Here is a 57,411-nt window from a genome sequence, read left to right as displayed (position 1 = left end):
AGTTGTTTTGCAGTCATTTAATACATAAGTGCTTCTACTAGCGCCGTCCTCTTCTTTTGTCTCTTTGTCGGCCTCTGCCTAGCCCGTTAGATCGATTGGTCATACCTGTTATTGGATTGAGGGCCGAACGCCCCGTCACCATGGTGAACAGATAGAGGATAAACGTAACAGGCCATGTAAGGCCCGCAATAATGCAGCCTCCTAAGTTCTTGGAACGACAGTTAATATTATAAATACAAACACCTATTGCAATAATCAGATAAAGTGCCATTTGATGCTCCTTTTGACGCGCATACGCCATATTCGGACCGTCAGGATCTCCGCCAGTTAAACTCTACGCCTAAAAGCTATCCCCGACAATGATGGCAAATTATCCTCTTTGAATTTTAGGCAACATCAATTTGTCAGTCATTATTACCCGTACATCCGACAAATAACTTTCCCTTGTAATACATTTTATGTTTTTTACGGTACATAACCGGGTCAGAATTAGGTTGGTTGGCCTTGGTAATTTTTTTGTGACTCCAGTCCGGGTGAGTCCATATCTGGGTGGAGCCGTCCGGGAGATTAACACTGATATACAACGGGTCTATTAATTCCCATTTTTTAATCATATTGTTTCCGAAATCAATTCTACCGTCAGGCAGAATTATAACTTCACCCCGAGCGGGATTTTTCCAGAGTCCCCAAGCCCAGCACGCTCCCTTTGAACGGTAGTTTCCAGAGTTTCCGGAACTACCGGATCTTTTTTTCTGCTGTCTCAAGCTATAGTACCAAGCAATATTGTCCTGAGGAGAACCTCCGGGGCTGGGAGTGTTCGCGTGTTGCTGCGTATTTCCATACGGATCATTATCGTAGGGGGTGTGACCGGAGTTGCCAGAGCCTAGCGGAAGTCCGCCTTGTTGGTTGTTGGATACATGATCGGAGGAACCTGCGCCCGGATAGTACCATGTGTTCATGGCATGCCTGAGCTGGCGTCTTGCCTGCTCGTGGCCTTTCATGGATAGACCCTGAAAAATGTAATTCACTCCATTGAAGTAAGATGCCACAAGCTGTGAATCAAAATAGGCTCCGTTATTGGTATGTCCAGAATATAAGCGGGTTACAGCAGGGTAGCCGGAAATATGGCCCGGTTGTTCGGAAACAAGGTTTTGAAAAGGAAGGCCTTCTTTAGTCATATCATGCGCCCACACATCAAGCAGTTTTCCCAGCGGTACCTGCTGCCCTCGGGCGGCGTATAGCTCAATAAATGCGTCTTGCGCGGGAGATATGCATTGTTTTATTAACTCATGCCCTCGCGCCGCTCTGTTGTCATTCCATCCCGGAGGGCATTGGAGTCCTTGGGACATGTCTGTTGCAAATGAAAATGATGTTAAGCTCAGAAAGGAAAAGATAAATAATAATAAAACTCTACTTATGCGGTTCATTATTAAGCTCCTCTGGTTTCGTAGAACGTTAACTTATTCTTAAAGTTAATTCCATAAAGAGTTGCTTTTCTCTTTTATCTCAAATTAATATCTTTTAAGTCCGTATAGATCGGATAAAGTTTATTATCGATGGTCGATATAAAGATGATATAGGGAGAGCTGATGAAAATATGGAGCAGGTTGTCTGATTTCTGGAGAGGTTTTATTCTTGGCGGCATCGCCGTGCCGTTAGTAATAATCATGATCTAGATTGCAGTGAAGTTCGTTTTATATGGAGAAATAGCTTGGATTTAGGGCTGAGAACTTTGTAAATCAGTAAAATTTAAGTTTAATTCAAAATAATTCAAAAAAGTGCTTGCCAAGTAAGTCTGATTTAGCTAAACACTTTTTTTCACCCAAGCGGAGAGGTGTCCGAGTCCGGCTTAAGGAGCACGCCTGGAAAGCGTGTATAGTTAACGCTATCGGAGGTTCGAATCCTCTCCTCTCCGCCAGCTTGAATTTATAAAGCCCCTTGCAACGATGTTGCGAGGGGCTTTTCTTATGCGGCACAATGTCATTTATATTAAGAAAAAGTAGAAATTTCGAGTGATTCAGAAAAAGAAGGATGCCAATTATGTGTACTCAAAAAAAAATTGGGAGGTTGTTTGCGGGCGATTGATTGACCGTTTTTTCTAATTCGCTTAATGTCATTCTAATGGGAAGTATGCTCTTGTTTCAGGTTCTGCTGTTTTTGCTGTATCTGAAGCAAGGGTTGTTTTTTTTAATTTAAGCCGGGAGGCGGATATGGACAAAATAGATAAACTGGCATCGTGCATTGATCACACTTTACTCAATATATCAGCAGTTCCTGCGGATATCGAGCAGCTCTGCCGGGAGGCAATAGAGTATAATTTTGCATCTGTCTGTGTTCACCCCTCGCATATTGCCAGAGCGGCGGAACTGCTTGCAGCAGAAAATCCCATAGTCTGTTCTGTCATCGGTTTTCCTTCTGGAGCAACATTGCCTGAAGTAAAGATGCTTGAAGCCATGCGTGCAGTGGAAAAGGGCGCGTGTGAGCTGGACATGGTGGTCAATATCGGTGCGCTGAAAGCGGGTGACCGTAAGGCATTTCTGAATGATATTTTTATGACCGTTGAAGGAGCCGATGGCGTACCTGTAAAAGCCATTATTGAAACCGGATTGCTTGATGATGATCAGAAAAAGCTTGCCTGTGATCTTGCGGTGACAGCAGGGGCCTCTTTTGTTAAAACGTGCACCGGATTCGCTCCCGGTTGTGCCTGCGTGGAGGATATCAAGCTTATGCGTTCTGTTGTGGGCGATGATATCGGAGTAAAGGCCAGCGGGGGAATTAAAACATACGAACAGGCTCAGGAATTTTTGCAGGCCGGAGCCAGCAGGATCGGTACTTCATCGTCCCTTGCAATTATAAGGAGATAATTCTTGTCCGGGAAAATAGAATTAATGACCGTGGCAAAGCCCGGTGATATTGAAAAAAAGTCTTTTGAAATTATTGATTCCGAAGTCCCGGAACCACGAAAATTCGATGGTATCGAATGGCAGATTGCAAGGCGCATGGTCCATACTACTGCTGATTTTGAATTGATTGACCTTGTGCGTTTTCATCCGGAAGCTGTTGTTTCCGGCCTTGATGCCTTGCGGTCCGGCTGTACTATTGTCACTGATACCGAGATGGCCCGTTGTGGAATTCCCATGCGCAGGATGACCCCACTTGATTGCAATGTGCGTTGCCTTATGAATGACCCGCAAGTTATCGCTTCCGCTAAAAAGAATTCGACAACCAGAGCGCACGCTGCACTTGAATTGGCTGCTGAGTCCTTGAAACCGGGGATTCATGTTATAGGTAATGCGCCCACGGCACTTATACGCCTTGTCAATCTGGTGGAGGAGGGCAGGATGGCCCCTCCTGCATTGGTGGTCGGTATGCCTGTGGGATTTGTTAATGCAGCGGAGTCAAAAGCCATGCTGATGAATTGCGGGAGAATTCCCTTTATTGCCATTGAAGGCAGGAAGGGCGGGTCGGCTCTTGCCGCTTGTGTCATCAACGCTCTTGCCGAAGTGGTTCTTGCCGAGCGCAGCCTTTCCGGTGAAATATGATATTTTTTTAGCAAAATATTATTAATTATAGACTTTGAAAGTTAATTGTGAAAACAATGTTGTAATCAATTCTGCTTGTTTTTCGAGTGTTAACGCTACTTCTGGTGCAATAAAGTATGTCTGATAATAAGGCCGCTTCAAAAAGATCTTTTTTAAAATTCAAAAAGGGTGAGAGATCTATTTCCCGTGATCTTTCAGCCTGTCTTGTTTTCGCACTTGCCATAATTATCGGACTGGTTACTGCTTATGAGTATTTCGGTCGTTCGAAGATGTTGCGGCAGGAGTACGAGGATAAGGCTGATAATTATATTGAGCAGCTTGCCAAGTCTGTAACATTCCCTATCTGGAATTTTGATATGGGCTCGCTCAAGCATGTATGCTGTGCCTATACCCAGAATGAGCAGTTTTCAAAGCTTAAAATCATCGACATGAATGGTGAGGTCCTCTTTAATTTTGTCCGTCCCGGAGAAGAGGATGATAATCCCATTGTCCGTGTGCGTGATCTCTATATTTCCAAAGAAAAAATCGGCTCTATCCGTATGGAACTCAGCAGCAGGATCTATCGTCGTAATCTTGACTGGATCTTGTTTGTTTCAAGTCTGACCTTTCTTACCTCTGTGGCAGTTATCTATATAATTACCGGATTTTTAATGGATTATTTTATCCGTAACCCCATAGCCAGATTGCGCAAGGGGATGGATAAAGTTGCCATGGGTGATTTTTCTTATCGATTTGATGAGTTTCAATACATAGAATTGCTTGAGATCGGCTCCCGCTTCAACCGTATGACCGAGGAAATTGCCAGTCGCGAAAGTAGGCTGGAGGAAGTTAACAAGGTCTTGCAGGGTGAGGTTCATATGCGTGAAAAAGCCGCCCGTTCACTTGTGAAGAGTGAAAAAAGGTATCGGGCACTGGTGGAAACCACTGCTGAAGGCTTTTTCATGATTGATGAGTCTCTGGTGCTGCTTGACGTTAACCCTGCATTCTGCACCATGATCGGTCTTAACCGGGAAGAAATGCTCGGGGTTGAGGTCGGAGCGATCCTAGGGGATGTAGCGGTTGAGCGGTTTAAGAATAACGATGGTCATGCTCACAAATTCGAACTCAGTTTTGTAAACAGCAATGGTCGTGAAGTTGATATTTTTGTCAATGCCACCAATCTTTTTGAAAGCGACAATGTAAAATTGACTTTCGCATTTGTTACTGATGTATCCAGCTATAAAATGATGGAAAAGGCCCTGCGTGCGTCTGAAGAGGAGTACCGGACCATCGCGGAATACACATTTGACTGGGAAATGTGGATCGGGCCTACCGGAGCGGTCAAGTATGTAAGTCCGTCATGTGAACGCATTTCCGGCTACCCCAAAGCGTATTTCATGGAAGGGCCGGTCCGGGTTGAACATATTCTGCACAAAAATGACCGGGAATACTGGCAGAAGGCTTTGCGGGGAACTTTTCCCTCGCCTGATGGGACTGACATGCGTCTTTTTCGCCGGGACGGGCTGCTGCGCTGGGTTTCACTTACCGGGCATCAGGTTTTTGCTGATGACGGCACCTCGCTTGGTCTGAGGCTTTCTCTGCGTGACATTACCAAGCGTAAGTTCATGGAAAAGCAGCTTCAATACGAAGCCCTGCATGATCCGCTCACCGGGCTGGCCAACCGCACCCTGTGTTGTGACCGTATCCTTCAGGCTGTCGAGCGTTCCCGCCGCCGGGATAATTATTACTTTGCAGTTGTCTTTATGGATCTTGATCGTTTCAAGATTATTAATGACAGCCTCGGCCATAATATTGGGGATAAGCTTTTAGTGGAAGTTTCCAAGCGGCTGCTCCAAACCATTCGTGAGCTGGATACGGTTTCCCGTTTCGGTGGTGATGAGTTTATTGTGGTGCTTGAGGAACTGGCTTCCCCGCGCGAAGGTATCCGCATTGTGCGCCGCATTCGCGATTGCTTGAATGATCCCGCTGTGATTGAGGGGCATAAAATTAATATTGCCGCCAGTTATGGTGTGCTGCTCAGTCCCACCGAATACGACAAGCCTGAAGAGATCATCCAGAATGCCAATGTTGCAATGCATCAGGCAAAAGAGTCCGGTAGGGACAGGATCAAGGTTTTCAACAAGAGGATGCTTGAAGAGGCTGTTCAGGCCATGCAGCTGGAGAGTGATCTTCGTGCGGCTATGCTGTCAGGTGAAGAGCTTTATCTGGATTACCAGCCTATTTACTCGCTTAAAGATCAGAGTGTTGTCGGTTTTGAAGCACTTATCCGCTGGGAGCATCCCCGTCGCGGACTGGTAATGCCGGGTGAATTTATCCCCATGGCTGAAGAGTCCGGGCTTATTTTTGAGCTGGGGAGCTGGGTTGTCAGTGAGGCTTGCCGGCAGATGAAGAGTTGGCAGGCTAATTATGAGTCCGCCAGCGATATGATGATGTCCATAAATATTTCTCCCCGTCAATTCTCCCAGCCGGCACTGGTGGATAATATTCTTTCCAAGCTGAGTGAATTTGATCTCCCGGCCCGGAATTTGAAAATCGAAATTACAGAAACAGCAATTATGGAACGCGCCAAGCAGTCAGTAGATATGCTTAACCGGCTTAAATCCGCGGGAGTTCTGGTTTCCATTGATGATTTCGGTACAGGGTATTCGTCCATGAGTAATTTGCAGGAATTCCCCCTTGACCAGCTTAAGATTGACCTCAGTTTTGTGCGTAAGATGCATGAGTCATCTGAGAACCTTGAGATTGTCAAAGCTATTATTAATCTGGCCCATAACCTCGGTCTGAACGTTGTTGCTGAAGGCGTAGAGGAGATCGAGCAGCAGGATGTTTTGCGTGATCTCGGCTGTGAATTCGGGCAGGGGTATCTCTTCTCAAGGCCGATCAGCCGCATGAAGATTGAGTCTTATTTCAAGGATGAGATTCAATTGAACTGATGGAAATGATCTTGGTGTGGATGTTTTTTTATTGGTATTCGCAGTAAAATTGTATGTTCTTAGATAGGCAATGATGTTTGTGGTTCTGATACGAATATGCAGAGATAAAAAAAATGCATGAGTCGACCTAGTGTCGGCTCTTTTTTTGGGTAAAGACATGTGATTGTGCAATCAATCAACTTTGCATTAGACGCAAAATTCCATTATTTCATAATTTAAATGCAAAGCATATTCATGTCAATTAAGATCGTCTTATTTTATAATATTGCCATAAAAGTTCCGATTCCTGTTGCATGTGCGGTATTAGCATGCTAGGGCCGAATTTAGGCCCAGTAAAAATAAAAGTTTACAGAGGCTGTCGGCAAGGTTGATCCGTTTCAAGGGGAGAAAAGAAACGGGTTATTTTAGTTACCCTCAACCTGGATCAGGTTATGAGTGTCAAACGCAAGGGAAATAGCACGGTTACGATTTTTCCGGATTGGTGTAAGGGATGCGGCATCTGCGCAGCTTTCTGTCCGGCAAAGGTCATGGAATTGAACGATCAGGGTAAAGCGGTCGTCATCCGGGAGGAAGAATGTATAAATTGTGGATTCTGTGAGCTGCATTGCCCGGATTTCGCAATTATGGTTCGACCGAAGGTTGATGACGAGATTCCTGCGGTATGCAGGGCTGTCCTTGAGAAGGCCGCCCGGAGAACCGACAGGCCCGCCGCTTCCGGCGGTGCTGCGGAAAAAACCGGTTCCGGTAAAAAAAAGGAATAAGGTGAATTTCCATGGCCAGACCTAGAAAAAAAAGAAACAAAGAGATTTTCGCTCTGGGCAACGAGGCTGTTGTCGAAGGTGCGCTTTTAGCGGGCTGTACCTTTTACGGCGGGTATCCCATTACTCCTTCTTCGGAGATTATGGAGATCATGGCTCAGAGATTACCGCTGATTCCCAACGGCTCATTTGTCCAGATGGAAGATGAGATCGCCGGACTCGGTTCAGTCATAGGTGCGTCACTGGCTGGTAGGAAAGCCATGACCGCAACCTCCGGTCCCGGTTTTTCGCTCATGCAGGAGCATCTGGGATACGGATGTATCACCGAAACCCCGCTGGTGATCGTCAACGTCATGCGCGGCGGTCCCAGTACCGGTCTTCCCACCTCCCCGGCTCAGGGCGATGTGCAGCAGGCTCGCTGGGGTACCCACGGTGACCATTCCATCATTGTCCTTTCTGCTTCCAATGTTCAGGAATGTCTTGATAATACTATTGAGGCTTTCAACCTTGCGGAGAAATACCGCACCCCGGTAATTTTACTTATTGATGAAATTACCGCCCATACCCGCGAGAAGATCATCATCCCCAACCCGGATGAATTTGAGGTCTTCAACCGCATTGTCCCGACCATGCCGCCGGAATGGTACAAACCGTACGAAGAGACCGTGCGCGGTGTTCCGCCCATGCCTTCCATCGGTTCCGGGTACCGTTTCCATGTTACCGGACTGACCCATGACACCAACGGTTTTCCCACTTCGCGTCCTGACGAAGTTCGCGAATTGAACGAACGTCTTTTCCGCAAGATCGATCAGTTTCTGCACGATGTGCAGCTGGTGGATGAAGTGGATACTGAGGATGCGGATGTGGTTGTCATTGCTTACGGTACGGTGGCCCGTTCTGCGGAGCTGGCAGTCAAACAGGCTCGCGATCTCGGCGTAAAGGCGGGATTGCTCAAGCTTTCAACCCTGTTTCCCTATCCGAGAAAGGCAACCGAGAGGGTTATGGCCAAGGCGCATACTCTCGTAGTCCCGGAAATGAATATGGGACAGATGTCAAGGGAAGTGAAAAGAGTCAATAACGGTCAGGTAAGTGTGCGGACCATCAATAAGGTGGACGGGCAGATCATTACCCCCGCTGAAATCCTCAAAGTCTTAACACGGGTGTAGTCATGGTTGATATGAAAGGTACACAGCTCATTCATGAGTACTTAAGGCATAACAAGAAGTTTCCGCACGTTTTCTGTGCCGGTTGCGGGCACGGTATCGTGCTCGGATCGCTGATCAGGGCAATTCACGGTCTCGGTCTTTCCAAGGACGAGGTTTGTGTGGTGGCCGGTATCGGTTGTTCCGGCAGGCTTGCGGCATATGTTGATTTCAACACCGTACATACCACCCATGGTCGTGCACTCACTTTCGCCACCGGAATTAAGATGGCAAAGCCGGGTATGCACGTAATTGTGGTCATGGGCGATGGCGACTCAATGGCTATCGGCGGTAACCACCTGATCCATGCAGCGCGCAGGAATATCGGCGTAACTGCATTGATCCTCAATAATAACATTTACGGTATGACCGGGGGACAGTGCTCTCCGACAACGCCTTCAGGTTCTTTTTCCATGACTACCCCTATGGGGCAGATGGAACAGAGCTTTGACTGCGTGGAGCTTTGCAGTGCTGCCAAGGCCAATTATGTGGCTCGTGGAACTGTTTTCCATGTTAAAAAGCTGGACCAGATGATCATGGACGGCATCAGCAATCCCGGTTTCGGAGTGGTGGAGATTCTTACTCCCTGCCACACCCAGTACGGACGCAAGAATAAGTACAGGACCCCTGTGGATATGTACAAGATGCTCAAGAAGGATGTTATCGACATTGAGCGTTACAACAAGCTCAGTGAAGCCGAGAAAGCCAAGAAGACTCCTTCCGGGGTGTTCGTACAGAAGGATGAACCCGGTCTGGAAGAGAAATTCTATGAAATGGCTGCGAACTGTCAGGGAGGTGCGTAATGAAAAATCAACCTCTGGACAGATTTGAAATCCGCCTTTCAGGTCTTGGCGGACAGGGAATCCTGACTTTGGGTAAGGTTATGGGCTCAGGCCTTGCTCTCGGGCACGGTTACTTCGTGACCCAGACCCAGAGTTACGGCCCGGAAGCCCGTGGCGGAGCCAGTCGTTCCGATCTCGTGGTCAGTTCCGAGGTGATCAGTTACCCCAAGGCTGAGTCCGTTGATCTGCTTATCGCCTTAAGTCAGGAAGCGTGTAACATGTATTACCGTAACCTGAAGCCCGGTGGATTGCTCATGATCGAAACTGATCTGGTTAAGCAGCCTCCAGTGAATCAATTTATCGGTCTGCCGTTTACCAAGCTGGCCAAAGATAAGCTGGGACTGCCTCAAGCCATGAACACCATTGTTCTCGGTGCGGCAACCTACCTGCTTCCCTTTGCGCAGCAGCGGACCATGCGTAAGAACCTTGAGGCCGTACTTCCTGAGAAAATCAGGGAGATTAACGTCAAAGCATTCAACATGGGATTCCGTGAAGCCAAGAAGAACTTCGGTGATCCTGAAGAGCTCTGGAAGTCCAATTCAGTTATCGTCTCCGATGAGGAGTATGATTACGATTCCATTTAAGAATCCCTCCGGGGGCCAAAGGGAAAACTTTTGCAAAAGTTTTCCCTTTGGATTCCCTTTCAAAGCCTTATATTAGGCTTCGCCGCTTCGTATATTTAAAAGTGCGACAAACAAAGCCCGCAATATCGATCAAGATATTGCGGGTTTTATTTATGAAAATGTTTCAGGTGAAGCCCCACTAAAAAGTTTTGGGATTTTTAAACCCTTTTTCAAAAGGGTTTAAAGCTCCCGGCAGGGCCGCCGGAGGCTTTATTTGTACATAAACAAAGAATCAGAAGTCTGGTTGAAAGTTTCAACTTCTTCCTGCTGATCAGGGCTGAGATTGTGCGGGTCCCATTGTTTGCAGAGTTCCTGCGGCTCCCGTGCCCGGTTACGTACTCTGATTACGGCGAGGCTGCGTTTTCCGGTAGAAATGAAGGTTGTGCGTACCAGATGGCAGTCGATATGCGCTGTGTAGCAGTTTGTATCTTGACCGCTATCCAGACAATCGCCAACTGAGACCGTTGACCAATCGCCGATTTCGGGCATGTCTACGGTGGCTTTGCGGTTCAGGATTAGACGTATACTGGCAGTACAATTCTTGTTGCCAAAGTAGAAATCCTGATGGGTGATGGTTTTGAAGTCGCGTTCATCATCGCCATCAGGATAAAGTTTAGTGGATACGGATAGGGATTTATCTGTTGTGATGTGATCGGAGTCAAAAGGAATGACAAAGGGTTGCCCCGGTGCTTGTTTAGCACTGGAACAACCCATGATAATCAATGTCAGTAGACATAAAGCTGTGCAGAGGAGAGGCTTGAGAATGCCTTTTCCGGCGAGCTTTAAAGTATGCATGTTTTATTTCTTCTTTTTTGCGCCTGCGTATTTCTTGACGTCAATATTGTACTTTTTGACCTTATAGTTGACGATACGGTAGCTTACCCGCAGGTCTCTTGCTGCCTGCAACATGTTGCCGCGCGCCTTTTTCAGGGAGTCGACCAGCAGTTCCTGTTCGAACTTTGCAACAGCCTCACCAAAGGAAAGGGAGGTGTCGGTGGCTGTGGATTCCGCAGTCTGCAAGGTCGGGGGCAGGTGGTAAGTCCTGATTACCTCTTCCTCGCAGATGAGTACCGCGCGTTCGATGCAGTTCTTCAGCTCGCGTACGTTTCCGGGCCAGTGGTACTGGGTGAATAGATCAATGGCCGGGCTGGAAATCCTTTTGATTTCCTTGCTGTATTCCCCGGAAAACATATCGAGGAATTTTTCCGCCAGCGGCAGGATGTCTTCGCGACGCTCACGCAGGGGCGGAATGAAGATTGGGAATACGTTGATGCGGTAAAAAAGGTCTTCCCTGAATTTGCCTTCACGCAGCAGCTTTTCCAGCGGCTGATGTGTGGCGCAGATGAGGCGGACGTCAACAGCAATAGGCTGTTCGGAGCCTACGCGCTGGATTTCCTTTTCCTGAATGGCACGCAGTACTTTGGCCTGTGCGTCAAGGGAAAGCTCTCCGATTTCGTCAAGGAACAGGGTTCCGTTGTTGGCGATTTCAAAGAGACCTCGTTTATTCTGGTAAGCACCGGTAAAGGCACCTTTCTGGTGTCCGAAAAGTTCACTTTCCACCAGTTCGGCGGGAAGGGCTGCGCAGTTGAGCTTGACCAGCGGCTTATCTCTTCTGGGACTGCATGAATGAATGGCCTCGGCAAGAAGTTCCTTACCGGTACCGGATTCACCGCGCAGCAGTGCTGTGGCGCGGCTGGGGCCGACCTGACGGGATTGCCTAAGCACTTGTTTCATGCTTTTGGACGTAGCCACAAAGTCAGCCGGCGGAGGTACATCCACCGCTCCGGGCATCATACCCTGTGAAAGCAACTGGGCTTGCAGGGACATTTCTTCCTGTAGGCGGGAGACCTGATTGGAGATCAGGGCGGCCACTACTTCGAGAAATTGTTTATGCTCAAGCAGGTCGTTCATGGGCAGAATGGGGGAGTCTACGCTCAGTGCGCCGAGGACTTCCTGATTGCCGTCTGAATCAGTGCTTTTTATGGGTACGCAAATAAAAGACAGTTTTTTCTGTTCTTCCTCAGATCTGTTGAATGCTTTATTCAGCAGCTGGTTGTCGTCCGACATTCTGGGGATGATTACAGATTCACCGGTCTCGTAAACTTTACCCACAACTCCTTTACCCGGTGCGTAAGTGGCTGTGTAGTCCTTAGCTGGGCTGTGGGTAATGGAAAGCTTCAGTTTTTCCGATTCCGGGTCCATGATGGCCAGGAATGCACGCGGGAAGTGGAGGTCTTTGGACAGAACTTCAAGAATCGCATTGAGGCTGGGTTCCAAATCGTGATGGGGAGCTACAGAATCAAGAATTTCATTCAAAGTTGAAAGATAGATATTGTCCACTCGTTCCGTCAGTCCGTTTCTAGTCATTTCTTTACTCATGCCGTCCAGGCTGTTTTTAGTTTCAGCTTTGCCGGAGCTTTTGCGCTCCGTGGTTCCGGCCTAAAATATTGTTTGTACTTTTGGGGGCGCATTCGGGAGTAACCTCCCGATATGGTATACTGTTCTGGAAAGTCGACAGCCGCATGGAAACATGCGGCTGTCGATTTATTTACTTAAGATACTGCCTTCACTCCGAGTTCCAGAGCCTTCAGGTTGATATCCGCAATTTTCGGTTTCATGGCTGATTTGATTGTCTCAGCCAATTGTTCCGGTTTAAGCGGAATGCATCCTGTGGCGCAGAGTGCTCCTAGCAGGGCAATATTACCGCTCTGCACAGCTCCGGCTTCAAGGCCTAAACTCTGGCAGGGCAGGTAGTATGCTTTTCCGGCGCAGGTATCAACCTTTTCCTTGATAATTTCAAGGGGTGTGTTTTCTGCTTTTCCGGTGCATACGGAAAGCGGCGGAACATATTCGGTGCTGGAAAGCACTGTGCCGCCGGGTTTAAGGTAAGGCAGGGCGCGCAGAGTTTCCAGCGGCTCAAAGCCGAGGATGACGTCTGCTTCGCCATGTCCGATTTTGGGAGAGGCCAGTCCGATGAGCAGTGCAGATTCTACAACACCGCCGCGCTGGGCCATTCCGTGAATTTCTCCGGCAGTGACATCGATACCGCAGTCAAGAACCGCCTGTGCGAGGAGGTTGGTGGCTGTCAGGGTTCCCTGTCCGCCGACCCCGGTCATGAATATACGCAACCTGGTATCCATTAGCTGCTCCTTTTCCGGGCTTTAATATCTTTAGTCAGCTGTAAGCAGAGCATACAGCCGGAACAAAGGATTTCGTTGATTTCAACGCCTTCCGCAGTTTTTTCAAATGCGGGACAGGCCAGTTCTTCCATCACCTTGAGCACTTCGTCAGTCTGATCAGCTACGTAAGCAGTCTGTCCGGGTGCTTTTTTGAGGGTTCTGCGGGCGAAGAGAGGACAGGGTGCCTTAGCGATAAGGACACGCACGCCTTTCATAGCCTTCAGGTCTTCAAGGTCTTTGGTGAGGGCTTTCTGATTCAGCGGGTTCACAGTGCGGATTTCATTTACTCCGCATCCCTTGACGATGGACTCGATATCAACCTGCACGGGGTTGGAACCCAGTGCTGTGGTCTCAACGCCGGGGTGGGGCTGGTGCCCGGTCATGGCGGTGGTTGAGTTATCAAGGATAACCAGCAGAATGTCGTGCTGGTTGAATACCGCGTTAATCAGTCCGGTAATGCCGGAATGGAAGAAGGTAGAGTCACCGATGAAGCCGACCACGGTCTGACCTGCGGCCTTTGCGGCTCCGGAGCCTGCGGAGATGGAGGAACCCATGCAGAGCAGGAAGTCCGCAGCATTAAGCGGGGGCAGGATACCGAGGGTGTAACAGCCGATATCGGAAGAACAGACAGCGTCAGGGCCGAAGACCTTTTTCACTGCGTAGTAAGCGGCCCGGTGGGTACAGCCTGCGCAGAGGTTCGGCGGACGCATGGGCAGTCCTTCTTCCGCGGGACAGCTTTCGAGCTTCTCAACTTCCATTCCCATAACTTCGCGGATAATCGCGCTGATGTTCAGGGTGGAGTATTCGTCGTTCAGGGGCAGCAGCGCGTTATCTTTACCGATAACTTCGACTGCAATGGAATTCTTCTGGGCCAGCACCCTGATTTCATTTTCAAGGAAAGGCTCAAGTTCTTCCAGAACAACAACTTTTTCCACGGAGGAGATAAAGTCGGTGAGCATGTTGGTGGGCAACGGATAAGTGAAGCCCAGCTCAAGGATTTTAAATTTGTCGGCAAGGCCGGTATCAGCCAGTGCATCTGCAAGATAAGCCCTACAGATACCGGAAGCAACGATTCCGATTTTTCCGTTACCGGAAATTTTGTTGTACTTGGAGGTCTCTGCCATCTCACGCAGCTTTTCGAGCTTTTCAAGAAGCTCTACGTGCATTCTGCGGGCAAATGCCGGAATTGGTACGTACTGTGCGGGATTCTTCTTGAACCCTTCAGCAGGTGCCAGCTTTGCAATTTCACCGTACTCAACCGGACCGCGAAGGTGGTTGACGCGGGTGGTGGTGCGCAGAATGAATGGAGCGGACATTTCGCGGGACATGTTCAGTGCATCGCGAGTCATATCCTTTGCTTCCTGAGCGGTGGAAGGCTCAAGGCAGGGCATGCCGGCAAGGCGTGCGTAATAGCGGTTGTCCTGTTCATTCTGGCTGGAGTGGCATCCGGGATCGTCTGCGGAAAGCAGAACCATACCGCCGGGAGTGCCGGTGTAGGCCAGAGTCATGAGCGGGTCGGCAGCAACGTTAACGCCGACATGCTTCATGGTGGTCAGGGTCATTGCTCCGGCAAGTGTGGCTCCGCCACCGACTTCCAGTGCGACCTTTTCATTGACCGAGTATTCGAAAGTGAAGTCGCCTTCAGGGGAAAGGCGGAAGAAAGTGTCCGGAACTTCGGAGGAGGGGGTGCCGGGGTAACAGGTAACAACCTGAATACCGGCTTCAATAGCGCCTCTGACAATGGCTTCATTGCCGAGAAGCAGCTTTTTCATGCCCGGACTGTCCTTGAGAAGTGGGTGAGCCATGAATGTGCTCCTTAGGTCATGGGGTTAACAGAATGTTCACAAACGCACGACTGTCGAGTCTAAGCGGGGAACCGGCCCCTATGGTTAATGCCGGATCCCCGTCCTTAAGCTCATCTGATCATACAGTCGTACACTTATGATCAGCCTGTAGTGAATTTAGAGTTTAGCCTTGAGTTCTTTGATTTTGAACTCAAAGAAAGAAGCTTCTTGAGGAGAGCTGGTCAGCAGTCCCTGATAAGCCTGTACTGCAAGCTGAATGTTTCCGGCTTTTTCCGCAGCGTCGGCCAGCAGTCTGTTGATGGAAGGAGCGTATGCTGCTCCCGCGCTCTCTTTAATTTTTTGCAAAATGGTGATTGCTTCGCCAGCCTTGTCTTCAAGCATCAGGCATTTGGCCTGTCCGAGACCGGCAACAGGTGCCAGTTTGGGAGAAGTTTTGGCAATGTCAGCCCATACGGATTTTGCGTCAGCAAAGCGGTCAGCGTCCATCCATGCCTTGGCAAGGGCGAGCTGCACAGCTGGCTTCATGGAAGCGGGAGCGTCTTTTTCAAAAGCGGCCAGAGCTTCTGCCTGTTTTGCTCCGCTGTACTTGATCAGGATAGTTCCCATTTCGCTCTGGGCCTTGATCATTTTCTGCTGGTTCATATACTTGACGCCGGAGATACCGCCAGCAAGAAGAATAATCACTGCTATCCCGCCTACAATCATCTTTCCGTTCTTAATAATGTAGTCGAGCAGAGGATGCAGAGTGTCGGGGGTGGATTCGTGAACCTGATTCAGAATGTCCTGTGTGTTGTTTTGTTCTTCCATTTTAAAGGAAAGCCTCCATGAAAAATTTATACAAAGTTGAAGTGCGCTATATAATGCAGTCTGACAAAAAGGTCAAAAACGAAAGTTTAAATTAACCTACCGTAAAGTTTGACTAATTGTTAAAGTGCTTGAAAAAGGTGACAAAAAAAGAAAAAATAATTTCATATATTTCTCACCAAAACCCCCTGCCGATGGTTATCATTGGTAAATGGTAGTTGACTTTTTTGCAATATCCTTAGTAGCCCAAAAGGATCAATCGGCGGAAAAAATGATATTTCAGTCAATATAAATGTTTTTGAGGTAGAATAATGAACCATTTTGAAGCAATGAAAGCTGTGGCCGTCAAGGCCAAGGAAGCTTCCCGTAAAATAGCCTGTGCAGATGGAACTGCAAGGAACGCAGCCATAATCGAGCTGGCCGGTTTACTGGAACAGGAAAAAGAATTTATTTTTGCAGAAAACAAGAAAGATCTGGATGTTGCCAAGGAACGCGGTCTTGATCAGGCCCGCTTGCAGCGTCTGGAAATTACCCCGGCTGTTCTTGAATATATGATTCAGGGTTGTAACGAAGTTGCCGGGCAGGCTGATCCTGTGGGCGAAATCGAGAAGATGGAACGTCGTCCCAACGGTATGATGGTCGGTAAGATGCGTATCCCGCTGGGTGTGATTATGATGATTTTTGAATCCCGCCCCAATGTTACCGTTGATGCTGCTGTACTCTGCCTCAAGGCGGGGAACTCAGTAGTCCTGCGTGGCGGTTCTGAAGCTATTCATTCCAACCTAGCCCTTGCTTCTTTATTGCAGAAAGCCCTTGATAAAGCCGGGCTGCCTGCTGAAGCTGTTCAGGTTGTGGAAGTTATCGATCGTGAGGCGGTCAGCGAGCTGCTCAAGCTGGATGAATACATCGATGTTGTCATTCCCCGCGGCGGTGAAGGTTTGATCCGAGCTGTTGTGTCTCAGGCGACCATGCCCGTGCTCAAACATTACAAAGGCGTTTGTCATATTTATGTGGATAAGGATTGCGAAATCCCTGAAGCCATGGACATCATCATGAACTCAAAAACTCAGAAACCAGCGGCCTGCAATTCTTTGGAGTGCCTGCTTGTTCATGAAGATATAGCTAAAGAAATTTTGCCATCTCTCGGTACTTTGCTGGAAGGCTACGGTGTGACCATGAAAGGTTGCCCTCGGGCCATGCCTTTGCTGGGTGCAAAAGCTATTGCCGCAGATTTTGATGATTGGGGTATGGAATATCTCGACTTGATTCTTTGCGTGAAAGTGGTTTCCACTCAGGATGAAGCTCAGGATCATATTGCCCGCTACGGTTCCAATCACAGTGAAGTTATTCTGACCAAAGATCATGCTCGGGCCATGCGTTTTATCCGCGAAGTCGATGCTTCAATGGTCGGGGTTAACGCTTCCACACGTTTTAACGATGGCGGCCAACTCGGACTCGGTGCGGAGATCGGAATTTCCACTTCCAAGCTGCATTCCTACGGTCCCATGGGAGCTACCGAATTGACCAGTACCAAGTTTGTTTTGCTTGGTAATTGGGATGTACGTAATTAACAGTTAAATTTAGCAAAATAATCCCGGTGGAAGTGTTTTCTTTCATCGGGTATTTTTTTAGGTTTTGAATATGAAAATCGGTTTATTCGGCGGTAGCTTTAATCCTGTGCATTCTACACATATTGATGTTGCGCAAGGGGTTGGAAAGCGTCTTGGTCTTGATAAGGTCCTGCTGGTTCCAGCAGGGAATCCTTATCATAAAGGGCAGAGCGAAATGCTGCCTGCCGCGTTGCGGTATGAGCTGGTTGAAAAGGCTGTGCTGGATTGTGACGTCTTGGAAATCAGCGATATTGATGTTTCCGCAGACGGCCCTACCTATACCGTTGATACTTTGCGCGAGGCTGCACGCCGCTATCCCGATGCCGAACTTTACTTCATCATGGGGCAGGATTCGCTGGAGGCTTTTACTACTTGGAAAGATTGGCAACAAATTCCTGAACTAGCCAGCATTGTTGCTGTTAGCAGGGCTGTGGCGGATCATGGTTCCATGGAGCAGAAGTTGAAAGGTCTTTTTTCTGATGCCGAACAGGTCGGGCAGAATATGTGGCAATTAAAGGGCGGAAAGTCGATTTACATAATCGGAGATTTTGATTTTGTAATCAGTTCTACTCTTGTGCGTGAAGAGTGGAAAAAAGGGCTGGATGTCTCTGGATTGGTTCCGAAAGCTGTTGCAGAATGTATGGCTGAACGTGTTGTTGAGATAAGTAAGTATTGGAAACGATAGTGGCGAAGCCTAATGAAACGTTTTGGGATTCTTAAACCCTTTTGGAAAAGGGTTTAAGGCCCCCGGCAGGGTCGCCGAAGGCAAAATCAATTTATTCCTAAAGCGCGTTAGCGCATCAAACCTAAAATCTTTTCAAATACTTCTTCAGGCGTAATTTTCCGCAGGCATTCCCGATCCTTCTTGCAGTTGCTCTTCCCGTGCAGGGAGCAGGGGCGGCAATCCATTTCAGATTCCAGAACAACATCATGCGGCCCGGCCGGATAGAATCCCCAAGCTTTCGAGGTGGGGCCGAACATGGCGATAACCGGCGTCTCTACAGATGCCGCAAGGTGCATGGGCCCTGAATCACCTGTTATAAGCAGCGCGGATTTCTTCAGCAGTGCACAGGTTTCGCGCAATTGCAATTGGCTGGTGAAATTACATCCCGGTCCATGCGGCTCGAATACATTGTCGTCACGACCGATGATTGTCCACTTTATGCCGGATTCATTGAGTCGTTTGATAAGCGTGTGCCAGTTTTCCGCAGGCCACGCTTTGTCAGGGTGGGTGGCGTAAGGATGCAATGCTATGAAATCTTGACCCAAATCATGTTCCTCAATCAGCGTGCGGGCTATGCTTTTTTCGTCTTCAGTCAGATAGATACGAGGCAGCAGCTCGGAAGCGGCCGGGATATTTTCTTCGAGGGCGGAAGCATATCGCTGGGTAACGCGCAGTTCCGAAAGTGTCCGGTCCAGTTTTGGGGAGCGGGTCAGCTTGAACATGCGGCGTTCAAGGGAAAATTTATTGTAGCGCGAGACTTTGCCCTTCCAGCGTGCACCGAGAATTCTGGAACGCAGGGTGGAGTGCAGGTCGATGAGTTCGCAGTCTTCATATTCAGTGGCTATCTGTCCGGCTTTCTTAATCCATGCCAAGTCACCGAGGTCTTTCTTCTCAAGGTTGATGACATTTGTGATATGAGGATTATTTTCTAATACAGGACTGCTGGAATTTTTGGTAATGACTGTAAAGGTGCAGTTGTGCTTTCGGGCCCAATATTCAATGACACCGGTGGTCAAAACCACGTCCCCTAGGGCACTGAGCCTGAATACGACTTTGTGATTGCTGTGTGTATTTGTCATCGCGCGCATATCTTAATTGCGAACCCGAAAAGGTCAATGTATTTTTGTTTTGGGCAAAAAGTAGTGCAGTAATTATTTTTTTATGCTCTAACCATTTGAACTCTTGCTAATTTTATTTTAAAATTTTATTTTGTAGCAAAACCGTAGGGAATAAGGCTTTGCAGCCCCCTATTTTTATTGCGCCACTATCTGCCTTCTGGTACTGATGCCAGTATCAAAAAGATGCCGGATGGCGTCATTTAATAACTTTAACTCAAAATTTAATGCTGGAATTAATACTTTCCGTTAGTGTAGCCACACTTATTTCTGCCTACTGTTCAGTCAGTGAAGCCGTATTTTACTCCTTTCCGTGGAGCAGGATTGAAACCCTGCGCAAGGAAGGCCATAAGTCCGGAGCGATTCTGCATAAGCTGCGTTCCAATGTGGACAGGCCCATCACTGCTATTCTTACCCTTAATACAATCGCCCACACTGCCGGAGCCGCGTTTGCCGGAGCCGCATGGGCCACTGTGTACGGCGCGGAAACCCTGCCTTGGTTCACCCTCGGCTTCACTATCATCATCCTCGTTTTATCTGAAATTCTGCCCAAGACTATCGGCATTGTTTATTGTGAACCTCTGGGACGGGTTTTGGCTCGGCCCATGGAAATTTTAATTTGGATCTTTCTTCCGGTAATTTGGATCTGTGGTTTTTTCTCTCGCCTTGTTCATAGGAAAGGGGATGGTCCGCAGGCTACGGAAGATGATATAAGAGCTATGGTCAGCTTGACCAGGAGATCCGGGGCGATCAAACCGTATGAAGCCCTCTCAATTGCCAACATCCTGTCGTTGGACGACAAGATTGTTGAGCAAATTATGACTCCCCGGACTGTTGTGTTCTCTCTTCCTGCTGAGATGACCGTAGCGGAGGCCCATGCCAAGTACAGCGCGTGGCCTCACAGCCGTATTCCTGTTTACGAAGGAGATGATCCTGAGGACATTGTCGGGGTTATTTACAGGCGTTCCGTTTTTGAAGCGCTTGCGGATGACCACGATGACGTTAAGCTTTCAGAGTTGATGAAGCCGGTCCGTTTTGCGCTGGAAAATATCACTCTTGATAAGCTGCTGGTTAAATTCCTCGAAAGTCGCATGCACCTTTTTGTTGTGCTTGACGAGTATGGGGGAATGTCGGGGGTTGTCACCCTTGAAGATGTTATGGAAGAGATCCTCGGGAGCGAAATTGTCGACGAAACCGATCAGGTTGTTGACATGCGTGAACTTGCCCGCAGGAGAAGAAAAGAACTGGTCGTCAGCAAGGAAGATGCTTCCGCTGACGTTTCGAAATAAAACGGAGTACGAGAATGGCCAAAAAGGGCGGAAAAGGCGTTTATTTTGCTGCCTTAATCCTTTTTCTCGGAGGGCTGGGATATCTTATTTATTCAGGTATTTCACAGGATAGCGTCTATTTTCTTAATGTTTCAGAGGCACTGACCATGAATGAGGCTGAGCTTGGACAAGCAAGGCTGTTCGGTAAGGTTGCGCCTCAGAATATTGATTCCAAAGCTGGTGGACTGGGCGTTGCTTTTGATCTTTCTGATCAGAAGGAAGGTTCCCGGACTATCCGCGTTGATTACAAAGGCGCAGTTCCCGATACCTTTAAAGAAGGGGTCGAGGTGATTGTGGAAGGGACTTTTGTCGACGGCAATAAGCTGTTTAAAGCAACCTCCCTGATTACCAAGTGTCCGTCCAAGTACGAGAAGGAAAACCGCGAGGGTTGATCCTGTCGGTCATGTTTCGGTCTTGGGCCGGGGTTTCCGTTTTTTTAAAGATTTTATCCGTAATGGAGTAAATATAATATGCAGCTTTTTGCCAACCTGTTGCTCCTCATCGCCCTGCTTGTGGCGTTGGGGGCGGGTGCTTATGCGTGCTTGGCCCTGCTTACGGGCAAACGCAGTGTGCTGGAATTGATTGACAAGGCGAATATTGCAATCGCCGGTCTGGTCGTCGGTGCCAGCTTCATCTTGACCGTTGCCCTTGTTAATAGGGATTATTCGTTCAAATACATCTACGAATATGTAGATAATACACTTCCCATTTTCTATACGCTTACAGCATTCTGGGCCGGAGCCGACGGTTCCCTGCTTTTCTGGATGCTGTCTATTGCTGTTATGGGAGTCATTTTTGCGAAACTTCCGCTCTTTAAGGAATTTTCAGAAAAAACAAGACTTTATTACTGGCTGTTTTATATGGTGGTGCAGGCTTTTTTCCTGCTCCTTTTAACAAGCTGGTCCAATCCTTTTATGGAACTGGTGCCAACACCTGCGGACGGGCGGGGCATGAACCCGCTGCTGCGTAACCCCGGAATGATTTTTCATCCGCCGCTGCTTTTCCTCGGCTATGCAGGGTTTACAAGTACTGCGGCCCTTGCTCTTGCAGCGTACCTTTCCGGTGAAGTTAAATCATGGGTTTCCTTTTCACGTAACTGGAATATTCTGGCCTGGATTTTCCTGACTGCCGGAATCGTTCTCGGTTGCTGGTGGTCTTACATGGAACTCGGCTGGGGCGGTTACTGGGCATGGGACCCCGTGGAAAATGCATCTCTTATTCCGTGGCTTAGTGCTTCCGCTTTCATGCATACCGCCATCATTCAGATCAAGCGCAAGGCCCTGCATAGGACTAATGTTTTCCTTATGGCGTTGACCCTGCTGCTCTGCATCTTTGCCACTTATCTGGTTCGTTCCGGTGTCGTGCAGTCCCTGCATGCCTATGGTGAAAATGGCGTGGCATTGCCGCTTCTGCTTTTCCAGCTTTCCTTTCTTGCTATGATCGTGTTTGTTCTTGTTGCCGGTCCTCGTCCTGAATCCAGGACTCTTTCCGGTTTGAACAGCAGGCAGGGCATGCTTGTCATAGCGGCATGGGCTTTTCTCGGCCTCGGCCTTGTGGTCGGTCTGGGAACCATGTGGCCGGTGATCAGCAAGATGTGGAGCGCGAACCCCATCGGGCTTGATGCACGGTTTTATAACCGCGTTTGTCTGCCCCTGTTCAGCTTGATCATCCTTATTTTTACGGTTTGCCCGTGGTATAACTGGAAAGAGGGTATTTTTGATAAGCGCGGTCTGTACCTTGTGGGCGGTGCTTTCATCGGCGGCGGTGCCATCAGTTATGCCTGCGGCCTTCACAATCCTCTGGGCCTGATTACCAGTGCTGCGGCCATTGCTTCTCTGGTCGGGATTATCGGCGTTTTTGCTTTTATCCCCCAGCTGCGCAAAGTTCGTTCCATGATCGGTGTTTACGGACTGCACTTCGGGATGGCTCTTGTTTTCCTCGGCGTGGCCTGGTCCGGTCCGAATAAAGTTGAGCATGAGTATGTGGTTAAGCAGGGCGAATCCGTCCAGCTCGGCTCCTACACAATGACTTTTAAAAAACTGGCTGAAGGGCAGACTCCCGAAATGGCGAAAATAGCCGCAATCGTGGAAGTCACGCAGAACGGCAAACCTGTCGGTCTGCTCGCGCCTGAACGCAGACTTTATCGTAACTTTGATCAGCCTTTTGCTGAAGTTTCGGTTATCCCAAGTCTCGGCAGCGAAATATACGCAACTTTGCTGAGCGTGGATGCTGAAGGTAATGCGACGCTTAAGATGAGCCTTAATCCGCTTATTAACTGGATGTGGATCGGTGGCACTTTGATGTGTCTCTTTGGATTCATGGCTTTTAGAAAACCGAAACTGACTTAGGCGGACTGAAGTGGCTGAGAATGAAAGTGTAGCTCTTAAGATTAGAAAGGCGGCTAAGTTCTTCGGAACAAGGCTGATCTTTAAGGATGTCAGTTGCGACGTATTGCGCGGGGAGATTCTTCTCGTAGTCGGGCGCAACGGCGCGGGGAAAACCACTCTGCTCAAGATCATGTCCGGGCTTTCACGGCCTTCAGCCGGGGGCGCGGAGATTTTGACGGAGCCGGAAAAAACCGCTTATCTGGGACATTCCACCTTTATTTATCCGCGTCTCAGCGGATTGGCGAACCTTTCATTCTGGGCTTCTATGTACGGCCTTTCTCCTTCCCGTGAAGAGCTGACGACTTTGCTAAAGCGGGTGGAGTTGGAGAAAGCTGCTGAAGAACAGGCCGGTTCATACTCAAGAGGTATGGCTCAGCGTTTGAATCTGGCCCGCGTTTTCCTTGTGAATCCGGATCTTCTTTTTTTGGATGAGCCGGGAACAGGGCTTGATCAGGCTTCGCTTACGCTTTTGCGTGATGAAGTTGTGGCCATGCGCGACCGTGGAACCGCCATTGTCTGGATCAGTCATGATGTGAACCATGATACTTCACTTGCGGACCGGGTCCTCGGACTTGCCGGGCGCAGGATGGCTTATCTTGGGGCTGCTTCTGAATTCGACCCTGAAACCATATTGGGAGGGGAGAATGCTTAAGCGTGGACTGGTCATTGCGGCCAAAGACCTGCGCCTTTCCATAGGCGGAGGGCAGGGGCTTACACAGGCGGTTTTGCTGGGATTACTGCTGATCTTTGTGTTCAGCTTATCGCGTCCCGCTGGGCAGCTGGTTGAACCGCAGGCAGCTTCAGCCATATTCTGGCTGGCCTCGTCTTTCGGTCTTGTTTTGGTTTTCAATACTTTGTTTTCAATGGAAGAATCAAATGAAGCGCGCTTGGGACTGCTTTCATCGCCTGTTCCCCTGCACGCTGTCTGGTTCGGAAAAGGTCTTGCCGGGTTCGGGTTGCTGCTTTGCTCGCAACTTGTTTTTCTCCCGGCTACAATTGTATTTCTCGGTCAGGATATGAAGGGATCATTTGCAGTTTTTGCTGCAACCCTGCTGGCTGCGGATTGGGGGCTGGTCGCCCTTGGGGCATTGCTCGGTGCAATCTCTCAGGGACAGGCCGCACGGGAATCCCTGCTTTCGGTGATTCTTTTTCCCCTGATGCTGCCCATCCTGCTGGGAGCAATACAATTGCTGACTTCGGTGTTTTCCGGGGTTAACATTATGGATCAGAGTTCGTGGATGGGGATTATTGTTTCCGCTTCGGCTTTGTTCAGTGGTGCAGGCCTGATCCTTTTTCCTTTTGTATACAGCGGCGAGCAGTAGGCACGCCGTTAAATATAGTTATTACGGAGCTTGTAAATGAATCTTGCAATCGCGGCACTGCTGGCCGGTATAGCACTTTGTGCCGGACAATATCTCATCTGGATGTACGCACCCGTTGAAATGACTATGGGGCTGGTCCAGAAGATTTTTTATGTCCACATGCCAATGGCGGCTTGGGCCATGATCAGTTTTTTCGTGGTTTTTGTTGCCAGTGCGGCGTATTTGCTGAAACGTGATATCAAGTTTGATTACATTGCCGGGGCTGCCGCTGAGATCGGAGTTGTTTTCAGCGGACTGGCCCTTGTTACCGGTTCCCTTTGGGGCAGGGCGGCGTGGAATGTCTGGTGGACATGGGACCCGAGGCTGACCACCACATTAATTATGTGGTTTGTTTACGCAGCGTATCTTGTGCTCAGGACTTCACCTATGTCGGCTGAACGTCGTTCCCTTGTTTGTGCGGTTCTCGGAGTTGTCGCATTTGTAGATGTCCCTCTCGTTTTTTACTCTGCGCGACTTTGGAGAAGTGTGCATCCCAATGTGCTCGGTGCAAAGGGCGGCGGAATGGAGCCTGAAATGTTGACCACACTGATGGTCAATCTGGCGGCATTCGGTCTGTTCTGGCTGGTTCTGCTGGCGGTGCGTTATCGTCAGGTCAGGCTCTCGGGTAAACTCGATGCCCGCATGGTCTGGGATCAAGATTAACTGACAAATTGCCATATAAAACGGCGAAGCCCTACTAAAAAAGTTTGGGTTTCTTAGACCCTTTCCAAAGGGTTTAAGCCCCCGGAGGGTCGCCGAAGGCAAGGAGTATATATAATGAGTAGTGAAACTTACCTTCTGATTGCAAATATTGCTGTGTGGACCGTGATTGCCGGTTATCTGGCATTTATCGCGGCTAAGGGTGCATCCATGGACCGCCGTATCAGACAGATGGAGATGCTCGATAATGACAAGTAAATCATTAAAGGATTTTACACTTAGCGGCGGACAGAAAGCCGTCGTCTGGCTTCTGGGCTTGGCTCTCGTAGCCTTGTTTATTTCCTCGCTGACTTACCGCATGAGCCATCCCGGCAATAAGGTTGAATTCCAGCAGCAGAGTAAAGGCGGCGGAATGTCCGGCGGTATGGGAGAGGGCATGAGTGAAGATGCTATGAAGAATGTACGTGCACTCATGGAACAAATGGGCAAAGAACCGGACAACTTGGAAATCCAGCTCGAGCTTGCCAATTCTTTTATGATGATCCGGGCCTATGGCCGTGCGCAGACATTCTTCGAGAAAGTGGTCAGCGTTGAACCGGAAAATGTGCAGGCCCTGATGGGACTGGGCATGTGTTACTATCAGGCTGAGCAGTTTGAGCAGGCCGCAACCGTTTTTGATAAAATCGTTGCGATTGAACCGGATGATTCTATGGCTGGATTCAATGCCGCTATTGTGAAGAAATACTACCTGCATAAGCATGAAGATGCTGATGCGCAGCTGAAACAGATAATAGCTAACCCCAAAACTTCAGCGGAAATGAAAAAACGTGCTGAAGAGGAACTGAAAAAGGATGCTCACGCAGAGTAATAATTTCAGTCAAATATAAGTCTAAAAAAGGGAATCCGTAAAAACGGGTTCCCTTTTTTTTGTGTTCTGGTTAAATTTGGCTTTGGTTTTAATGAAAAAGTAGTCAGTGAGTATTTACTTCGAATTTTATATTTTTTGACGGGTTTAAAAAGGGGCAAAACAGACTATTTTTTTACGAGCAGGTTAATTTGGCTTACTTTATTCGTAATTTGAAGCCAAACATTGACAAGTTTGCTCAATGCTGGGTAATTAATAGTGCAGGTTAGTTGTTTTTGCGCAATCTAATTATGTCCGTCTTGCCGGACCAGGACATCGGTTGTGGGAAATCAATGAATAGTCGCAGTCTGTTGTTTTCAACAGCTGTATTAACATGATAGGGTTATTCACGTTTCTTACTTGTGGCGAATCGGCACGAGTTGTTACGCAGGTGAATACGGTAACCGGGCTTGAACGGCCCAAATTAACGCAGTCAAGGAGTGTTATAATGAAACGTTCATTGCTGGTACTGATGGTCGCAGCTATGATGACCATCGGTAGTTTCGGTTCTGCTTCAGCAGGCAAAATTGTTCTTGGTGTTCCCGGTGCTCATAGTGGAGACCTCGCTTCCTACGGTCTTCCCACTGTTGAAGCTGCAAAGCTCGTAGTTAAGTCTATTAACGAGTCTGGCGGCGTGAACGGTGAGCAGGTTGTTCTTTCTCTTCAGGATGATCAGTGCAAGCCTGAATTCGCCACCAACGCAGCCATGAAGCTTCTCTCCGATCAGGTAAACGTTGTTCTCGGCCATATTTGTTCCGGCCCGACCAAAGCAGCACTTCCTATCTATAAAGAGTCCAATCTGGTTTGTATGTCTCCCTCCGCAACCAGTCCCTCGCTGACCTTAAGCGGCGACTATCCCAACTTTTTCAGAACTATCGCTTCTGATGACGCTCAGGGTGCATTGGCAGCTATGTTTGCTATTGAAAAACTCGGCCTCAAAAAGCCCGCTATCATCCATGATAAAGGTGATTACGGTAAAGGTTTCGCTGAGTACACTATGAAGTACATCAAAGAAAAAGGTGTTGAGCCTGTTCTGTTCGAAGGTGTAACTCCCGGTGCAGTTGATTATTCCGCAGTTGTGCAGAAAATTAAAGCTTCCGGTGCTGACGGCGTTATCTTCGGTGGTTACCACCCCGAAGCTTCTAAAGTCGTTTCCCAGATGCGCAAGAAAAAAATGACTATCCCCTTTCTCTCCGACGACGGTGTTAAGGCTCAGACCTTTATCGACATCGCCGGCGACGCAGCTGAAGGCGTTTACGCTACCGGTCCTCAGGACATTACCGGTAACCCCATGTATAAGGTTTCCCTCAAGCAGTACAAAGATTCTCATTACGGCGCTGAGCCCGGTGCTTTCTACTTTGAAGCATACTCCGCCGCTCTGGCACTGCTCAAGGCTATTGAATACGCCAAGTCTACTGATTACGACAAAATTGTTGAAGCTCTGCGCACCAACGAAGTTGAAACTCCCGTTGGTAAGATTAAGTTCGATGCCAAGGGTGACGCAATCGGTGTAGGTTTCTCTGTTTATCAGGTGAAAAACGGCGAGTACGTGGAAGTTAAATAAGCTTCTTTTTTTAGCAATTCCGGTTCAGGGGACAGGCTGTTGTCTGTCCCCTGGCTCTTGATTCAGCAGGGTCCAAATGGAATATTTTCTGGAATTATTTTTCAGTGGTCTGACCAGGGGAAGCATCTATGCTCTTATCGCCCTCGGTTACACCATGGTTTACGGTATTATCGAACTGATTAACTTTGCCCACGGTGAAATTTATATGATCGGGGCATTTGTGGGACTTGTTGTCGCAGGGATTTTGACTAGTTTCGGATTCCCGGCGGCTTCTATTATTGTTCTGGCTTCCATTGCTGCGATAATCTATGCCGCAGCATATGGTTATACCATTGAAAAAATTGCTTACCGTCCTTTGCGTGGTGCGCCGAGGCTTTCTCCGCTCATTTCCGCCATCGGTATGTCCATTTTTCTTCAGAACTACGTGATGCTGTCCCAGACTTCAGACTTTCTCTCCTTCCCCAACCTGATTCCTGAGTTTAATTTCCTCGGGAAGTATGAATCCATGGTCGGCTCATCTGACTTTGTTATCATTGTCGTAGCCGCTGTGGTTATGGTTGCTCTCAATCTTTTTATCAAATTTACCAGAATGGGTAAGGCCATGCGCGCCACGGCTCAGAACCGTAAAATGGCCATGCTCGTCGGCATCAATGTTGATCAGGTTATTTCTGCCACCTTTGTTATCGGTTCCGCACTTGCGGCTGTCGGTGGTGTGCTTATTGCCTCACACATTGGGCAGATAAACTTTTTTATTGGATTTATCGCAGGTATCAAGGCTTTCACAGCCGCTGTTCTCGGCGGAATCGGTTCCGTGCCCGGTGCTATGCTGGGCGGTCTTATTCTCGGCTGGACTGAGAGTTTCTGCACCGGATACGTTTCCAGTGACTATGAAGATGTTTTCGCCTTCGCATTGCTGGTCCTTATTCTCATATTCAGGCCTTCAGGACTGCTTGGAAAGGCTCCGATCCAGAAGGTGTAACAGCCTGGCTGATGGTGCGGGAGCTGTCTCCCGCTGATTAAAAATGATAAAAATGGATAATTTTTAATATGGAAGGCTTGAAAAAATCTATACTGGCTTCATTGTGGTTCATGTTTTTGACCCTGCCCATTATGGGGGTCTTCGTGAACACCATTGATAAGTCTGTCACCTGGCATTTGGACCGGGTTCTGTATGTAGGGGTGGCTGCTTTTATCTTATCTTACCTCTGGCGTTTCATGCTTGAACGTAAGGAAAAGGGGCAGAAGGCGGAAGAACAGGCCAGCGTTGAAAAGGTTACTCTTTTCAGCAAACTGATGGTCAATCCTAAAATATACTGGCCCGCGCTTATCGCTGTGGCCGGTTTTGCCGTTGCATTTCCCAAACTGTTTTCAATGTATCAAGTCAACGTCATGACTTCGGCACTCATTTATGTGGTGCTGGGGCTGGGGTTGAATATTGTTGTCGGTCTGGCCGGGTTGCTCGACCTTGGTTTCGTGGCCTTTTACGCAGTGGGGGCATATTCCTACGCGCTTATGAATATGTATTGGGGAATAAGTTTCTGGGTGGCTTTGCCGCTCGGTGCTTTGCTTGGTGCGTTTTGTGGTATCCTGCTCGGTTTTCCGGTCCTGCGTTTGCGCGGTGATTATCTTGCCATCGTAACTCTTGGTTTTGGTGAGATTATTCGTCTTGTGCTGGAAAACTGGGGTACATTTACCCATGGTCCTTCCGGTATTTCTAATATTGCCCGCCCTGAGTTTTTCGGCTTTGCCAAAGGGTTTATGGCCCAGATCAACTTTATGTATTACCTGATGCTGGTGCTGGTGATTTTCACCATCTTTGTGGTCAACAGGCTCAAGAATTCCCGTATCGGACGTGCTTGGCAGGCCCTGCGTGAGGATGAAATCGCCTGTCAGGCTATGGGTATCGACAAGATGAAGACCAAGCTGATGGCTTTTTCGCTGGGTGCCACATGGGCGGGTATGGTCGGGGTTGTTTTCGCCGCCAAGACCACCTTCATCAACCCTGCGTCATTTACCTTCCTCGAATCGGCAATTATTCTTTCCATTGTTGTTCTCGGCGGCATGGGCTCCATCCTCGGGGTTATCCTCGGTGCGCTGGTGTTGATTCTGCTGCCGGAATATATGAGGGAATTTTCCGAATACCGTATGCTGATCTTCGGTGCGACCATGGTTCTGGTTATGGTCTTCAGGCCGCAGGGGCTGGTTCGGGATGTTCGCAAGAAAATTGATATCAGCGCAGTGAAAAAGGCTTTAGGTGGCGCCCATGAGTAATGAAAGAAGAACTGTTCTCCAGGTTAAGGGCGTCAGCAAAGATTTCGGCGGTCTGCGTGCCCTCGATGATGTTGATCTTGATGTGAAGGAAGGGGAAATTGTCGCCCTTATCGGCCCTAACGGGGCGGGTAAGACAACTTTCTTCAACTGCATCACCGGAATATACAATCCCACCGAGGGTGATGTTAATGTTGATCCTTATGGCGAAGGATTTAAACGCATTAACGGCATGAAACCTAATAAGGTTACCGAACTGGGAATGGCCCGTACCTTCCAGAATATCAGGCTTTTTCCTTCTATGTCAGTAATTGAAAATGTCATGATCGGCTGTCATTGCCGGACCAAGGCAACCTTTCTTGGCGCGGTTTTCCGTGATCCTCGCACCCGCAGGGAAGAACAGGAGACCATCCTTAAAAGTTATGAACTTTTGCAGGAACTCGGCCTTGATCAGTTTGCTGATGAATTGGCCCGTAACCTTCCTTATGGCGCACAGCGCAGGCTGGAAATAGCCCGTGCTCTGGCGACAGATCCATTTATTCTGCTTTTGGATGAACCCGCAGCAGGCATGAACCCGCAGGAAACAACAGAGCTTGAAGAGCTTATCGTTTCCATCAAGGATAAACATAAAATCTCGGTACTGCTTATTGAGCATGATATGAAAATGGTAATGTCTTTGTCAGACCGTTTGTTTGTGCTTGAATACGGGCGTGAAATTGCCCATGGCACACCGCAGGAAGTCAGCGAGAACCCCGCTGTAATCAAGGCTTATCTCGGGGAGGAACTCGTCGATGCTTAAACTTAAAAACGTAAATACCTTTTATGGAAATATTCAGGCTCTGCGCAATATTAATATTGAAGTAGGGCAGGGTGAAATTATCACCCTTATCGGTGCTAACGGTGCCGGTAAAACCACTACGCTGATGACCATCAGCGGTGTGGTGCCTCCCCGTACAGGTGAAGTGCTCTATAATGGCGAGCCGATTCATAAAGCCAAGCCTGATAAGATCGTAAAGATGGGAATTTCGCAGGTTCCGGAAGGGCGTCTCATTTTCCCGGACCTGACCATTACTGAGAATCTCGACATGGGAGCGTTTCTGCGTGATGACAAGGACGGAGTAAAGGCTGACATGGATCATGTCTTTGAGCTTTTTCCCATCCTCTGGGAGCGTCGCAAGCAGCTTGGCGGTAACCTTTCCGGTGGTGAGCAGCAGATGCTGGCTATTTCAAGGGCACTTATGGCCCGGCCCAAACTTTTGCTTCTTGATGAGCCTTCTCTTGGTCTCGCGCCATTGATCATTCGCCAGATCTTCGAGATCGTGAAAAAGATTAATGAGGAAAGCGGCACCACGGTTTTTCTGGTGGAGCAGAATGCAAACCTCGCCCTAAAGACTGCCCACCGCGGTTACGTCATGGAAAACGGAGAGATTATACTTTCCGACACCAGTGATAAGCTTCTTGAGAACGATGATATTAAGAAGGCTTACTTAGGGCTTTAATCCCAGAAATTAAAATCCCCCGGCAAAAATGTCGGGGGATTTGTTTTTATTTAATATTATCGTTGAGTTGTGCTGGATATCTTTATGTGAAAAAAAGCATTTGTATTGTGGTGAGACACATAAGTGTTGACAAAAATCGGCCTTGCAAATATGCGGTGCCGAACACTTTTAATAACTTTTTGGTTACGGCCTTGAGTCCGTGGCAAAAAAGTATATAATCAGTTCATCAAAATTGAAATTCCCGGCAGGGAAGAACCTGCCAAAACTCCTGTGAAACAGATGGCACCGCTGCCCGGTAGATCGCCAAAAAGACCGGCCCGGTCCCTTGAGAGGAATCATATGTAATGATTTCTCTTTTCTTTTAGCTAATATTTCAAATCATTTTGCGAGGGCAATATGGAAAAGGTAGTAGGTCAGGCTCTGACTTTTGACGATGTTCTGCTTTTGCCCGCCTATTCGGAAGTTCTTCCCGATAGTGTGGACGTATCCGCCAAGCTCACCGAAGAGATTACTCTCGGTATCCCCCTTATCAGTGCAGCCATGGACACAGTTACTGAGTCCAAAATGGCTATTCAGATGGCACGCCACGGCGGTGCCGGAGTTGTTCATAAAAATATGAGCGTCCGGGATCAGGTCCGTGAAGTGGAAAGAGTAAAAAAATCTGAGTCCGGAATGGTTACCGATCCCATCGTGGTTCATCCTGATGATACCGTGGGTAAGGCTCTCGACCTTATGGCCGAATTTAAAATTTCCGGTTTCCCGGTTGTAAAAGGTGAGCACCTCGTAGGTATTATCACCAACCGCGACGTCCGTTTCATCACCGACCGTAATGTCCCTGTTTCCGAAGTGATGACCAGCCGCAATCTTGTGACTGTTTTGAAGGGTACCTCTTCAGAAGAAGCAAAGCGTCATCTTCATACCAACCGCATTGAAAAGCTGCTGGTTGTTGATGATGAAAACAAGCTTACCGGGCTGATCACCATCAAGGATATCGACAAGGTCAAGAAATATCCCAATGCTGCCAAAGATTCAGCTGGCCGCCTCCGTGTAGGAGCTGCCGTCGGTGTTGGCCGTGACCTCATGGAACGCAGCTCTGCGCTGATCACAGCCGGAGTTGACTTCCTGACTCTTGATTCTGCTCACGGACATTCCAAGGGTATTCTGGACGCTATTAAGGAACTTCGTTCCTGCTACCCCGATGTTCAGATCATCGGCGGTAACATTGCTACTTATGATGGCGCGAATGCTCTCATTGATGCAGGTGTAAATGCGGTTAAAGTAGGTATCGGCCCCGGCTCTATCTGCACCACTCGTGTTGTCGCAGGTGTTGGTGTACCTCAGATCACAGCCATTATGGAAGCTGCCAGAGCATGTAAAGAGCGCGGTATCGGCGTTATCGGCGACGGCGGAATTAAATTTTCCGGCGACGTTGTTAAGGCTCTGGTTGCGGGTGCAAATACCGTAATGATGGGCTCCATGTTCGCAGGAACCGATGAAAGCCCCGGCGAGAAAGTTCTTTATCAGGGTCGCAGTTACAAACTTTATCGCGGAATGGGTTCCATTGACGCAATGAAAAAGGGTAGCTCTGACCGTTATTTCCAGAAGGATACCAACAAGTTGGTCCCTGAAGGAATTGTCGGACGCGTTCCTTACAAAGGACCCGTTTCTGACAGTGTCTACCAGATCATCGGTGGACTCCGTTCCGGTATGGGTTATGTGGGTTGTGCTAATATTGATGAAATGGCTGAGAAAGCACAGTTCACCCGCATGTCTCCCGCCGGTTTCAAAGAAAGCCATGTACATGATGTAATCATCACAAAAGAAGCACCCAACTACCGGGTCGATTCTTATTAATATTCAGGAGTCGTCATGCAGCACGATAATAAAGTAATTATTCTGGATTTCGGGTCTCAGTTTACTCAGCTGATCGCCCGTAGAATCCGTGAAGCGGGTGTATATTCCGAAATTCACCCCTGTAATGTTGATCCGCAGAAGATCAAAGATCTCAACCCCGGCGCGCTTATCCTCTCCGGCGGTCCTTCTTCTGTTTTGGAAGAAGAGTCCCCGCAGCTGGATTCTTCTCTGCTTGAGCTTGGTGTGCCTGTTCTGGGTATCTGCTACGGCATGCAGCTCATGACCAACGATCTTGGTGGTCGCGTTGTTTCTTCCGAAGATCGTGAATACGGCCGCGCTGAATTTAAAGGCTCTGCTGATTGCGTTCTCTTCGAAGGAATCGAAGACGTGGAAAAACTCACTGTATGGATGAGCCATGGTGACCGCGTTGAAGCTATCCCCGAGGGATTCAAGGTTTGCGGTACTACCGAATCCATTCCTTTCGCAGCTATGGCTAACGATGAAAAGAAAATGTACGCTCTCCAGTTCCACCCCGAAGTGGCACACACCGAAAGCGGCACCACCATCATCAACAACTTTGTTTTCAAAGTTGCCGGCCTTAAAGCTGACTGGACCATGTCCTCTTTTGTAGAGAACTGCATCAAGGAAATGCGCGAACAGATTGGTGACAATCAGGTTGTTCTCGGCCTTTCCGGCGGTATTGATTCTACTGTTGTTGCTGTTTTGCTGCACAAGGCCATCGGCAAGCGTCTGCACTGCATCTTTGTAGATAACGGTCTGCTGCGTATGCACGAGCGTGAAGAAGTTATCGGCTTTCTTGAAGAGCATTTTGAACTCAACGTCAAGTGCGTTGATTCCGCAAAGCTGTTCCTTGATAAGCTCGAAGGCGTTGATGATCCCGAGCAGAAGCGCAAGCTTATCGGTTACACCTTCATTGATGTCTTCAACGAAGAAGCAACCGCGCTTAAGGATGTTAAATTCCTTGCACAGGGAACATTGTACCCTGATGTAATCGAGTCCGAATCCTTCAAAGGCCCCTCCGCGGTAATCAAGTCTCACCACAATGTTGGCGGATTGCCCGAAGATATGGATCTCGATCTGGTTGAGCCTCTGCGTGAACTCTTCAAAGATGAAGTTCGCAAGGTTGCTTACGAACTGGGTCTGCCCGAGTTCATCATCTGGCGCCAGCCTTTCCCCGGTCCGGGTCTCGCTATCCGTATTCTGGGTGAAATCACTGAAGAGCGTCTTGAAATCCTGCGTCAGGCTGACAAGATCGTACAGAACGAAATGCATGCTTCCGGCTGGTACCGCAAGGTCTGGCAGGGCTTCGCTGTTCTGCTTCCGCTCAAGACTGTCGGAGTTATGGGCGATGATCGTACTTATGAGCACGTCATTGCACTTCGCATGGTAGACAGCATTGATGCCATGACCGCTGACTGGTCACGCATCCCCAACGATATCCTCGCTCGTATGTCCAACCGGATTATCAACGAGGTTAAAGGTGTTAACCGCGTGGTTCTGGATATTTCCTCCAAGCCGCCGGCAACCATCGAATGGGAATAATTAATTTCCCGGAATTGAATTATTTAAATGCCCCCGGTTATCTGCCGGGGGCATTTTTTTATATAAAATAATATGATGCTAAACAAAAGATAAGAGGGGCAGCCTGTTAAGGTGGCAATGTTGGATGCTATGTGTCTGGCTGCATTAATTTGCAAATAGTTGAAAGTGAGCCGGTTGCACTGAATTTCGGTGACGATAAGACGTAGATAAAGTTTTAGAAATCGGTTACAAGACGTCAGCAAATTTTGAAAAAGTCTACACTCCCGCTCAATGGGCCGTGTCGGCTTTCCGCGCATTAGCGTGTTTTTTATTGTTGCAACGAAGAAGGAATTAATATGTTCGGTATCGGTTCAACAGAGCTTATAGTTATTTTGGTTGTAGCCCTTATTCTCATCGGACCCCAGAAGCTCCCGGAACTTATCAAAAATCTTGGTAAGGGACTTTCCGAAGTAAAGAAGATGTCCAATGATGTGAAATCCACTCTGGATGCTGAAATTTCCGCTGCTGACGAAGAAAGGATGCAGAAGGAAGATGCTGATCGCGAAGCTGCTCGTAAGAAGGCTGAAGCGGACGCCATGGAAAAAGCACGTCAGGCCGAGGCTGAAAAACAGGATTCTGATACTGACGAAAAAACTGCTGAAGCACCCAAGACCGAGAGCGAGAAAGCATGAGTTCAGCGGAGAAAGATTCGCGTGAAGTAGGGCAGGATGGTCCTGAAGAGAATCAGGTTGAAGACACTGCTGCGGAATCTTCGAATTCCGAAGAAGAAACCGTTGAAGGCACTGAGTCTGAAGCCGGACTGCCCGCTGAAAAAGATGCGGCTGATCCAGCATTGGCGGAAGATGATTCTTCAGAAGACGTAGATGATGCAGAAGATGATGAGGAGCTGGATGAAGAAGAAGCTCCCATGACTTTTCTGGAGCATCTGGAAGAGCTTCGCCGTCGCTTTGTCAGGATTTTTATTGCCTGCGGTATCGGCTTTCTGGCCTGCTATTCTTTTGCCAAGCCGCTTTTTTCCCTGCTCATGGCACCGCTGGTCGCGGTTTTGCCGCCTGATTCTACTTTGATTTTTACTTCCCTGCCTGAAGGTTTTGTCACTTATCTTAAGGTTGCTTTTGTGGCCGGGATTTTTACTGTTTCCCCATATATTTTTGCCCAAGTCTGGGGTTTTATAGCTCCCGGTCTGTACGAACATGAGCGTAAATGGATGATCCCGCTGGCTTTTCTGTCCGCATTTTTCTTTGTGGGCGGAGCCTTGTTCGGGTATTACGTGGTCTTCCCCTTCGGCTGTGAATTTTTCATGGGTTTTGCTGATGAATTTATTAAACCCATGCCCACCCTGCGGGAATATTTGGGATTCTCCCTCAAGCTGCTCTTTGCCTTTGGTGTTATTTTTGAGCTGCCGCTGTTTATCTTTTTCCTCGCCAGACTGGGCGTGGTTACTGCCGAAGGACTGCGCAGCAAACGCAAGTACGCAATTCTGGTTTGCTTCATCTGTTCCGCACTTCTGACTCCGCCGGACGTTATGACTCAGACTCTGATGGCCGGACCGCTGATTATTCTTTACGAGATCGGTATTTGGGTCGCCTACTTCTTTGGCAAGCGTGGCGGAAGGAAGCTTAAAAAAGCTGAGGCTGAAAATGATGGCCCTGATGATTCCGGTCCTGAAGGTGGAGAAGGCGCAGAACCTGCTGGCGAAGACAATCCTTCCGAAGCTGAAACTGTTGCTGACGAAAAACCTGAAACTGAGAAGAAAAAGAAGCCCAAGGCTAAAGATTCCGGTTACGACGAAGATTTGATTGAAATGTAATGGCCGCTATACAGGCCTCACAATAAGAGAGGTTGATTTTGTCACAGAGATCCGCATCAATTACCCGAACCACCAAGGAAACCGATATTTCCCTGAAGCTTAATATCGATGGCGAAGGCCGTACTGATATTGACACCGGGGTGGGGTTTGCCGACCACATGCTGACCCTGATGAGTTTCTGGGCCGGATTTGATCTTGATCTTAAGTGCAAGGGTGATCTCGAAATTGATTCGCATCATACGCTTGAAGACATCGCTATCGTATTTGGACAGGCCCTGTCGGAGGCCATGGGCGATAAAAAAGGCATCAACCGTATCGGTTTTGCCAAAGTGCCCATGGATGAGGCTCTGGTGGAGGTTGTAATTGACCTTTCAGGACGGGCCTATCTTGTGTATGATGACGACATCTTGCCCCCGATAATTGCCGGGGATGAAAGGGATGTCTGGCGTGAATTTTTCAAATCACTGGCTTTCAAGGCCGGTATGAACCTGCACATCAAGTTTGAATACGGACGTAACGGTCACCACCTGCTCGAAGGTGCGTTCAAGGCTTTGGGGCTTGCTTTCCGCAATGCTCTGTCCGTTGAAAGGCAAGGTGTTTCCAGTACAAAAGGGAGTCTCGATTAATGAAACGGCTTTTCCCTCTACTTATTCTTTGTGTTTTTGCCCTTGTCTCTCTCGGTGGTTGTGCCAGCAAGAGTGATCTAGTGAAACTCCCGCGTCCTGCTGGAAAGCTTGCGGTTGCAGGGTTCACCAATCCCGTTTTTAACTGGGAACTGCTGGCCGGCTATCTGCCGCAAGAAGGCAAGCCCATCAAGAAAGATATTTTGCAGCAGCTGGATGCAAAAATGGTCGGTGTGCTTTCCAAGCACAATGTTACCGCTTTTGCGCGTCCCGCCATTACTCGCCAGTGTCAGGAAATTGAAGTTTTTGAAAATTTGGGCGGTCGCCGCGAAGCCGCTTTTGCTTATTGGGTTAAGGTTGGCCAGTGCATGAGTGCCGACTATATTCTGGTTCCGCAGATTCTCTTCTGGCAGGACCTGCGCGGCATGCAGAAGGCGGATTTCAATATCCAGCCCGCATCTGTGATTATTGATCTTTTTCTTATCGATGTTAACAACAGGCGCATCATCAGAAGATTTCATTACGACGAAACCCAGCAGCCTCTAACCGAGAATATGCTGGAAGCCGGTACTTTCTTCAAACGTGGCGGCAAATGGGTTACTGCAATGCAACTCACTGATGAAGCTCTTGAGACAGGACTTATGGAGCTTGGTTTATGATCGTTTTTCCCGCTGTAGATATCAAGGACGGCGTATGCGTACGCCTCTCACAGGGACAGGCTGACGCTGTCACCGTATTTTCCAGTGATCCTGTTGCCCAGGCTAAGTACTGGGAAAATCAGGGCGCAAGGTATCTGCATGTAGTTGACCTTGATGGCGCATTCAGCGGAATGCCCAAGAATTTTGACCTCATCAAGGATATTTGCAGCCAGCTCAGCATTCCGGTGCAGCTCGGCGGCGGTATCCGTGATATTGAAACTGCATCCAAGTACCTCGAAGCAGGCGTAAGGCGTCTGATCATCGGCACCATGGCCCTTGAGGACGAGGAAACTTTCGCAGAGCTCTGCGCCAAGTTCCCCGGACAGATCGGGGTATCCCTTGACGCAGTTAACGGACAGCTCAAATCTCGCGGCTGGGTGGAAGATGCAGGAATCTCCATCTTCGACATCATCCCCCGCATCGAAGCTGCCGGAGCCGCATTTATCATTTATACCGATATCAGCCGCGACGGCATGCAGACCGGTGTGAACGTGAATGCCATGGCAGAGCTTTGCTCCAAGACCAAGCTTCCGGTTATTGCAGCCGGTGGCGTAGCGACTCTTGAGGATGTAATTAATCTTCAGCCGCTGGTCTCCAAAGGTCTCGAAGGCGCAGTTTCCGGTCAGGCAATTTACACCGGGACTCTCAATTTTGCTGAAGCCATTGAGTGGATTGAGAATAATTAGGAGATCGTCCTTATGAAGAAAGTAGAAGTTAAAGGCATGAGCTGCATGCATTGCGTAGGGTCCGTTGAGAAGGCTCTCAGCGCGATTGAAGGCGTTACTGACGTCAAGGTCAGCCTTGATGATGCTTGCGCCACATACGAAGAAACCAGCCCGGTAGATGAAGCCAAGATTAAGGAAGTAATCACCAAGATCGGCTTTGAGGCTGGCGAAGTTAAGTAGCCTTTATTTGATATGAAGTTTGAAAGCCCCGCACTTATCCGAGTGCGGGGCTTTTTGCGTTTGTTAGTGAACGGGTGGAGTCGCAAAAATAAATCAATCGGAAAATTGTTGATAGTAAATCTAAATCAAGCTAGTAGTTTGATGGTTAGATATAAAATAAGAGAGGCGTTTGATGGAGAATACTTTTGCTTTTCCCGGCCGTGATATGTTGGTTCCTGATATTGTGAAATCACAAAATTGCATTCTTATTGATGTTGACGGCAACCAGTACATTGATTTGGAGGCAGGTGTCTGGTGCACTAGCATTGGGCATGCAAATCAAGCGGTGAGATCTGCTGTTATGGCACAGATGGATTGTATCTCTCATGTTGGGTTTTGCTACAGTTCAGGAGTTGTTGAGCGCGCTGCCGGGGCGGTTCTTGATCTCATCGATCATAGCGGAGGAAGATGTTCTTTCTTATGTTCCGGGAGCGAATCTGTTGAGTATGGGGTTCGTGTGTTGCGCTCGTTGCTGAAGTCGAAGCGGATCATGACCATGTCGGATTCATATTTTGGTGCTTATGGTGATGCGTCAGTAAAAGACTCTGCACAGTGGTATCTTTTTGATTGGGAAAGTTGCGGCAAGTGTGATCAGGATAAATGTTCAAATGAATGCCCTGTCTATTCCGAAATTCCCTTTGATGAAGTTGGTGCTTTTCTTTTTGAACCCGGAAGTTCGTCCGGGATGGTTCGTTTCCCGCCTTCTAAATTGATCAACTGCATAGTTGAAGATGTGGCTGCGACTGATGGTTTGGTGATGGTTAATGAAGTCACTACCGGCGTGGGCAGGACAGGAAAATGGTTCGGGTTCCAGCATTACGAAATGCAACCGGACATTGTCGCCATGGGCAAAGGTATCGGGAATGGTTATCCCGTAAGTGCTGTATCCCTCAATCGTCGTGTGGTTGATTTGCTTGGTCCGGAAGCTATTGCCTATGGGCAGTCTCATCTTAATGATCCTTTGGGTGCAGCAGTGGTGGAAGCTGTGATTGGTGAGATTAATGCGCATAACCTGATTCAGCATGCAGAAGTGCTTTCTGATGTTCTTATGGATGGTTTGCAGAGAGTCGCTGCTGGTTCACAACTGATAGAATGTGTACGTGGCAGGGGGCTCATGGCGATTTTGGTCATGGCAGACCACATAGATGTTTCAAAAGTGGCAGAACTGCACAGGCGGCTTATTTCGCGGGGATTTATCGTTGATCATCGCCTCGGTACCAATGCCTTACGGATGCATCCTGCTCTTACTATCGGCGTGGAAGATATATATAATTTTATTGCCGTACTTGAGGAAGTTGTGGGGGCCATGGAGATTGAGCTTGGTTGATTTTCTGTTGAAAAATATTGCGGATGATATGAAATTTGAAAGCCCCGCGCTCATCCGAGTGCGGGGCTTTTTTGCGTTCTATTAGTGTCTCTTAGCGGCGCAGCTTGTTTCGCAGGGCAAAACCGAAGAGGGCGGCTTGGAGGGTTATGGCGGATACTGAGAGGCCTTTAAAGAAGTATTGGAGTCCAGTTAGATCAGTATTTGTGAATTTAATTTTGATTAGTGGCATGTACCACATGGCGTGTTTTAGCCAGTCTACAGGCGGCGATGTTTCGAGACTTACCAAGAAATTAAGCAGAAATGGCAAAGCGACAATTCCTAAAAGAATCATAAAAGCTCGTATTGGTTCTTCGCCGTACCCACTAATAAATCGATAAATATTTAAGTATATTTTGGATCCGAGTTTTGAGATATGTTGCTTATCCGTAAATTCTTCCTTTGCCAAAGAAATAGGCAATGTTAGAAATATAATAGCAGGTAGTATTGCATAGTATGGTGGATGCATGGTTTGAAGTAGCCAACCTGAAAGCAGCATCATTAGGATTGCGATGATTAGAGTAAACCAAAATTGGAAAAGTGATATGCAGGTTAGGTTTCGCCTAGTCATTTCCTTTTCGCGGTAGTGCCAGTGCGAAGTCTGTTCTTCGTCTGAGCTTTCGTGGGCGATTCTTTTTAGGCGGCGGTAAATCTCGGCAAGGGTGGTGGCTTTAGATTTTGAATTTGTTTGTTCGTGTTCATCCAAGATTGGTGCAAATCTATCTTGGCCCCAATTACAATCGATGAATTTGAATGATTCAATATTTGTTTCTGCAAATTTTAATTTTGATAGGTCAACTGATTCCATTAATATTGTTTCTTTTGATATAGTCCCTGCGAAAGAGCTTCTCTTAGTGAATTCAACATTACGGAAGTATGACCATTCCTTGAAGAAAGTTGAGTTAAATTTAGCACCCCCTTTGAATTTTATTTGTTCGAAGTTCGAAAAATCGTGAAATATAGTCTTTATAAATGTCGTTGACTCTTCAAATGATGAATCGTGAAAAGAGACCGGCCCTTTGAACGTAATTTTATCAAAAGTCGAGTTTACAAAAGTGCTATTATTAATATTTATCTGTTTTCTTGATTCTGCATTAGAAAAATTAATATTATTACAAGTTGAATCTGAAAAAACGAGATTTTTTTTAAACAGTGATTGTTGAAAAGATGCATATCCTTCGAATCGTATTTTATGAAAATGAGCATATCTGTTAAACAGTGTTTTTTGAAAATTAGCATATCCGTTGAATTGCGAGTTTTGGAAATCAGCATGTTTATCAAACTGTGATTTTTGAAAAGAAGTATCTCCTATAAATTGTGACTTTTCGAATTTAACATCTCCGATGAACTGTGTGTCTTCAAAATCGACGAACCTGTTAAATTGTGAGTTTGTGAAAGAAACTCCTTTGCCGAACTGCGATTTTTCAAAGTCAACGTCTCCGTAGAATTGTGAATTTCCGAAAGAAACGTCCCCGTAGAATTGTGATTGTTGAAAAGAAGCGTACCCTTTAAATTGCAAATTTTGGAAAGCAACGTACCCGATGAATCGTGAATTGTTGAAATTAATTGAGGGGAAATATTTACAGTACTCATTGTACTTTGAAAAAGTGATATCGTAGGGAAAATTTGTGCCAGAAAGATTGCATCTTGCGGACCAATCGAACGGATCCAAACTATCCTGTTCTTCATTCACGACATCATTATTAACCTCCTGTATCAGCACAAAAATCAACTTATTGAACTTCTCTGCATCCATTAAAGCAGGTTTCTCGTCACCCGCACGCTCATCATAAGGCTCACCCTTAGGCACATTAAACTTACACTCAGCAGGAGCATGAAAAATACAATACTTTTTCCCGTCAGCATCAATATAGACGATGTCGTACTCTTCGCACCAATGACTATGCTTCTCCCCAATGCAGCAGCCCATGTGTACCTCTTTTAAATGGCGATTCTCAGTAAGTGGAAGTTTTATATCTTATAAGGTTACGTTTAATCCAGAGGAAAAGAGTAGGGCGTGGGTTTCTTTCGCACCAAACAAAAAAACGCCCGATTCTCAAAAGAGAACCGGGCGTTAAAAAGTCTTTTAAGACTTACAGAAACAGACTACCAACGGGGGCGTTCTGCTCTGGGCTTGGCTTCGTTAACCTTGAGGTTACGACCGCCGAAATCTTTACCGTCGAGAGCTTCGATAGCATCGAGAGCGCCGTTGTCGTCCATTTCTACGAAACCGAAACCACGGGGGCGACCGGTTTCACGATCTTCGATGAGTTTAACGGAAACAACTTCACCGTAAGCTTCAAAGGAAGCGCGGACATCTTCTTCAGTAGCAGACCAAGGCAGGTTACCAACATAGATATTCTTAGACATTCTAAATACTCCAAAAAAAATAAAAAATTATATTAGCGCCCGTGCACCAAAAAAAAGGGCCGCGTACAAGATGCGTACTCGGCTCCTCGATAGTCATGTTCAATTTAAACCAGCGCTAGTCACAGTTTGACCGTGCCTTCACGGGTACGGCTGGTGTTTGATGAAGAGACACTCCTCTTTTCTTTGGGTAATGTCAAGCAATACTCTGAGAAAAATGCGCATTAAATTGACATTTCTTTTGATTTTTAATCTAAGGTGCTGAAAAGTCGAAAGAAATTATTTAGAGAGATAATAATCAAATGCTGTTTTCAAATTTAAAGATCTAGCGATACTCATGATCACTAGGCGTATTGAGCATAAGAAAGCCCCGCACTCATAAGAGCGCGGGGCTTAATTCATTCTATTTATATACTTCTTACAGCTTAACCTTGGGCAGTTCCGGGAGATTCTTCTCAAGGATGTGCGCAGCTTGCAGCATGGTCTTTTCGTCGAAGGCGGGAGCCATAAACTGGAGACCTACGGGCATCTTGGTTTCCTTGCCGAATGCTACGGGCAGGGACATACCGGGCATTCCCACTAAGTTGAGGGAAATGGTGAAGATATCCTGCAAGTACATCTGCAAGGGATCGGAGGTCAGCTCACCTACGGGGAAGGCTGTTGTGGGGCATGCGGGGCTTGCGATAAGATCGCAGGATTCGAATGCCTTGTTGAAGTTTTCGCGCAGCAGGCGGCGTATCTGGGCGGCCTTGCGGTAATATGCATCGTAGTAACCTGCGGAAAGTACGTAGGTACCGATGATGATTCTGCGCTGGACCTCGTCACCGAAAGCTTCGGTGCGGGATTTGGTGTAAAGCTCTGCAAGTTCTTTGGGGTCCTCGGTGCGGTGACCGTAGCGAACACCGTCGAAACGGGAAAGGTTGGAGCTGGCTTCAGCCATTGCGATGATGTAGTAGGTGGCAATGGCGTATTCGGTCATGGAAAGCTTAACCGGAACGGTCTTGGCCCCCAGTTCCTCGGCCTTGGCGATTGCAGCGCGGCAGGCTTCGTTGACTTCTTCAGAAAGACCTTCTCCCCAGTACTCTTCGGGCAAACCGATGGTCAGGCCGGAAAGATCCTTGCGCTCTTCGAGAGCGGCAACGAAATCATCCATTGGCTGGTCAGCGGAAGTGGAATCGCGCTGATCATGTCCGCCGATTACGTTCAGTACGCGGGCGGCATCTTCTACAGTTCTGGTCATGGGACCGATCTGGTCGAGGGAAGAACCGTAGGCGATCATTCCGTAACGGGAAACACGGCCGTAGGTGGGCTTAACGCCGACACAGCCGCAGAAAGATGCGGGCAGACGAATGGAACCACCGGTATCGGTACCGAGTGCGGCGTAGCATTGGCCGGCTGCTATGGTTGCGCCGGAACCGCCGGAAGATCCGCCGGGTACGCGGCTGGAATCCCAGGGGTTGGTGGTGGTCTGGTAGGCGGAGTTTTCAGTGGTGGAACCCATGGCGAATTCGTCCATGTTGGCCTTACCTACGATGATTGCACCTGCTTCCTTGAGCTTGGCAACGGCGGTGGAATCGTAGAAGGGGGTGAATCCTTCGAGGATTTTGGAACCAGCGGTAGTGGGGATGCCATTAGTAGCCAGTGCGTCTTTGATGACTACCGGAACGCCCCAGAGAGGTTTGGATTCATCAGGACCCTGAGCGTCCATTTCCTCGGCCTGTTTGAGTGCTGCATCGTTGCAGATGGTCAGCAGAGCCTTTGTTTCGGGTTCGCTCTTTGTGATCTGTTCAAGGCAGGCTTTGACAGCTTCTGTGGCGGTCACTTCCTTAGCCATGAGCATGGCGTGGATTTCAGTGAGTGATTTTTTTATGAGTGAGGACATTTTATATCTCTGCGTATTAGCTTGAATTTATACGATACGGGGAACAACAAAGTACTTGCCGTCAGTGTCAGGCGCATTGGAAAGAACCTCATCTCTGGTGTGTTCTTTCTTGACCTCATCTTTGCGCAGTCTGGTGGTGTGTTCCACCGGGCTGAACATGGGCTCCACTTCGCTGGTGTCGATTTCGTTCAACTTGTCCATGTATGTGAGGATGTTATTGAGCTGTCCTGCAAAAAGTTCAGTTTTTTCTTCTGAAAGATCAAGACGGGCCAGTCGCGCAACTCGCGCTACTTCCTCAAGATTGAGTTTCTCATCACTCATGAATTTCTCCTTTTTATGATGCCTCCGGCGGCCAAAGGGGAAGGGAAAACCCTTTTGCCAAAGCCAAAAAGTGTTTTCCCTTCCCCTCTGGACACCCCATCCCTTTCCCAAAACGCATTAATATGCTTCACAGTTTTGGTTATAGAGCTGGCTGTAAAAGAGAGGTTCTTTTTTATATAAATATTTTAAACTAATCCGGCGACGCCATAATAAAAGGTTTTGGGATTTTTAAACCCTTTTGCAAAAGGGTTTAAACCCGCCGGGAGGCTCGCCGAAGGCAATCTATTGTTCAGTCTTGGTTCCGTCAAGCGCAGCAGCTTCTTCTTTCTTAGCTTCCAGTTCAGCCTGCTTTTCTTCCCAAGCGGTTACGCGTGCTTCGCGTCTGGCCTTGGCCTTGGCGAGGGTGTTGCTGACCAAATCCGCATCGATGCGGGTCTTGCCGTTCTGCTCGGGCCGGAACAGGTAAAGCTGCTGACTGGCATGACCTTGCGCATTCCAGCTGATAGGCGCGAGACTGAAATCCATGTGCTGTGCTTCGCTGATACGTCCGTTGACGGTTTCAGCAGTCCAGCCTTCAGAAAAAGTACCGAGCTTGCCTGCAAACTTGATGAAATCGTAGCCCAGCGCAACCCAGAAATCCGGGGCACCTAAACCTTCACGCTTCATGACTTGCTTGAGGCGTGCGGCACCGTCACTGGCAGGCCACCATGCTCCGGGTGCTACGGTCAGGCGCAGGTTACGCGCTTCAACGTCGCGGGCGGAGTTGAGAGCCTGACTCCAGAGTTCCGGGCCGAGGAAGACAAGAGTGTCTGCCTCATGGAAAAAGAAGTGCGGGATCAAGAGCTGTGCCTGATGCCAAGTGTCGGGAATGAATACAGCACCGAAATCAGTTTCAGCAAGCGGTGCGTCTTCGCCCAGTCCTTCGGCCTCGTTCTGTGCCTGTTTCTGGGGAGCGCGAACCAATTGTCCAACGACCTTGCCCCATTTGGGGAAATCGCGAGGCGGGTAGGATTTCATGCCGGTGATTTTAGCTCCGCGCATGGATGCCATATCAAAGAATTTCTTGGACATCTGACGACCGAATTTTTCCTGCGGATAAAGTACGGCCAATTTGGTGATGCCCAGATCGTTTACAGCAAGATCAAGGGTGGAGCGGATCTGGTCCTCGGGGCTGGAGAAGAATCTCCAAGCCTGCTTGCCTTCCTCAAGATTGCCCGGTTTGGCAAGAAAGGAGAAGGTAACCTTGTCCGCGTATGTTCCGGCCTGCTCCATCTGTTTGAAAGCTTTTACACTGATGGGACCACCTATGGTGGTGTACCACGGGGGCAGATTCTCGAGCCTTTCCAGCCAGTCGGGAGCTTCGGTGTTGATGACCTGCACGTCTACATCAAGACCTGCTTTGGTCATTTCCCACTGGGCTGCACCTGCACCGCGCACAATTTTCCATCCGTATTCCTGAAAACGACCGGAAATGGGCAATACGAGGGCGATGCCAACACGCGGAATTCCGTATTCACCTTCAAGGTTGCTCAGAATACCGGTGAAAAATGATTTGTCTGCGATCTGACCGTTCTGGATGATCCCACTCATGGTACGCCATGACATGGGCCAGTATTCGGTGTCTGCGGACTGGCGAACCGCTTTTTCGAAAACCAGCAGTTCGTAAGGAAATTTCAGGTTGTTGCCGCTGGGAACGAGAGTGTTCATGGCTTCGATTTCAGCCTTGCTCTTCTCTTCAAGACCTTTCATGAACCATTGTTCAAGTTCCTGCTTATTGTTCTCTTCGGGAGCAATGGCGTAAAGTCTTTCCAGTGCTTCCAGAGAGCCGGCGTCCTGAGTCATGCCGGAAAGATTTTTACCTGCTGTAGAGCGGATTTCCCAGGGCAGGAAAGGATCTTCCATGGTCTGGGAAAGATGAGTTCTCAGCTTGGGGAAATCTTTGATGGCTGCAAGGGTATCATAATAATATCCCTGCCAGACCGGAGAGTTGATCGCTTCCTCGGAAAGCTTCTGCCACTGCTCAAGACGTGCTTCGGCTTCGTGATAGTGTCCTGACTTAAAAGAACTGACAGCCAGCCGTTCCGTTGCCGGGAGGACTACCCGTTCGGGAATGTCGGTACGTTCCAGCAATCTGGTGTAATACAGTTCACTGGTGATGTAGTCCCGTGTCCGCCATGCCTTGTCCGCTTCGCTGACGAGTGCCTGAGTGGTCATCATTTCAGTTGAAATGGCAGGTCTCTTGATCGGCTGTTTTTGCAATGAAATACAGCCTGATGCGGCAAAGATGAAAGTCGTAAGCAGTAGAACAGCAAAAATATGATTTGAAAGGCGTGTGGCCTTATCTCTATTCATTGAGTTTTCCATGCAAAGTTTGTGGCCCATGAAAGTAAATTCGTCAAGTTTAATGCCTAAAAGACGGGATAGTCTAACGAAGTGGCGAAGCCTATTGAAAAGGTTTAAGCCGCCGGAGGCAAAAAAAATCCGGCCTTCATTAATTAATGAAGGCCGGATTAAATTATACTTTACTAATCAGCTATGCAAGTGCGGACGCTAATTATTTTTTCTCGTCTTTAACTTCAGTGAAGTCAGCGTCGACTACATCTTCGTCTGCGGATGCTGCACCAGCGTCTGCTGCGCCTTCGGGGCCTGCTGCGCCTTCTGCGCCAGCAGTGTTCTGCTGTGCGTAGAGCTGTTCAGCCAGCTTGTGGGAAGCCTGCGCCAGAGCGTCGGTAGCCTGTTTGATGGCTTCTGGCTCTTCGGTTTCCAGAACTTTTTTGAGCTCTTCGCTTTTGGCTTCGATGTCAGCTTTCAGTTCTGCATCCACGTTGTCGCCAACTTCACGCAGGGACTTCTCTGTGGTGTAGATCAGGGAGTCAGCCTGATTGCGGGCTTCAATGAGTTCCTGCTTTTTCTTATCGTCTTCAGCGTGGGATTCAGCATCCTTAACCATCTTCTCAATGTCTTCTTCGGAAAGACCGGAAGAAGCGGTGATCTGAATGGACTGTTCTTTACCGGTGCCCATGTCCTTGGCGGATACGTTTACAATACCGTTAGCGTCGATGTCGAAGGTAACTTCGATCTGGGGTACGCCACGGGGAGCTGCGGGAAGTCCGGTCAGCTCGAAACGACCGAGGGTCATGTTGTCGGCAGCCATGGGACGCTCACCCTGCATTACGTGGATGGACACGGAGGGCTGGTTGTCAGCCGCAGTGGTGAACACCTGACTTTTGCGAGTGGGGATGGTGGTGTTTCTCTCGATGAGATTAGTGAAAACACCGCCCATGGTTTCGATGCCCAGAGACAGGGGAGTAACGTCGAGCAGGAGAACGTCTTTAACGTCACCGGCGAGGATGCCGCCCTGAATGGATGCGCCCATTGCAACAACTTCGTCCGGGTTAACGGAACGGTTGGGTTCTTTGCCGAAGAATTCCTGAACCTTCTGCTGAACCAGAGGCATACGGGTCATACCACCGACGAGGATAACTTCGTCAATGTCAGCTGCGGTCAGGCCTGCGTCTTTCAGTGCTTTCTGGCAGGGAGCCTTGGTACGATCAACAAGGTCTTCAACCAGTTTTTCCAGCTTGGAGCGGGAAATCTTGACCATCAGGTGCTTAGGACCATTCTGGTCAGCAGTGATGAAGGGCAGGTTGACTTCAGTTTCCATAGCAGTGGAAAGTTCTTTCTTAGCTTTTTCGCCAGCTTCTTTCAGACGCTGAAGAGCCATGCGGTCAGCGGAAAGGTCAATGCCGTTTTCGCGTTTGAATTCATCAACGAGGTACTGAATTACAGCGTTGTCAAAGTCTTCACCGCCGAGGAAAGTGTCACCGTTGGTAGCGCGAACTTCAACAACGTTGTCACCTACTTCGAGGATGGAAATATCAAAAGTACCGCCACCGAGGTCAAATACCGCGATTTTTTCGTTGGCTTTCTTGTCAAAACCGTAAGCCAGAGATGCTGCGGTAGGTTCGTTGATGATACGTTTTACTTCGAGACCTGCGATGCGGCCTGCGTCTTTGGTTGCCTGACGCTGAGAGTCGTTGAAGTAAGCGGGGACAGTGATAACCGCTTCGGTTACTGTTTCACCGAGGTAGGTTTCAGCGTCTTTTTTGAGCTGCTGCAAAATGATCGCAGAAACTTCAGACGGGCTGTATTTTTTACCTTCGATCTCAACCCATGCGTCTCCGCCTTTGCCGTCTACGATGGGGTAGGGGCAGTGTGAAGTCCATTTTTTAACTTCAGGAGCACTTGCCTGACGGCCCATGAGACGCTTGATAGCGAATACTGTTTTTTCAGGGTTGGTAACTGCCTGACGTTTTGCAATTTCACCAACGAGGCGTTCTTTATCAGTGAAGCCTACGATAGAGGGAGTGGTGCGTCCGCCTTCTGCGTTGGTAACGCATTTGGGGTCTTTACCTTCCATAACATAAACGCAGGAGTTGGTAGTACCGAGGTCGATTCCGATAATTTTAGACATATATAAATTCCTCCAGATGTATTTTCAAATTTACTGCATTATGATTTAAGGCCTGATTCTCAGTTGTAAAGAGGGCAGGCTATAAAAATCAGGATAATTTATTAACCATTACTTTTGCGGGACGGATAACGCGTCCTTTGAGGACATAGCCGCACTGCATGATCTGGGCGATGCTTTCGGCGGGAAGATCCGCATCCTGTGCCATGCCCATGGCTTCATGAAAATTGGGGTCGAACTCTTCACCAATCTTGCCCACAGCCTCAAGGCCATGTTTGGCAAGTGTTTCCAGAAACATTTTTCTGGTCATGTCCACGCCGATCACAAAATCTTTGCATGCATCGAGATTCTGAGCATGGTTGAGGGCGAGGTCGAGGTTGTCGAGCACGGGCAGCAGGTCGGAAAGGATGGAGTCCGCCGCGAACTTTTTCAGTTCATCAGTCTCGCGGGCGAGTCTCTTTTTGATGTTTTCCGTTTCAGCCAGTGCACGGAGACGCTCTTCCTTGGCTTCTCCCATCACATCGCATGCGGGACAGACATGTTCCCGACAGAGGGCTTTGAGTTCATCTTCGCTTAAAGTCACTTCATTCTTAGCTTCCGCAGTTTCTTCAGTTTCAGTTGCCGCGGTTTCCTGTTCGTTCATTTCTTTATTATCTTCTTTTCCAGACATGGATTCTCCGGTGTCATGAATTTGCGGCCTGAGACCTTAAAAAAGGACAATCAGACCGCACAATTAGACAAATAAGCATCTCGCATATGTTGTCAACACATGAAAGGGGATCAAAGGGAAGTTTTTTTAAATTCATGCTCATTTAAGGCATTTTGAACCGTCCGTTCTCGTAAATAGTCACTTTTTTCCCATCGGCAAGGTTTGCGGTAACAATTTTTTCTTCGGTGTTCACAAGGTCCCAGTGAATGGAGGAGGTATTGAAACCTAGGGAGTCCATCATCATTTTATCCAGTATTTCGGGAGGTCCGGCAAAAGTCTCACTGAGCGATTGCCCCAGTGCGATGTGACAGCTGCCATGTTCGCCTCCGAAATTTTCATCAAGGATGGTCTGGGCCATGAAATGGTCCACCCGTGAAATGGAAGCATCCGTCAGTGAGAATTCACCCACCCGGCGTGCTCCACCATCTGCCCGCAATTGGTCGAGTAGGAATTTTTCTCCGCCCATGGCTTTTGCTCGTATGGCAATGCCGTCCATGAATTCGACCTGCACCCCGTATGTGGCCTTATCCATATATAATGAAGGCAGGTCTGCGTAGTAGACTCCGTTTACTGTGCGGCAGTCAGGTGAGACGTATACTTCATAGCCGGGAATGTTGTCTCCGGCGGCTCCCTGCCAGCGTCTGTTCTCGCCGGGGGAAAAAAATAAATCGCAAAGCTCGGACTGCATGCGGATGGTCTTGATCTCAAGCGAAGTCAGCCAGCGGGCTATTTCATTGGTCCGTTCAGAAATTTTTTGCCATTCGCGGGCCGGGTCGGGCATGTTAAGGTAGCAGGCCCGCATAAGTCGCGTTGTGTAATCTTCGAGAGAAAGTCCAGATTTTGCGGCCAAAGCCGCAGTGGGATAGGTGCATTCGGTCCAAGCCATTTTGCCGTACAATTTGCGTTTTTCGATTGCTTGCAGGAAGGGGCGTGAACCATTGCGGTTTTCCATGATTGAGCGTGGATCAACTTCGGTCATGGCCTCTACTTCTTCGGGGGCATGGATACGGATAACTCCAGCGGCCTGCTCGTACATTTCCTCTTTGCCGGGAGGAAAGAAGGTCAATTGTCCGTAGCTGGAATTAATGTACAGCTCAGCTTTCATTGCCGGGGTCAGTCCTGTTTCCATAACTGGATGCAGGTGTGTCTCTATGAGTAGAGCAAATAGGGCTTCCGCAAGGGGCGTTGCCAGATAATCATATTTAATGATGATAATATCTTTATTTCTCAGGCCGTCTTCTTTCTGACTGTTCAGGGACCAGAAGAGAACTTTAGCGTATTGGCGCAGGTCGTCGTAGGGGATTATGTTTTTCATATAAAATTATGAAGGGTTATAAGGATAGTAGATTTTGCTACTGTAAATGTTCCGCTCAATCTAATCTACAATTAAAATCACCATGTCAGCTTGACAGGTAAAAATGTATACCTAATTAGTATGAAGTCTAATGTGTCATAAGTTACATATTAAAACTTGAGAGTTTGAGATTGACTTTCAATCATCAGCATGCCTATGAAATTCGTTTCGCACAGCACTAAAGTAGACTGATTGCTGTTGAAAATGCTATTCATATTCATACGTATAGATATATAGTAAAGGGGAGTTATGTCTGTATCACTCAGAACAATGCGGAAAGACCAGAAGGGTGTTGTTGTCTCGGTTAATGCAAGCGGAGAGCTTGGTCGCCGTATTCGGGATATGGGGCTTGTTCCCGGAACTGAATTCATGGTTGTGGGCCGTGCGCCTCTTGAAGATCCCGTGGCTTTACGTATGAAGGGTTTTACCCTGACCTTGCGTAATAACGAAGCTGATTTTATTGTGGTTCAGCCGGAGGATTAGTTCATGGGGAAAGAATATTTTGTAGCGGTCTCAGGCCAGCCCAACTGCGGAAAGAGTACCATGTTCAATACTCTGACCGGGGCAACCGCACGGGTGGGTAACTATCCGGGAATTACGGTTGACCGCACTGAGGGACGTTATTGCACGCCTGAATTCTGCGCCAATCTGGTGGATCTGCCCGGAACATATTCCCTTACTTCTTATTCTATGGAAGAAGTGGTCGCCCGCGATGTAATCGTTGATGAAAAACCCGATGTGGTTATCAACATGCTCGATGCCACCTCTCTGGAGCGTTCCCTTTATCTTGCGGTGCAATTCATGGAAATCGGTGTTCCGGTCGTGCTGGGCCTGAACATGATGGATGAAGTTCGCAAGAAGGGCATTCGCATTGATTCCGAAAAGCTTTCCGAGCTTATGGGCGTTCCTGTCATTGAGTGCATTGCCCGCAGGGGCGTTGGTAAAGTCGAACTTATGGAGTCGGTTCAGAAAGTAGTTGAAAAAACTAAAGGCGAATGGACCCCTGTAAATATTTCATATGGACATGACCTTGATCCGGCGATTGATGAAATGACCGCTCTGATCAAGGAAAATGAGTTCATGACTGATCGTTACGATCCGCACTGGCTGGCGGTGAAGTATCTGGAAGAAGATGAAATTGTCATGAAGAACGGTCGCAAGGCCGGACCGCTTTCTGAGCAGCTTGAAGAAAAGGTACGCAACGTTTCCGAGCATATTCAAAAAACTCTGAATACCTATCCCGAAGCAGTTCTCGCTGATTATCGTTACGGCTTCATCAACTCCATTCTCAAGCAGGGCGTAATCAGTCGTGAGGACGATCTGCGTTTTGATTTTTCTGACAAAATCGACCTTGTGCTGACCCATAAATTTCTCGGCCCGGTAATCATGCTTTTGATCATGTACTCCATGTTTTACATCACCTTCAATGTAGGTGCTGTGCCGCAGGGCTGGGTTGAAAACGCATTTGCGTGGTTTTCAAGTACCGTAGGCTCCCTGCTTCCTGATGGACTCATTAAATCTATGGTCACTTCCGGGGTAATCGACGGCGTCGGCGCGGTCATGGGCTTTACTCCGCTGATCCTGATTATGTTCGCCATGCTCGTTTTTCTGGAAGATCTCGGCTACATGGCCCGTGTTTCCTACATGGTCGACCGGGTGTTCCGTTCATTCGGGCTGCACGGTATGTCGATTATGCCTTTTATTATGTCCGGCGGTCTTCCGGGTGGCTGTGCCGTTCCGGGCGTCATGACCTGCCGTACTTTACGCAGTCCCAAGGAGCGCATAGCCACTATCATCACTGCTCCATTCATGATCTGCGGCGCGAAAACGACCGCGTATCTCATGCTGGTCCGTGCATTTTACCCGGACAACGCCACCACGGTCATGTTCGGACTTGTGTTGATTTCATGGCTGCTGGCCTTGTGTTTTGGACGTTTATTGCGCTGGACCGCACTTAAAGGAGAGTCCACTCCATTTGTTATGGAATTGCCGCCGTACCGGATTCCCACCCTGCACGGGGTAGCCATTCATACTTGGGATCGCGTCTGGGAATACGTGAAAAAGGCCGGGACCGTAATTCTTGCTATTTCCATTCTTATGTGGGCGTTGATGACTTTTCCTCAGCTTCCCGCAGAGCGTGTTGCAGCATTTGAAACTCAGCGAGTTCAAGTGGCGGAGCAAAGTGCATCGTGGTCCGGTACGGTGCAGCAAAAAGAAGATAAAGTGGCAAAAGCCCTTGCAGATATCAGTTACAATGAAGGTGAAGCAGCCCTCAAGCATTCCTATGCCGGACGTCTCAGTGAGGCCATTTCTCCGGTAACCGATGTAGCCGGATTCCCGTGGCAGGCCAATATCGCTTTTATCGGCGCATTTGCAGCTAAGGAAGTTTTCGTATCCACCATGTCTACCGCCTATTCACTTGGCGATGAGGACCCGGAAGAAGCTCTTTCGCTTACTGAGAAAATAGCAGCGGACAAGGCTTGGACCACCCCGGTGATCTGGTCGGTGTTCATTTTCCTGATGGTTTATGTGCCGTGCATGGTTACTGTGGCGGTTATTGCCCGCGAGACCAACTGGAAGTGGGCTGCGTTCTCAGTTTTCGGGTCGCTTGCTTTCGGTTATTCGCTATCGGTTGTTATTTATCAGGTTGGTAGCTTGCTGATGTAATCAATACAGACATATTAAATAGCAAGAAGGCGGAATGTTCGGGTGGTAACGAACATTCCGCCTTCTTGCGTGGTGTGAGTGGTTATGAGGTAATTGGAAATTTCTTAAAGAGGCTCGTAGTAGCAGCGTTTGGGGCTGTGCACTTTTCCTGCTTCCCTGAGTGCCTTAATGGCTTTGGAAACATCCTTGGATTCTTCACCGATTGCTTTTGCTACATCACCGGGACGAACTGGCTTACCAGCTTCTTTCATTGCTTCGAGTACCTTATCTTGCATTAGAATCTCCTTATCTGTTGCTGTTGATAATTGTTACTATTTAAATTTAAGTTTGCTGTCAACATAAAAAGTAAGCCCGCATGAATTTTTTCATGCGGGCTTAAGAAAATTGCTATTGTGAGGAAAGCCAATAAGTGGAAGCAGTGCTTTCGTTAGCGCAAGGCTATAGGTCAACGCAGCGCGAAGCCTACTAAAAGGTTTTGGGATTCTTAAACCTCTTTGCAAAAGGGTTTAAGGCCCCCGGCAGGGCCGCCGGAGGCCTTAATATTATTCAGTCATAAATTCCAATCCATCCGCACCGGCATCGATGCTGACACTGTTCTCTTCCTGCAATTCTCCGCCGATGATCTTTTTAGCCAGTGGGGTTTCCACGTGAGCTTGTAAGTATCTGCGTAGCGGCCTTGCCCCGTAGATGGGATCGTAGGACGCGTGGGCGATGAATGCCTTGGCTTTATCTGATACTTCCATGGACATCTTCTGTTCTTCAAGGCGCGAACGCAGTCCTGCAAGTTGCAGGTCTACGATTTTGACAAGATCCTTTTCGAGCAGCGGCTTGAAGAGCACTGTTTCGTCCACGCGGTTCAGGAATTCGGGCCTGAAATGTCCGCGCAGCACATTCATTACTCCGTCCTGCACACCGTTTTTGAATTCGCCGTTGTCTTCAATTCCTTCAAGCATAAGCTGGGAACCGAGGTTGGAAGTCATGATGATGATGGTGTTTTTGCAATCCACGGTGCGGCCCTGAGAATCAGTGATTCGGCCATCATCTAGGATTTGCAGCAGCACGTTGAATACATCGCTGTGCGCTTTTTCGATTTCATCAAAGAGCACTACGGAATAGGGCTTGCGGCGGATGGCCTCGGTAAGCTGTCCGCCTTCATCGTAACCGATGTAGCCCGGAGGCGCACCGATGAGCCGCGCTACTGCGTGCTTTTCCATGTACTCTGACATGTCCATGCGTACGATGTTTTCTTCACTATCAAAGAGCGCTTCAGCAAGGGCCTTGCAAAGCTCTGTCTTACCGACTCCGGTGGGGCCGAGGAAGATGAATGAACCGATAGGCCGCGAAGGATCTTTCAGACCCGCACGGGCACGCAGTACCGCTTCGGATACCGCCCGCACCGCATCATCCTGACCGATTACCCGGTCATGCAGAATGTCTTCAAGGCGGAGCAGTTTCTCGCGTTCACCTTCCACAAGGCGGGTGACCGGGATTCCAGTCCAGCGGGAGATAATCCCGGCAATGTCATCCGGGCCGACAAATTCCTTGAGCAAACGCTTGCTGTCCGCAGTGACTTTGTCCTCTTCGCCTTCAATCTCATTTTCAATCCCTTCAAGCTGTTGTTCCAGAGCGAGCAGGGTTGAGTATTTCAGTTCCGCAGCGCGGTTGTAATCAAGGTTGCGTTCCGCTTCCTCAATGTCGAGTTTGGTTTTTTCGATCTGGGCCTTGAGGTCGCGCACAGTGTCGATGGAACCTTTTTCTTTTTCCCATTGCTCGACCAGTTCGGATTGCTTGATCTTCATTTCAGTGAGGGAGTCTTCCAGCTTGGAAAGACGCTCACGGGATGCGGCATCTTCTTCTTTGCGCAGGGCCTCGCGTTCGATTTCAGCCTGCAAAATCTGGCGGTTGATCTTGTCCAGTTCGTAGGGCTGGGAGTCGATCTCGGTCCTGATCATGGCTGCGGCTTCATCAATTAAGTCGATGGCTTTGTCCGGCAACTGGCGGTCGGTGATGTAGCGGGCGGAGAGTCCTGCCGCTTCCACCAGCGCGCTGTCGCTGATGCGTACACCGTGGTGCACTTCAAACCGTTCCTTCAATCCGCGCAGGATTGAGATGGTATCCTCGATGGTCGGCTCCTCAACTAGAATGGTCTGGAAGCGACGTTCAAGGGCCGGGTCCTTTTCAATATATTTGCGGTACTCATCAGTGGTGGTCGCGCCGATGCAATGCAGTTCGCCACGGGCCAGCATGGGCTTGAGCAGGTTTCCGGCATCCATTGCGCCGTCAGTCTTACCCGCGCCCACAATGGTGTGGATTTCATCAATAAAGATGAGAATTTGTCCATCTGATTCCTGAACTTCCTTTAGTACTGCCTTGAGGCGTTCCTCAAACTCACCGCGATATTTCGCGCCCGCAATGAGCGCGCCCATGTCGAGCATGAACACGGTCTTGTCTTTCAGACCTTCAGGCACGTCCTGTTTGACGATACGCTGAGCCAGCCCTTCGATGATAGCGGTTTTACCGACCCCGGCCTCACCGATGAGGATAGGGTTGTTCTTGGTGCGTCGGGAAAGGATGCGGATTACGCGTCTGACTTCGGAATCACGGCCGATGACCGGATCAAGCTTGCCTTTGCGGGCCTCTTCCACCAGATCTCGACCATATTTTTTGAGCGCATCATAGGTGGCTTCCGGGTTATCAGTGGTCACGCGCTGGTTGCCGCGAATGGAGGTCATAGCTTCCAGAACCTTATCCTTGGTCAGGCCGAAGGTTTTGTTGACTTTACCTGCTCCGGTAGAGCCGTGTTCATCCATGATGGCCAGGAAAAGGTGTTCCACGCTGATGAATTCGTCCTGCATGCGCTGGGCGATTTCTTCAGAAGCCACAATAATCCTGTTCAACCGCTGGGTAACAAAGACCTGTCCGGGCTGTGCGCCGGGGCCGCTGACCCGCGGAAGTTTGCGGATTTCATCCTCGACAGCCTTTTTATAGGTCGCGGGATCAATGGATGTTTTCTGGAGAATTTTGGAAACAATGCCTTTTTCCTGCTCAATGAGAGCAAGGAGGAGGTGTTCCACTTCTATCTGCTGCTGACCGTTTTTAACAGCCAGAGATTGTGCCGCAGCTATGGCGTCGTTGGTTTTCTGTGTGAATTTGTTCGGATCCATATACAGTCTCCTTTTGCTTTATCTTAATTGACTTGCATTCAAGATTCACAACCCATTTTCAACCGGTTAGGCTGAATTTCGACGCACCTTTACTGTTCTTCAGGGAGAGAGGATGGTCCTCCCCCTGAAGTTATCCGGCGTATTAGGCAGGAGTTTGAATCTATTTTTAAACTCGCAAGTCATTGCGTTTTTTAAATTAACTTTTTCATCTCTTCGAGTTGTGACTCGAGTTTTTCGACCCTATCAAGCAGATCGACGATAATCGACCCGCCTGTGGGGGTGACATCAAGGTCCTTGCAGAGCCTTGAAAGTTTGGTCATGCGATAGAGATCGCTTGTTTCAAAGAGATAATGTCCGTCCCCGGTTGTTCCGGGCCGCACCCATTCCATGCTGATCAGTTCCAGTACTACGGTCTCTTTCAGTCCGGTCATTTCCATGACCTGAGTGATGACCAGACGTTTGGAACTGGATGGAGGCTGCGCTTCGGTCCTTTCTTTAATGTCCATGGCGGGC

General features: G+C 48.5%; 51 protein-coding genes and 1 tRNA gene. 34 read left to right on the top strand and 18 right to left on the bottom strand.

Features of this window, described 5'->3' with window-relative positions; genetic code table 11:
- Nucleotides 1-404: 404 nt before the first annotated feature.
- Entirely contained in the window at nucleotides 405-1,178 is a 774-nt protein-coding gene (locus FMS18_RS13245; protein ID WP_163295150.1) for a hypothetical protein, read from the bottom strand.
- A 650-nt stretch (nucleotides 1,179-1,828) separates the two neighbouring features.
- On the opposite strand from FMS18_RS13245, the gene FMS18_RS13240 reads away from it, so the two are divergent.
- From FMS18_RS13240 to FMS18_RS13205, 8 genes are all read left to right on the top strand, one after another.
- A tRNA-Ser gene (locus tag FMS18_RS13240) sits at nucleotides 1,829-1,918 on the top strand.
- A gap of 292 nt (nucleotides 1,919-2,210) precedes the next feature.
- On the top strand, nucleotides 2,211-2,864 hold the full coding sequence (gene deoC / locus FMS18_RS13235; RefSeq protein ID WP_163295149.1) for a deoxyribose-phosphate aldolase: 654 nt from the start codon (nucleotides 2,211-2,213) through the stop codon (nucleotides 2,862-2,864).
- 3 nt (nucleotides 2,865-2,867) lie between these two features.
- Entirely contained in the window at nucleotides 2,868-3,542 is a 675-nt protein-coding gene (locus FMS18_RS13230) for a precorrin-8X methylmutase (protein ID WP_163295148.1), read from the top strand.
- 116 nt (nucleotides 3,543-3,658) lie between these two features.
- On the top strand, nucleotides 3,659-6,475 hold the full coding sequence (locus FMS18_RS13225; RefSeq protein ID WP_163295147.1) for an EAL domain-containing protein: 2,817 nt from the start codon (nucleotides 3,659-3,661) through the stop codon (nucleotides 6,473-6,475).
- A gap of 431 nt (nucleotides 6,476-6,906) precedes the next feature.
- Entirely contained in the window at nucleotides 6,907-7,236 is a 330-nt protein-coding gene (locus tag FMS18_RS13220; protein WP_163295146.1) for a ferredoxin family protein, read from the top strand.
- Between the two features lie 11 nt (nucleotides 7,237-7,247).
- Nucleotides 7,248-8,399: a 2-oxoacid:acceptor oxidoreductase subunit alpha gene (locus FMS18_RS13215; RefSeq protein ID WP_163295145.1), complete on the top strand. Its 1,152-nt coding sequence runs from the start codon at nucleotides 7,248-7,250 to the stop codon at nucleotides 8,397-8,399.
- Nucleotides 8,400-8,401: 2 nt separating this feature from the next.
- Nucleotides 8,402-9,238, top strand: a complete 837-nt coding sequence (locus tag FMS18_RS13210) for a 2-oxoacid:ferredoxin oxidoreductase subunit beta (protein ID WP_163295144.1) — start codon at nucleotides 8,402-8,404, stop codon at nucleotides 9,236-9,238.
- Nucleotides 9,238-9,861: a 2-oxoacid:acceptor oxidoreductase family protein gene (locus FMS18_RS13205; RefSeq protein WP_163295143.1), complete on the top strand. Its 624-nt coding sequence runs from the start codon at nucleotides 9,238-9,240 to the stop codon at nucleotides 9,859-9,861. The genes FMS18_RS13210 and FMS18_RS13205 overlap by 1 nt, the downstream gene beginning before the upstream one ends.
- Nucleotides 9,862-10,110: 249 nt before the next feature.
- Here the strand turns inward: FMS18_RS13205 and FMS18_RS13200 are convergent, their stop codons facing one another.
- The 5 genes from FMS18_RS13200 to FMS18_RS13180 form a co-directional block, all read right to left on the bottom strand.
- The gene (locus tag FMS18_RS13200) at nucleotides 10,111-10,695 is read right to left on the bottom strand and encodes a hypothetical protein (RefSeq protein ID WP_163295142.1); all 585 of its coding nucleotides are present in this window, start codon (nucleotides 10,693-10,695) and stop codon (nucleotides 10,111-10,113) included.
- Nucleotides 10,696-10,698: 3 nt separating this feature from the next.
- Complete coding sequence (locus FMS18_RS13195) at nucleotides 10,699-12,267, bottom strand: sigma 54-interacting transcriptional regulator (protein WP_163295141.1); 1,569 nt, start codon at nucleotides 12,265-12,267, stop codon at nucleotides 10,699-10,701.
- A gap of 185 nt (nucleotides 12,268-12,452) precedes the next feature.
- Nucleotides 12,453-13,040 carry an indolepyruvate oxidoreductase subunit beta gene (locus tag FMS18_RS13190; protein WP_163295140.1) on the bottom strand — a complete coding sequence of 196 codons (588 nt, stop codon included), beginning with the start codon at nucleotides 13,038-13,040 and terminating at the stop codon, nucleotides 12,453-12,455.
- Complete coding sequence (iorA, locus tag FMS18_RS13185; protein ID WP_163295139.1) at nucleotides 13,040-14,884, bottom strand: indolepyruvate ferredoxin oxidoreductase subunit alpha; 1,845 nt, start codon at nucleotides 14,882-14,884, stop codon at nucleotides 13,040-13,042. Before iorA ends, FMS18_RS13190 begins: the two co-directional genes overlap by 1 nt.
- A gap of 156 nt (nucleotides 14,885-15,040) precedes the next feature.
- Nucleotides 15,041-15,691 carry a tetratricopeptide repeat protein gene (locus FMS18_RS13180; protein ID WP_163295138.1) on the bottom strand — a complete coding sequence of 217 codons (651 nt, stop codon included), beginning with the start codon at nucleotides 15,689-15,691 and terminating at the stop codon, nucleotides 15,041-15,043.
- A gap of 308 nt (nucleotides 15,692-15,999) precedes the next feature.
- Between FMS18_RS13180 and FMS18_RS13175 the strand changes: the two genes are divergently transcribed.
- Nucleotides 16,000-17,259, top strand: coding sequence for a glutamate-5-semialdehyde dehydrogenase (locus FMS18_RS13175; RefSeq protein WP_163295137.1), 1,260 nt, complete (start codon nucleotides 16,000-16,002; stop codon nucleotides 17,257-17,259).
- 70 nt (nucleotides 17,260-17,329) lie between these two features.
- Complete coding sequence (gene nadD / locus FMS18_RS13170; RefSeq protein WP_163295136.1) at nucleotides 17,330-17,983, top strand: nicotinate-nucleotide adenylyltransferase; 654 nt, start codon at nucleotides 17,330-17,332, stop codon at nucleotides 17,981-17,983.
- Nucleotides 17,984-18,090: 107 nt separating this feature from the next.
- On the opposite strand, the gene FMS18_RS13165 is transcribed toward nadD, so the two are convergent.
- The gene (locus FMS18_RS13165; protein WP_239061036.1) at nucleotides 18,091-19,101 is read right to left on the bottom strand and encodes a glycosyltransferase family 9 protein; all 1,011 of its coding nucleotides are present in this window, start codon (nucleotides 19,099-19,101) and stop codon (nucleotides 18,091-18,093) included.
- A gap of 263 nt (nucleotides 19,102-19,364) precedes the next feature.
- On the opposite strand from FMS18_RS13165, the gene FMS18_RS13160 reads away from it, so the two are divergent.
- From FMS18_RS13160 to FMS18_RS13055, 22 genes are all read left to right on the top strand, one after another.
- The gene (locus FMS18_RS13160; RefSeq protein ID WP_163295134.1) at nucleotides 19,365-20,426 is read left to right on the top strand and encodes a hemolysin family protein; all 1,062 of its coding nucleotides are present in this window, start codon (nucleotides 19,365-19,367) and stop codon (nucleotides 20,424-20,426) included.
- A gap of 14 nt (nucleotides 20,427-20,440) precedes the next feature.
- Complete coding sequence (locus FMS18_RS13155; RefSeq protein ID WP_163295133.1) at nucleotides 20,441-20,857, top strand: cytochrome c maturation protein CcmE; 417 nt, start codon at nucleotides 20,441-20,443, stop codon at nucleotides 20,855-20,857.
- Between the two features lie 78 nt (nucleotides 20,858-20,935).
- Nucleotides 20,936-22,813: a heme lyase CcmF/NrfE family subunit gene (locus FMS18_RS13150; RefSeq protein WP_163295132.1), complete on the top strand. Its 1,878-nt coding sequence runs from the start codon at nucleotides 20,936-20,938 to the stop codon at nucleotides 22,811-22,813.
- A 10-nt stretch (nucleotides 22,814-22,823) separates the two neighbouring features.
- A complete protein-coding gene (locus tag FMS18_RS13145) occupies nucleotides 22,824-23,504 on the top strand; it encodes an ABC transporter ATP-binding protein (protein ID WP_163295131.1) in 681 nt (226 codons plus the stop codon).
- Complete coding sequence (locus FMS18_RS13140) at nucleotides 23,497-24,174, top strand: heme exporter protein CcmB (RefSeq protein WP_163295130.1); 678 nt, start codon at nucleotides 23,497-23,499, stop codon at nucleotides 24,172-24,174. The genes FMS18_RS13145 and FMS18_RS13140 overlap by 8 nt, the downstream gene beginning before the upstream one ends.
- 36 nt (nucleotides 24,175-24,210) lie before the next feature.
- Nucleotides 24,211-24,876, top strand: coding sequence for a cytochrome c biogenesis protein CcsA (ccsA, locus tag FMS18_RS13135; RefSeq protein WP_163295129.1), 666 nt, complete (start codon nucleotides 24,211-24,213; stop codon nucleotides 24,874-24,876).
- 114 nt (nucleotides 24,877-24,990) lie between these two features.
- Nucleotides 24,991-25,131, top strand: a complete 141-nt coding sequence (locus FMS18_RS13130) for a CcmD family protein (RefSeq protein WP_163295128.1) — start codon at nucleotides 24,991-24,993, stop codon at nucleotides 25,129-25,131.
- Nucleotides 25,121-25,741: a tetratricopeptide repeat protein gene (locus FMS18_RS13125; protein ID WP_163295127.1), complete on the top strand. Its 621-nt coding sequence runs from the start codon at nucleotides 25,121-25,123 to the stop codon at nucleotides 25,739-25,741. The genes FMS18_RS13130 and FMS18_RS13125 overlap by 11 nt, the downstream gene beginning before the upstream one ends.
- Before the next feature lie 484 nt (nucleotides 25,742-26,225).
- Nucleotides 26,226-27,341, top strand: a complete 1,116-nt coding sequence (locus FMS18_RS13120; RefSeq protein WP_163295126.1) for a branched-chain amino acid ABC transporter substrate-binding protein — start codon at nucleotides 26,226-26,228, stop codon at nucleotides 27,339-27,341.
- Between the two features lie 76 nt (nucleotides 27,342-27,417).
- Complete coding sequence (locus tag FMS18_RS13115; protein ID WP_163295125.1) at nucleotides 27,418-28,320, top strand: branched-chain amino acid ABC transporter permease; 903 nt, start codon at nucleotides 27,418-27,420, stop codon at nucleotides 28,318-28,320.
- A 68-nt stretch (nucleotides 28,321-28,388) separates the two neighbouring features.
- Nucleotides 28,389-29,612, top strand: coding sequence for a branched-chain amino acid ABC transporter permease (locus FMS18_RS13110; protein ID WP_163295124.1), 1,224 nt, complete (start codon nucleotides 28,389-28,391; stop codon nucleotides 29,610-29,612).
- The gene (locus FMS18_RS13105; protein WP_163295123.1) at nucleotides 29,605-30,408 is read left to right on the top strand and encodes an ABC transporter ATP-binding protein; all 804 of its coding nucleotides are present in this window, start codon (nucleotides 29,605-29,607) and stop codon (nucleotides 30,406-30,408) included. The genes FMS18_RS13110 and FMS18_RS13105 overlap by 8 nt, the downstream gene beginning before the upstream one ends.
- Nucleotides 30,401-31,108 carry an ABC transporter ATP-binding protein gene (locus FMS18_RS13100; RefSeq protein WP_163295122.1) on the top strand — a complete coding sequence of 236 codons (708 nt, stop codon included), beginning with the start codon at nucleotides 30,401-30,403 and terminating at the stop codon, nucleotides 31,106-31,108. Before FMS18_RS13105 ends, FMS18_RS13100 begins: the two co-directional genes overlap by 8 nt.
- A gap of 396 nt (nucleotides 31,109-31,504) precedes the next feature.
- Complete coding sequence (gene guaB, locus FMS18_RS13095; protein WP_163295121.1) at nucleotides 31,505-32,962, top strand: IMP dehydrogenase; 1,458 nt, start codon at nucleotides 31,505-31,507, stop codon at nucleotides 32,960-32,962.
- A 15-nt stretch (nucleotides 32,963-32,977) separates the two neighbouring features.
- A complete protein-coding gene (guaA, locus tag FMS18_RS13090; RefSeq protein ID WP_163295120.1) occupies nucleotides 32,978-34,525 on the top strand; it encodes a glutamine-hydrolyzing GMP synthase in 1,548 nt (515 codons plus the stop codon).
- 335 nt (nucleotides 34,526-34,860) lie between these two features.
- Entirely contained in the window at nucleotides 34,861-35,196 is a 336-nt protein-coding gene (gene tatB / locus FMS18_RS13085; protein ID WP_163295119.1) for a Sec-independent protein translocase protein TatB, read from the top strand.
- Nucleotides 35,193-36,335 carry a twin-arginine translocase subunit TatC gene (gene tatC / locus FMS18_RS13080; RefSeq protein WP_203544632.1) on the top strand — a complete coding sequence of 381 codons (1,143 nt, stop codon included), beginning with the start codon at nucleotides 35,193-35,195 and terminating at the stop codon, nucleotides 36,333-36,335. The genes tatB and tatC overlap by 4 nt, the downstream gene beginning before the upstream one ends.
- 38 nt (nucleotides 36,336-36,373) lie before the next feature.
- On the top strand, nucleotides 36,374-36,961 hold the full coding sequence (gene hisB / locus FMS18_RS13075) for an imidazoleglycerol-phosphate dehydratase HisB (protein ID WP_163295118.1): 588 nt from the start codon (nucleotides 36,374-36,376) through the stop codon (nucleotides 36,959-36,961).
- The gene (locus FMS18_RS13070) at nucleotides 36,961-37,617 is read left to right on the top strand and encodes a hypothetical protein (protein WP_163295117.1); all 657 of its coding nucleotides are present in this window, start codon (nucleotides 36,961-36,963) and stop codon (nucleotides 37,615-37,617) included. The genes hisB and FMS18_RS13070 overlap by 1 nt, the downstream gene beginning before the upstream one ends.
- Entirely contained in the window at nucleotides 37,614-38,342 is a 729-nt protein-coding gene (gene hisA / locus FMS18_RS13065) for a 1-(5-phosphoribosyl)-5-[(5-phosphoribosylamino)methylideneamino]imidazole-4-carboxamide isomerase (protein WP_163295116.1), read from the top strand. Before FMS18_RS13070 ends, hisA begins: the two co-directional genes overlap by 4 nt.
- Before the next feature lie 12 nt (nucleotides 38,343-38,354).
- Nucleotides 38,355-38,561, top strand: coding sequence for a heavy-metal-associated domain-containing protein (locus FMS18_RS13060; RefSeq protein WP_163295115.1), 207 nt, complete (start codon nucleotides 38,355-38,357; stop codon nucleotides 38,559-38,561).
- A 172-nt stretch (nucleotides 38,562-38,733) separates the two neighbouring features.
- Entirely contained in the window at nucleotides 38,734-39,927 is a 1,194-nt protein-coding gene (locus FMS18_RS13055) for an aminotransferase class III-fold pyridoxal phosphate-dependent enzyme (RefSeq protein WP_163295114.1), read from the top strand.
- Between the two features lie 91 nt (nucleotides 39,928-40,018).
- Here the strand turns inward: FMS18_RS13055 and FMS18_RS13050 are convergent, their stop codons facing one another.
- The 8 genes from FMS18_RS13050 to FMS18_RS13015 all read right to left on the bottom strand — a co-directional run bounded on the left by FMS18_RS13050 (nucleotide 40,019) and on the right by FMS18_RS13015 (nucleotide 51,028).
- A complete protein-coding gene (locus FMS18_RS13050) occupies nucleotides 40,019-41,893 on the bottom strand; it encodes a pentapeptide repeat-containing protein (RefSeq protein WP_163295113.1) in 1,875 nt (624 codons plus the stop codon).
- Between the two features lie 176 nt (nucleotides 41,894-42,069).
- Nucleotides 42,070-42,333, bottom strand: coding sequence for an RNA-binding protein (locus FMS18_RS13045; protein ID WP_163295112.1), 264 nt, complete (start codon nucleotides 42,331-42,333; stop codon nucleotides 42,070-42,072).
- A gap of 415 nt (nucleotides 42,334-42,748) precedes the next feature.
- The gene (gene gatA / locus FMS18_RS13040) at nucleotides 42,749-44,212 is read right to left on the bottom strand and encodes an Asp-tRNA(Asn)/Glu-tRNA(Gln) amidotransferase subunit GatA (protein WP_163295111.1); all 1,464 of its coding nucleotides are present in this window, start codon (nucleotides 44,210-44,212) and stop codon (nucleotides 42,749-42,751) included.
- 27 nt (nucleotides 44,213-44,239) lie between these two features.
- On the bottom strand, nucleotides 44,240-44,533 hold the full coding sequence (gatC, locus tag FMS18_RS13035; protein WP_163295110.1) for an Asp-tRNA(Asn)/Glu-tRNA(Gln) amidotransferase subunit GatC: 294 nt from the start codon (nucleotides 44,531-44,533) through the stop codon (nucleotides 44,240-44,242).
- A gap of 282 nt (nucleotides 44,534-44,815) precedes the next feature.
- A complete protein-coding gene (locus tag FMS18_RS13030) occupies nucleotides 44,816-46,885 on the bottom strand; it encodes a hypothetical protein (protein ID WP_163295109.1) in 2,070 nt (689 codons plus the stop codon).
- A gap of 202 nt (nucleotides 46,886-47,087) precedes the next feature.
- Nucleotides 47,088-49,007, bottom strand: coding sequence for a molecular chaperone DnaK (gene dnaK / locus FMS18_RS13025; protein WP_163295108.1), 1,920 nt, complete (start codon nucleotides 49,005-49,007; stop codon nucleotides 47,088-47,090).
- An 88-nt stretch (nucleotides 49,008-49,095) separates the two neighbouring features.
- Entirely contained in the window at nucleotides 49,096-49,674 is a 579-nt protein-coding gene (gene grpE, locus FMS18_RS13020; RefSeq protein ID WP_163295107.1) for a nucleotide exchange factor GrpE, read from the bottom strand.
- Nucleotides 49,675-49,816: 142 nt separating this feature from the next.
- On the bottom strand, nucleotides 49,817-51,028 hold the full coding sequence (locus FMS18_RS13015) for an aminopeptidase (RefSeq protein ID WP_163295106.1): 1,212 nt from the start codon (nucleotides 51,026-51,028) through the stop codon (nucleotides 49,817-49,819).
- Between the two features lie 288 nt (nucleotides 51,029-51,316).
- Here FMS18_RS13015 and FMS18_RS13010 point away from each other — a divergent pair, with 288 nt between their 5' ends.
- Nucleotides 51,317-51,550 carry a FeoA family protein gene (locus tag FMS18_RS13010; RefSeq protein ID WP_163295105.1) on the top strand — a complete coding sequence of 78 codons (234 nt, stop codon included), beginning with the start codon at nucleotides 51,317-51,319 and terminating at the stop codon, nucleotides 51,548-51,550.
- Between the two features lie 3 nt (nucleotides 51,551-51,553).
- A complete protein-coding gene (gene feoB, locus FMS18_RS13005; protein WP_163295104.1) occupies nucleotides 51,554-53,734 on the top strand; it encodes a ferrous iron transport protein B in 2,181 nt (726 codons plus the stop codon).
- 104 nt (nucleotides 53,735-53,838) lie between these two features.
- Here feoB and FMS18_RS13000 read toward each other — a convergent pair whose 3' ends face one another.
- The 3 genes from FMS18_RS13000 to FMS18_RS12990 form a co-directional block, all read right to left on the bottom strand.
- The gene (locus FMS18_RS13000) at nucleotides 53,839-54,009 is read right to left on the bottom strand and encodes a transcriptional regulator (RefSeq protein ID WP_163295103.1); all 171 of its coding nucleotides are present in this window, start codon (nucleotides 54,007-54,009) and stop codon (nucleotides 53,839-53,841) included.
- A 267-nt stretch (nucleotides 54,010-54,276) separates the two neighbouring features.
- Nucleotides 54,277-56,898, bottom strand: a complete 2,622-nt coding sequence (gene clpB, locus FMS18_RS12995; RefSeq protein WP_163295102.1) for an ATP-dependent chaperone ClpB — start codon at nucleotides 56,896-56,898, stop codon at nucleotides 54,277-54,279.
- Between the two features lie 191 nt (nucleotides 56,899-57,089).
- Complete coding sequence (locus FMS18_RS12990) at nucleotides 57,090-57,404, bottom strand: chaperone modulator CbpM (RefSeq protein ID WP_163295101.1); 315 nt, start codon at nucleotides 57,402-57,404, stop codon at nucleotides 57,090-57,092.
- Nucleotides 57,405-57,411: the final 7 nt, after the last annotated feature.

It is taken from the genome of Desulfovibrio sp. JC022, from assembly GCF_010470665.1.
GTDB lineage: Bacteria > Desulfobacterota > Desulfovibrionia > Desulfovibrionales > Desulfovibrionaceae > Maridesulfovibrio.
Note: the sequence above shows the minus strand (reverse complement) of the source record. Positions and strands in the feature narration are given on the sequence as shown.

What these genes read in the sequence shown, in the direction of transcription:
- FMS18_RS13115 (WP_163295125.1), top strand. Translation starts at nt 27,418, where the DNA reads ATGGAATATTTTCTGGAATTATTTTTCAGTGGTCTGACCAGGGGAAGC.
- FMS18_RS12990 (WP_163295101.1), bottom strand. Translation starts at nt 57,404, where the DNA reads ATGGACATTAAAGAAAGGACCGAAGCGCAGCCTCCATCCAGTTCCAAA.
- grpE (WP_163295107.1), bottom strand. Translation starts at nt 49,674, where the DNA reads ATGTCTGGAAAAGAAGATAATAAAGAAATGAACGAACAGGAAACCGCG.
- FMS18_RS13155 (WP_163295133.1), top strand. Translation starts at nt 20,441, where the DNA reads ATGGCCAAAAAGGGCGGAAAAGGCGTTTATTTTGCTGCCTTAATCCTT.
- iorA (WP_163295139.1), bottom strand. Translation starts at nt 14,884, where the DNA reads ATGGCTCACCCACTTCTCAAGGACAGTCCGGGCATGAAAAAGCTGCTT.
- FMS18_RS13210 (WP_163295144.1), top strand. Translation starts at nt 8,402, where the DNA reads ATGGTTGATATGAAAGGTACACAGCTCATTCATGAGTACTTAAGGCAT.
- FMS18_RS13195 (WP_163295141.1), bottom strand. Translation starts at nt 12,267, where the DNA reads ATGACTAGAAACGGACTGACGGAACGAGTGGACAATATCTATCTTTCA.
- FMS18_RS13215 (WP_163295145.1), top strand. Translation starts at nt 7,248, where the DNA reads ATGGCCAGACCTAGAAAAAAAAGAAACAAAGAGATTTTCGCTCTGGGC.
- FMS18_RS13105 (WP_163295123.1), top strand. Translation starts at nt 29,605, where the DNA reads ATGAGTAATGAAAGAAGAACTGTTCTCCAGGTTAAGGGCGTCAGCAAA.
- gatA (WP_163295111.1), bottom strand. Translation starts at nt 44,212, where the DNA reads ATGTCCTCACTCATAAAAAAATCACTCACTGAAATCCACGCCATGCTC.
- FMS18_RS13140 (WP_163295130.1), top strand. Translation starts at nt 23,497, where the DNA reads ATGCTTAAGCGTGGACTGGTCATTGCGGCCAAAGACCTGCGCCTTTCC.
- tatB (WP_163295119.1), top strand. Translation starts at nt 34,861, where the DNA reads ATGTTCGGTATCGGTTCAACAGAGCTTATAGTTATTTTGGTTGTAGCC.
- tatC (WP_203544632.1), top strand. Translation starts at nt 35,193, where the DNA reads ATGAGTTCAGCGGAGAAAGATTCGCGTGAAGTAGGGCAGGATGGTCCT.
- nadD (WP_163295136.1), top strand. Translation starts at nt 17,330, where the DNA reads ATGAAAATCGGTTTATTCGGCGGTAGCTTTAATCCTGTGCATTCTACA.
- FMS18_RS13015 (WP_163295106.1), bottom strand. Translation starts at nt 51,028, where the DNA reads ATGAAAAACATAATCCCCTACGACGACCTGCGCCAATACGCTAAAGTT.
- hisA (WP_163295116.1), top strand. Translation starts at nt 37,614, where the DNA reads ATGATCGTTTTTCCCGCTGTAGATATCAAGGACGGCGTATGCGTACGC.
- FMS18_RS13100 (WP_163295122.1), top strand. Translation starts at nt 30,401, where the DNA reads ATGCTTAAACTTAAAAACGTAAATACCTTTTATGGAAATATTCAGGCT.
- FMS18_RS13175 (WP_163295137.1), top strand. Translation starts at nt 16,000, where the DNA reads ATGAACCATTTTGAAGCAATGAAAGCTGTGGCCGTCAAGGCCAAGGAA.
- FMS18_RS13165 (WP_239061036.1), bottom strand. Translation starts at nt 19,101, where the DNA reads ATGACAAATACACACAGCAATCACAAAGTCGTATTCAGGCTCAGTGCC.
- FMS18_RS13055 (WP_163295114.1), top strand. Translation starts at nt 38,734, where the DNA reads ATGGAGAATACTTTTGCTTTTCCCGGCCGTGATATGTTGGTTCCTGAT.
- FMS18_RS13180 (WP_163295138.1), bottom strand. Translation starts at nt 15,691, where the DNA reads ATGGAAGAACAAAACAACACACAGGACATTCTGAATCAGGTTCACGAA.
- guaA (WP_163295120.1), top strand. Translation starts at nt 32,978, where the DNA reads ATGCAGCACGATAATAAAGTAATTATTCTGGATTTCGGGTCTCAGTTT.
- clpB (WP_163295102.1), bottom strand. Translation starts at nt 56,898, where the DNA reads ATGGATCCGAACAAATTCACACAGAAAACCAACGACGCCATAGCTGCG.
- guaB (WP_163295121.1), top strand. Translation starts at nt 31,505, where the DNA reads ATGGAAAAGGTAGTAGGTCAGGCTCTGACTTTTGACGATGTTCTGCTT.
- FMS18_RS13110 (WP_163295124.1), top strand. Translation starts at nt 28,389, where the DNA reads ATGGAAGGCTTGAAAAAATCTATACTGGCTTCATTGTGGTTCATGTTT.
- FMS18_RS13225 (WP_163295147.1), top strand. Translation starts at nt 3,659, where the DNA reads ATGTCTGATAATAAGGCCGCTTCAAAAAGATCTTTTTTAAAATTCAAA.
- FMS18_RS13010 (WP_163295105.1), top strand. Translation starts at nt 51,317, where the DNA reads ATGTCTGTATCACTCAGAACAATGCGGAAAGACCAGAAGGGTGTTGTT.
- FMS18_RS13050 (WP_163295113.1), bottom strand. Translation starts at nt 41,893, where the DNA reads ATGGGCTGCTGCATTGGGGAGAAGCATAGTCATTGGTGCGAAGAGTAC.
- dnaK (WP_163295108.1), bottom strand. Translation starts at nt 49,007, where the DNA reads ATGTCTAAAATTATCGGAATCGACCTCGGTACTACCAACTCCTGCGTT.
- FMS18_RS13030 (WP_163295109.1), bottom strand. Translation starts at nt 46,885, where the DNA reads ATGAATAGAGATAAGGCCACACGCCTTTCAAATCATATTTTTGCTGTT.
- ccsA (WP_163295129.1), top strand. Translation starts at nt 24,211, where the DNA reads ATGAATCTTGCAATCGCGGCACTGCTGGCCGGTATAGCACTTTGTGCC.
- FMS18_RS13245 (WP_163295150.1), bottom strand. Translation starts at nt 1,178, where the DNA reads ATGACTAAAGAAGGCCTTCCTTTTCAAAACCTTGTTTCCGAACAACCG.
- FMS18_RS13125 (WP_163295127.1), top strand. Translation starts at nt 25,121, where the DNA reads ATGACAAGTAAATCATTAAAGGATTTTACACTTAGCGGCGGACAGAAA.
- FMS18_RS13120 (WP_163295126.1), top strand. Translation starts at nt 26,226, where the DNA reads ATGAAACGTTCATTGCTGGTACTGATGGTCGCAGCTATGATGACCATC.
- FMS18_RS13190 (WP_163295140.1), bottom strand. Translation starts at nt 13,040, where the DNA reads ATGGATACCAGGTTGCGTATATTCATGACCGGGGTCGGCGGACAGGGA.
- FMS18_RS13060 (WP_163295115.1), top strand. Translation starts at nt 38,355, where the DNA reads ATGAAGAAAGTAGAAGTTAAAGGCATGAGCTGCATGCATTGCGTAGGG.
- FMS18_RS13130 (WP_163295128.1), top strand. Translation starts at nt 24,991, where the DNA reads ATGAGTAGTGAAACTTACCTTCTGATTGCAAATATTGCTGTGTGGACC.
- FMS18_RS13000 (WP_163295103.1), bottom strand. Translation starts at nt 54,009, where the DNA reads ATGCAAGATAAGGTACTCGAAGCAATGAAAGAAGCTGGTAAGCCAGTT.
- FMS18_RS13220 (WP_163295146.1), top strand. Translation starts at nt 6,907, where the DNA reads ATGAGTGTCAAACGCAAGGGAAATAGCACGGTTACGATTTTTCCGGAT.
- FMS18_RS13045 (WP_163295112.1), bottom strand. Translation starts at nt 42,333, where the DNA reads ATGTCTAAGAATATCTATGTTGGTAACCTGCCTTGGTCTGCTACTGAA.
- FMS18_RS13200 (WP_163295142.1), bottom strand. Translation starts at nt 10,695, where the DNA reads ATGCATACTTTAAAGCTCGCCGGAAAAGGCATTCTCAAGCCTCTCCTC.
- deoC (WP_163295149.1), top strand. Translation starts at nt 2,211, where the DNA reads ATGGACAAAATAGATAAACTGGCATCGTGCATTGATCACACTTTACTC.
- FMS18_RS13205 (WP_163295143.1), top strand. Translation starts at nt 9,238, where the DNA reads ATGAAAAATCAACCTCTGGACAGATTTGAAATCCGCCTTTCAGGTCTT.
- FMS18_RS13070 (WP_163295117.1), top strand. Translation starts at nt 36,961, where the DNA reads ATGAAACGGCTTTTCCCTCTACTTATTCTTTGTGTTTTTGCCCTTGTC.
- FMS18_RS13150 (WP_163295132.1), top strand. Translation starts at nt 20,936, where the DNA reads ATGCAGCTTTTTGCCAACCTGTTGCTCCTCATCGCCCTGCTTGTGGCG.
- FMS18_RS13160 (WP_163295134.1), top strand. Translation starts at nt 19,365, where the DNA reads ATGCTGGAATTAATACTTTCCGTTAGTGTAGCCACACTTATTTCTGCC.
- gatC (WP_163295110.1), bottom strand. Translation starts at nt 44,533, where the DNA reads ATGAGTGATGAGAAACTCAATCTTGAGGAAGTAGCGCGAGTTGCGCGA.
- feoB (WP_163295104.1), top strand. Translation starts at nt 51,554, where the DNA reads ATGGGGAAAGAATATTTTGTAGCGGTCTCAGGCCAGCCCAACTGCGGA.